The 57,671-nt window shown below is 41.8% G+C and carries 50 protein-coding genes, 1 tRNA gene and 2 pseudogenes (2 of these 53 cut by a window edge); 27 read left to right on the top strand and 26 right to left on the bottom strand.

Going from position 1 to position 57,671, the window contains the following annotated elements:
* Positions 1-644 carry the 3' portion of a LysR family transcriptional regulator gene (locus IUZ65_RS14445; protein WP_195704378.1) on the top strand. Its footprint begins 301 nt before the window's first position, so only the last 644 of its 945 coding nucleotides appear in the window; the start codon falls outside the window, past its left edge; the stop codon is at positions 642-644.
* Positions 645-803: 159 nt separating this feature from the next.
* The gene (locus tag IUZ65_RS14440; RefSeq protein ID WP_195704377.1) at positions 804-1,415 is read left to right on the top strand and encodes a response regulator transcription factor; all 612 of its coding nucleotides are present in this window, start codon (positions 804-806) and stop codon (positions 1,413-1,415) included.
* A gap of 75 nt (positions 1,416-1,490) precedes the next feature.
* Here IUZ65_RS14440 and IUZ65_RS14435 read toward each other — a convergent pair whose 3' ends face one another.
* From IUZ65_RS14435 to IUZ65_RS14405, 7 genes are all read right to left on the bottom strand, one after another.
* Positions 1,491-3,272, bottom strand: coding sequence for a lysophospholipid acyltransferase family protein (locus IUZ65_RS14435; protein WP_195704376.1), 1,782 nt, complete (start codon positions 3,270-3,272; stop codon positions 1,491-1,493).
* 200 nt (positions 3,273-3,472) lie between these two features.
* Positions 3,473-3,841, bottom strand: coding sequence for a PilZ domain-containing protein (locus IUZ65_RS14430; RefSeq protein WP_195704375.1), 369 nt, complete (start codon positions 3,839-3,841; stop codon positions 3,473-3,475).
* 146 nt (positions 3,842-3,987) lie between these two features.
* A complete protein-coding gene (locus tag IUZ65_RS14425) occupies positions 3,988-4,296 on the bottom strand; it encodes a c-type cytochrome (protein ID WP_195704374.1) in 309 nt (102 codons plus the stop codon).
* Positions 4,297-4,445: 149 nt separating this feature from the next.
* Complete coding sequence (locus IUZ65_RS14420; RefSeq protein ID WP_195704373.1) at positions 4,446-7,142, bottom strand: molybdopterin-dependent oxidoreductase; 2,697 nt, start codon at positions 7,140-7,142, stop codon at positions 4,446-4,448.
* Between the two features lie 2 nt (positions 7,143-7,144).
* On the bottom strand, positions 7,145-7,753 hold the full coding sequence (locus IUZ65_RS14415; RefSeq protein WP_443083715.1) for an arsenate reductase (azurin) small subunit: 609 nt from the start codon (positions 7,751-7,753) through the stop codon (positions 7,145-7,147).
* On the bottom strand, positions 7,750-9,000 hold the full coding sequence (locus IUZ65_RS14410) for a cytochrome-c peroxidase (RefSeq protein WP_195704372.1): 1,251 nt from the start codon (positions 8,998-9,000) through the stop codon (positions 7,750-7,752). The genes IUZ65_RS14415 and IUZ65_RS14410 overlap by 4 nt, the downstream gene beginning before the upstream one ends.
* A 9-nt stretch (positions 9,001-9,009) precedes the next feature.
* Positions 9,010-10,101 (bottom strand): cytochrome-c peroxidase, encoded by a 1,092-nt coding sequence (locus tag IUZ65_RS14405; protein ID WP_195704371.1) that lies wholly within the window; start codon positions 10,099-10,101, stop codon positions 9,010-9,012.
* A 349-nt stretch (positions 10,102-10,450) separates the two neighbouring features.
* Between IUZ65_RS14405 and IUZ65_RS14400 the strand changes: the two genes are divergently transcribed.
* From IUZ65_RS14400 to IUZ65_RS14385, 4 genes are all read left to right on the top strand, one after another.
* A complete protein-coding gene (locus IUZ65_RS14400) occupies positions 10,451-12,832 on the top strand; it encodes a HEAT repeat domain-containing protein (protein WP_195704370.1) in 2,382 nt (793 codons plus the stop codon).
* 113 nt (positions 12,833-12,945) lie between these two features.
* A complete protein-coding gene (locus IUZ65_RS14395; protein WP_195704369.1) occupies positions 12,946-15,438 on the top strand; it encodes a PAS domain S-box protein in 2,493 nt (830 codons plus the stop codon).
* Positions 15,435-16,772 carry a sigma-54-dependent transcriptional regulator gene (locus IUZ65_RS14390; RefSeq protein ID WP_195704368.1) on the top strand — a complete coding sequence of 446 codons (1,338 nt, stop codon included), beginning with the start codon at positions 15,435-15,437 and terminating at the stop codon, positions 16,770-16,772. The genes IUZ65_RS14395 and IUZ65_RS14390 overlap by 4 nt, the downstream gene beginning before the upstream one ends.
* A 264-nt stretch (positions 16,773-17,036) precedes the next feature.
* Complete coding sequence (locus IUZ65_RS14385) at positions 17,037-17,381, top strand: DUF3316 domain-containing protein (RefSeq protein WP_195704367.1); 345 nt, start codon at positions 17,037-17,039, stop codon at positions 17,379-17,381.
* Positions 17,382-17,448: 67 nt separating this feature from the next.
* Here the strand turns inward: IUZ65_RS14385 and IUZ65_RS23420 are convergent, their stop codons facing one another.
* Both IUZ65_RS23420 and IUZ65_RS14375 read right to left on the bottom strand, forming a co-directional pair.
* Complete coding sequence (locus IUZ65_RS23420) at positions 17,449-17,982, bottom strand: pilus assembly FimT family protein (protein WP_195704366.1); 534 nt, start codon at positions 17,980-17,982, stop codon at positions 17,449-17,451.
* Positions 17,983-18,061: 79 nt separating this feature from the next.
* The gene (locus tag IUZ65_RS14375) at positions 18,062-18,280 is read right to left on the bottom strand and encodes a DUF6500 family protein (protein WP_195704365.1); all 219 of its coding nucleotides are present in this window, start codon (positions 18,278-18,280) and stop codon (positions 18,062-18,064) included.
* A 249-nt stretch (positions 18,281-18,529) separates the two neighbouring features.
* Between IUZ65_RS14375 and yhfZ the strand changes: the two genes are divergently transcribed.
* The 8 genes from yhfZ to nagB all read left to right on the top strand — a co-directional run bounded on the left by yhfZ (position 18,530) and on the right by nagB (position 25,697).
* Positions 18,530-19,435, top strand: a complete 906-nt coding sequence (yhfZ, locus tag IUZ65_RS14370) for a GntR family transcriptional regulator YhfZ (RefSeq protein ID WP_195704364.1) — start codon at positions 18,530-18,532, stop codon at positions 19,433-19,435.
* A gap of 30 nt (positions 19,436-19,465) precedes the next feature.
* Positions 19,466-19,813, top strand: coding sequence for a hypothetical protein (locus tag IUZ65_RS14365; protein WP_195704363.1), 348 nt, complete (start codon positions 19,466-19,468; stop codon positions 19,811-19,813).
* Positions 19,814-19,815: 2 nt separating this feature from the next.
* Entirely contained in the window at positions 19,816-20,700 is an 885-nt protein-coding gene (locus IUZ65_RS14360; RefSeq protein WP_195704362.1) for a phosphotriesterase-related protein, read from the top strand.
* Between the two features lie 29 nt (positions 20,701-20,729).
* Complete coding sequence (locus IUZ65_RS14355) at positions 20,730-21,092, top strand: DUF2620 domain-containing protein (protein WP_195704361.1); 363 nt, start codon at positions 20,730-20,732, stop codon at positions 21,090-21,092.
* A gap of 1 nt (position 21,093) precedes the next feature.
* The gene (locus IUZ65_RS14350; protein WP_195704360.1) at positions 21,094-22,398 is read left to right on the top strand and encodes a YhfT family protein; all 1,305 of its coding nucleotides are present in this window, start codon (positions 21,094-21,096) and stop codon (positions 22,396-22,398) included.
* 161 nt (positions 22,399-22,559) lie between these two features.
* Entirely contained in the window at positions 22,560-23,699 is a 1,140-nt protein-coding gene (locus IUZ65_RS14345; protein ID WP_195704359.1) for a YhfX family PLP-dependent enzyme, read from the top strand.
* Positions 23,692-24,906, top strand: coding sequence for a phosphopentomutase (locus IUZ65_RS14340; RefSeq protein ID WP_195704358.1), 1,215 nt, complete (start codon positions 23,692-23,694; stop codon positions 24,904-24,906). The genes IUZ65_RS14345 and IUZ65_RS14340 overlap by 8 nt, the downstream gene beginning before the upstream one ends.
* 2 nt (positions 24,907-24,908) lie before the next feature.
* Positions 24,909-25,697, top strand: coding sequence for a glucosamine-6-phosphate deaminase (gene nagB, locus IUZ65_RS14335; RefSeq protein ID WP_195704357.1), 789 nt, complete (start codon positions 24,909-24,911; stop codon positions 25,695-25,697).
* Between the two features lie 263 nt (positions 25,698-25,960).
* Here nagB and IUZ65_RS14330 read toward each other — a convergent pair whose 3' ends face one another.
* The 4 genes from IUZ65_RS14330 to IUZ65_RS14315 form a co-directional block, all read right to left on the bottom strand.
* Positions 25,961-26,890, bottom strand: coding sequence for an NADP-dependent oxidoreductase (locus IUZ65_RS14330; RefSeq protein ID WP_195704356.1), 930 nt, complete (start codon positions 26,888-26,890; stop codon positions 25,961-25,963).
* A 158-nt stretch (positions 26,891-27,048) separates the two neighbouring features.
* Entirely contained in the window at positions 27,049-27,618 is a 570-nt protein-coding gene (locus IUZ65_RS14325; protein WP_195704355.1) for a hypothetical protein, read from the bottom strand.
* Positions 27,619-27,975: 357 nt separating this feature from the next.
* Positions 27,976-29,103 carry a zinc-binding dehydrogenase gene (locus IUZ65_RS14320; protein ID WP_195704354.1) on the bottom strand — a complete coding sequence of 376 codons (1,128 nt, stop codon included), beginning with the start codon at positions 29,101-29,103 and terminating at the stop codon, positions 27,976-27,978.
* Positions 29,104-29,223: 120 nt separating this feature from the next.
* Positions 29,224-29,901: a glutathione S-transferase family protein gene (locus IUZ65_RS14315; protein WP_195704353.1), complete on the bottom strand. Its 678-nt coding sequence runs from the start codon at positions 29,899-29,901 to the stop codon at positions 29,224-29,226.
* A 232-nt stretch (positions 29,902-30,133) separates the two neighbouring features.
* On the opposite strand from IUZ65_RS14315, the gene IUZ65_RS14310 reads away from it, so the two are divergent.
* Complete coding sequence (locus tag IUZ65_RS14310) at positions 30,134-31,045, top strand: LysR family transcriptional regulator (protein ID WP_195704352.1); 912 nt, start codon at positions 30,134-30,136, stop codon at positions 31,043-31,045.
* A gap of 428 nt (positions 31,046-31,473) precedes the next feature.
* On the opposite strand, the gene IUZ65_RS14305 is transcribed toward IUZ65_RS14310, so the two are convergent.
* From IUZ65_RS14305 to rpsU, 6 genes and pseudogenes are all read right to left on the bottom strand, one after another.
* A tRNA-Ile gene (locus IUZ65_RS14305) sits at positions 31,474-31,549 on the bottom strand.
* Between the two features lie 142 nt (positions 31,550-31,691).
* Positions 31,692-33,545 carry an RNA polymerase sigma factor RpoD gene (gene rpoD, locus IUZ65_RS14300; RefSeq protein ID WP_195704351.1) on the bottom strand — a complete coding sequence of 618 codons (1,854 nt, stop codon included), beginning with the start codon at positions 33,543-33,545 and terminating at the stop codon, positions 31,692-31,694.
* Between the two features lie 95 nt (positions 33,546-33,640).
* Positions 33,641-34,048 (bottom strand): annotated as a pseudogene (dnaG, locus tag IUZ65_RS23510) (DNA primase); the annotation flags it as partial.
* A 107-nt stretch (positions 34,049-34,155) separates the two neighbouring features.
* A pseudogene (gene dnaG, locus IUZ65_RS14295) lies at positions 34,156-35,389 on the bottom strand (DNA primase); the annotation flags it as partial.
* Between the two features lie 98 nt (positions 35,390-35,487).
* Complete coding sequence (locus IUZ65_RS14290) at positions 35,488-35,931, bottom strand: GatB/YqeY domain-containing protein (RefSeq protein WP_195704349.1); 444 nt, start codon at positions 35,929-35,931, stop codon at positions 35,488-35,490.
* A gap of 28 nt (positions 35,932-35,959) precedes the next feature.
* Positions 35,960-36,175: a 30S ribosomal protein S21 gene (gene rpsU, locus IUZ65_RS14285; protein ID WP_004396009.1), complete on the bottom strand. Its 216-nt coding sequence runs from the start codon at positions 36,173-36,175 to the stop codon at positions 35,960-35,962.
* Positions 36,176-36,371: 196 nt separating this feature from the next.
* On the opposite strand from rpsU, the gene tsaD reads away from it, so the two are divergent.
* A complete protein-coding gene (gene tsaD, locus IUZ65_RS14280) occupies positions 36,372-37,394 on the top strand; it encodes a tRNA (adenosine(37)-N6)-threonylcarbamoyltransferase complex transferase subunit TsaD (protein ID WP_195704348.1) in 1,023 nt (340 codons plus the stop codon).
* Between the two features lie 54 nt (positions 37,395-37,448).
* Here the strand turns inward: tsaD and plsY are convergent, their stop codons facing one another.
* Positions 37,449-38,039: a glycerol-3-phosphate 1-O-acyltransferase PlsY gene (gene plsY, locus IUZ65_RS14275; protein ID WP_195704347.1), complete on the bottom strand. Its 591-nt coding sequence runs from the start codon at positions 38,037-38,039 to the stop codon at positions 37,449-37,451.
* Positions 38,040-38,400: 361 nt separating this feature from the next.
* Between plsY and folB the strand changes: the two genes are divergently transcribed.
* Genes folB through IUZ65_RS14260 form a run of 3 tightly spaced genes read left to right on the top strand, consistent with a single transcriptional unit; the run spans position 38,401 to position 40,065 of the window.
* Entirely contained in the window at positions 38,401-38,766 is a 366-nt protein-coding gene (folB, locus tag IUZ65_RS14270; protein ID WP_195704346.1) for a dihydroneopterin aldolase, read from the top strand.
* Positions 38,766-39,248 (top strand): 2-amino-4-hydroxy-6-hydroxymethyldihydropteridine diphosphokinase, encoded by a 483-nt coding sequence (folK, locus tag IUZ65_RS14265; RefSeq protein WP_195704345.1) that lies wholly within the window; start codon positions 38,766-38,768, stop codon positions 39,246-39,248. Before folB ends, folK begins: the two co-directional genes overlap by 1 nt.
* A 10-nt stretch (positions 39,249-39,258) precedes the next feature.
* Positions 39,259-40,065, top strand: a complete 807-nt coding sequence (locus tag IUZ65_RS14260) for an undecaprenyl-diphosphate phosphatase (RefSeq protein WP_195704344.1) — start codon at positions 39,259-39,261, stop codon at positions 40,063-40,065.
* 117 nt (positions 40,066-40,182) lie between these two features.
* On the opposite strand, the gene IUZ65_RS14255 is transcribed toward IUZ65_RS14260, so the two are convergent.
* Complete coding sequence (locus IUZ65_RS14255; RefSeq protein WP_195704343.1) at positions 40,183-41,406, bottom strand: multifunctional CCA addition/repair protein; 1,224 nt, start codon at positions 41,404-41,406, stop codon at positions 40,183-40,185.
* A 118-nt stretch (positions 41,407-41,524) separates the two neighbouring features.
* Between IUZ65_RS14255 and IUZ65_RS14250 the strand changes: the two genes are divergently transcribed.
* Together IUZ65_RS14250 and IUZ65_RS14245 are read left to right on the top strand one after the other, a co-directional pair.
* On the top strand, positions 41,525-43,123 hold the full coding sequence (locus tag IUZ65_RS14250) for an ExeA family protein (RefSeq protein ID WP_195704342.1): 1,599 nt from the start codon (positions 41,525-41,527) through the stop codon (positions 43,121-43,123).
* A gap of 2 nt (positions 43,124-43,125) precedes the next feature.
* A complete protein-coding gene (locus IUZ65_RS14245; protein ID WP_195704341.1) occupies positions 43,126-43,908 on the top strand; it encodes a general secretion pathway protein GspB in 783 nt (260 codons plus the stop codon).
* Between the two features lie 108 nt (positions 43,909-44,016).
* On the opposite strand, the gene IUZ65_RS14240 is transcribed toward IUZ65_RS14245, so the two are convergent.
* From IUZ65_RS14240 to IUZ65_RS14230, 3 genes are all read right to left on the bottom strand, one after another.
* The gene (locus tag IUZ65_RS14240; protein WP_195704340.1) at positions 44,017-44,628 is read right to left on the bottom strand and encodes a TIGR04211 family SH3 domain-containing protein; all 612 of its coding nucleotides are present in this window, start codon (positions 44,626-44,628) and stop codon (positions 44,017-44,019) included.
* A gap of 178 nt (positions 44,629-44,806) precedes the next feature.
* Positions 44,807-46,066, bottom strand: coding sequence for an inorganic phosphate transporter (locus IUZ65_RS14235; protein ID WP_195704339.1), 1,260 nt, complete (start codon positions 46,064-46,066; stop codon positions 44,807-44,809).
* Positions 46,067-46,172: 106 nt separating this feature from the next.
* Positions 46,173-46,853, bottom strand: a complete 681-nt coding sequence (locus tag IUZ65_RS14230) for a TIGR00153 family protein (RefSeq protein ID WP_195704338.1) — start codon at positions 46,851-46,853, stop codon at positions 46,173-46,175.
* A gap of 210 nt (positions 46,854-47,063) precedes the next feature.
* On the opposite strand from IUZ65_RS14230, the gene IUZ65_RS14225 reads away from it, so the two are divergent.
* A complete protein-coding gene (locus IUZ65_RS14225; RefSeq protein WP_195704337.1) occupies positions 47,064-48,587 on the top strand; it encodes a CYTH and CHAD domain-containing protein in 1,524 nt (507 codons plus the stop codon).
* Between the two features lie 217 nt (positions 48,588-48,804).
* Here the strand turns inward: IUZ65_RS14225 and IUZ65_RS14220 are convergent, their stop codons facing one another.
* Positions 48,805-49,596: a potassium channel family protein gene (locus IUZ65_RS14220; protein WP_195704336.1), complete on the bottom strand. Its 792-nt coding sequence runs from the start codon at positions 49,594-49,596 to the stop codon at positions 48,805-48,807.
* A 116-nt stretch (positions 49,597-49,712) separates the two neighbouring features.
* Between IUZ65_RS14220 and IUZ65_RS14215 the strand changes: the two genes are divergently transcribed.
* Both IUZ65_RS14215 and glnE read left to right on the top strand, forming a co-directional pair.
* Positions 49,713-51,311, top strand: coding sequence for a methyl-accepting chemotaxis protein (locus IUZ65_RS14215; RefSeq protein WP_195704335.1), 1,599 nt, complete (start codon positions 49,713-49,715; stop codon positions 51,309-51,311).
* 138 nt (positions 51,312-51,449) lie between these two features.
* The gene (gene glnE / locus IUZ65_RS14210) at positions 51,450-54,296 is read left to right on the top strand and encodes a bifunctional [glutamate--ammonia ligase]-adenylyl-L-tyrosine phosphorylase/[glutamate--ammonia-ligase] adenylyltransferase (protein WP_195704334.1); all 2,847 of its coding nucleotides are present in this window, start codon (positions 51,450-51,452) and stop codon (positions 54,294-54,296) included.
* A 71-nt stretch (positions 54,297-54,367) separates the two neighbouring features.
* On the opposite strand, the gene tolC is transcribed toward glnE, so the two are convergent.
* Positions 54,368-55,681, bottom strand: coding sequence for an outer membrane channel protein TolC (tolC, locus tag IUZ65_RS14205; protein WP_195704333.1), 1,314 nt, complete (start codon positions 55,679-55,681; stop codon positions 54,368-54,370).
* 236 nt (positions 55,682-55,917) lie between these two features.
* Here tolC and nudF point away from each other — a divergent pair, with 236 nt between their 5' ends.
* The 3 genes from nudF to cpdA form a co-directional block, all read left to right on the top strand.
* Complete coding sequence (gene nudF / locus IUZ65_RS14200; protein ID WP_195704332.1) at positions 55,918-56,529, top strand: ADP-ribose diphosphatase; 612 nt, start codon at positions 55,918-55,920, stop codon at positions 56,527-56,529.
* Positions 56,517-56,954: a DUF1249 family protein gene (locus tag IUZ65_RS14195; protein ID WP_195704331.1), complete on the top strand. Its 438-nt coding sequence runs from the start codon at positions 56,517-56,519 to the stop codon at positions 56,952-56,954. The genes nudF and IUZ65_RS14195 overlap by 13 nt, the downstream gene beginning before the upstream one ends.
* Positions 56,955-57,075: 121 nt before the next feature.
* Positions 57,076-57,671, top strand: partial view of a 3',5'-cyclic-AMP phosphodiesterase gene (cpdA, locus tag IUZ65_RS14190; protein WP_195704330.1) — the 5' portion only. It continues 220 nt past the right edge of the window; 596 of the gene's 816 nt are visible here — the first part of the coding sequence; it begins with the start codon at positions 57,076-57,078; the stop codon falls past the right edge of the window.

The following is a 57,671-nucleotide window of genomic DNA, read 5'->3' as shown; positions in this document are numbered from 1 at the left end:
TCATCAGCTTATTGCCTGTTGATATTAGTCTGTTTGGTAATGTGCTTTATTCTCAGTTGAGCCGATTTTTTCCAGATGTTAGGTTTAATATTGTCAGTTGGAATAGTAATACGCCTGATAAAATTTCTTCAAAGGACGTTGACTTCGCTGTTGGTCCATCGCTCGAAAATGGCTCAAAATTGTGTTACCAAACCCAGATATTTGAAACCTATTATAATCTAGTCATACCAAACGAGCATAAGGTCGCGAGTTGGGAAGATTGTATTCAATTCCGTGTGTTGAAACAACATGTTCCGGGATGGAATTCAAATAGAATGCCTATCAAAGAACAGCTTGATTATTATCACATACCTTTTAACAACAAAGATTTAACCGAAATAGAGAATATCGATTATGCGAATAATATTATGTTGAATAGTTCCAAATCAACCCGTTGTGCTATCGGCTTATTTTCTTATCAAATTGATAAATTTAAGCAGAATATCAATAGCGAGGTTCATATCGTTAATCCAAACACCTTTGGGGAGTATAAAGAGTTGATCATACTTGAATTATCACTATATGAGTATGTGGGAAATCGAGGCAATCATTTTTATGATCAAGTGAAAACGATACTTCTAGATACATTAAACCCGAAAAGCTAATAACGACTCCTTCAATAACTTTCCCTCCTCCTTTTTCCTACTTTCCTTTGTGGAAAGAATGACCTTCCAGACATTCCAAAAATTATACCGTACATTGCTCCTATAGGAGGTGAGTGAGCATGGATTTCTCAAAACTATAAATAATAGAGAGAAGATGATATGAACTCGAAGAATGTTTTAATTATGGGAACCTCCCCGTTGGTTTGTGAAGCGTTAACGACTTTGGTTGAAAAAATATTTCAACAGATTAACGTGTTTGTCTCGGACAATGCACAACGTGGAATGCAGATCGTCAGAGAAAACGACATTGACGGTATTATTCTCGATACAGAATTGAAAACATCGAGCAGTTTTGATTTTGTACGACGAGCTAAAGCGGGAGACTTCTTTGGCAAAGTGCTTTTTATCTCCAATGATGATCATTCAATGGTGAGCCAAACGGCAAAATTGGTCGGCGCGAACGGTTTTATTTCAAAAACAGAAAGTACAGAGATGATTAAAGATGCGATTTTGGCAGTGTCTAAAGGTTATTCAGTTTTTAAAGAAGATCTAAACCAAGAGAAAGAAACAGTGACACTCTCAAAGCGAGAATCAGTTGTTTTTAGCTATTTGTTGAAAGGTTATTCGAATCAAAAAATTTCAGAATTGTTATCATTAAGTGCAAAGACGATCAGTACTTATAAAACGCGAATTTTAACTAAATACAATGCCGATTCAGTGATTCAGATTATGAACATACAAAATATGACGCTAAGTACAATCATGCACTAGTAGAGCAAGGTAATGAAAAGAAGAATAGTTGAATAGGTCTATCCCCACCTTTGTGGGGATAATCATGAGATTAGATTATTCTACGTTTACACCATGTGAAGATAGGTAGTGTTCACTTTCGTTAAAGCCCATATAACGGCCTAAGGTTTTCTTCGGCACTTTACGTAAGTCGACCACAATAAGCCCATCAAGTGCGTCGTTGAAGGCGGGATCAACATTAAAGCATACCAACTTACCATTTAAACCCAAGTACTGCCTCAGTAAGACAGGGACGCCTTTGCCTGCATCCATACGGGCAATAACCCTTGAAAGCAGTTGTAGATCGCCAAGCGCAGTAAGCAAACTGGTATTCCAAGTAGCCCCTTGACTCTTTAAAGGATTAGATGCCTTTACGCATTTCGCACTTTCTATATCGTAATGATGTAGCGTCATGGTTTCTGCCAATAATTGGCGTGTTTCATGGCTGTAGTCATTACTGATGCTAACGGGTCCGAACAAGTGCGTATACTGAGGGTTACGTTGAACGTACGTAGCAATACCTTTCCAAAGCAGAAGAAGAGCACTCATGCTTCGTTGATACTCTTGAGCAATAACAGAACGTCCCATTTCAATAGCTTTGCCTTGGTTCATTCTGTCTAAAAATCGCTGGTCATAGTGGAATAGGGTTGTGGAATAAAGACCATTGACACCCTTATGGAGAGTAACTTCATCAACCAAGCCTAAGCGATACGCCCCAACAAGCCGGCGCTGTTCTCTGTCCCAAACAAAAAGTTGGAGGTATTTTTCATCAAACTTATCCAGATCAAGATCTAAACCAGTCCCTTCACCGACTTGGCGAAAATTCAGTTCACGTAGTCGCCCAATCTCGTGCATTAAGCTAGGAATATTTTGTGCTCTGGTACAGTAAACGTCAAATTCTTTATTGGTGAGTAGGTGTGCTTCTTCTGGCAGGTTATTTAAATCCAATTGAATCGCTTCGTAGGGTAAAGCATCGGCGACGGGCATGCTGCCATCTAAGTCTGGTGCCGCTTCATTCTTAGACTGAATGTTTCTATTCAATAGGTAAGTATTGAGTCTAAGATAATTAACTAACTTTTTGTCATCAAGGTTATTCACTTCTTTGTACTTGATAACATCGCCTATTGCGATGGCGATGACCTCTTCTTTTTTATTCAGTAGTTCTCTACCTAACATCAATGTTCTTAGCAAAGGATGGATTTTACCAGCCATATAAAAACGCTTGGAGTTTTGGCCATTAATAAACATGGGTACAGTAACGGCTCTGTTTTTCCGTATAAGTGAACTTACAGAACGACTCCACTCTTTGTCTTCAAGCTTGCCTTTTTTACTATCAACCAATTGGGAAACTTCACCCGCCGGGAACATCAACAATAATCCGCCATTGGCGAGATGTTTATTGGCTGAGCGAAGTGCTCGCATATTGGAACGTTTTGCGTCTTGTGTTTCAAAAACATCGACGCCTATAAATAGTTCGTCTAGTTCGGGAACGGTTTTAAGGTATTGATTAGCTAGGACTTGAACATCATTACGTATTGAGAGTAGCAACTCGGCTAATATAACCCCTTCTACGCAACCTAAAGGATGGTTTGCAACGACTACGGTCGCACCAGATGACGGTACATTACTGAGTGAACCTCGCATCACTTTGTAATCAATACCGAGCTCGTCGAGTGCGAAACGTAAAAATTCTTGAGTATTACAACCGACAGGACGTTGAGCATAAATTTTGTTTAATGTACTTAGTCCTGTGGCCCACTCAGCAAGAGACTCACCCAGACCAAAAGGGGTTTTACGTGGGAGACGAAACGGGCTTGTTAGTTGCTGGACTGCTTGCATAATTACCTCAGAATACGGGTTAACTTTCTGAGATTTTATGAATACTAGGTTTCATTTATGCGACTTAAAGGTTAGATATAGATGAACAGTGCATGACATTAATTTTTCAGCCATGTAATTCATCTATATAAGATCAAATTCGCGGTCTCAGGAAGTAATCTAAATAGTTTAATTATTACAGCAGACCGAGGAAACTAAGATTATCTTACAAAAGAAAAATCTTTTGTTTTAGAAAATAGTCCGGGATACTTTTTACGAAGGTAAATTTGTTCTGCTGTCATACGTTTTAGATCGGGACCTTTTGTAAGATTAGCAATTAATTCGTTATCATCAAGTCTTAAAACACGTCCTTCAATAGGGATCTCTACGCCATCATGAAAACGAATGGTTCCCTTAATGATGACACCACGTGAGACAGGGTGTGAATTAGTAAACAGAATACGTGTTCCTTGCTCAGATATTTCACAGATGTAAAAGTCTCGATCAAGAATTTTTGCTCTTGGTCGTTCGCTCTTTGGGTATCTAAGACGAAAGTATTTTCTTCTTTGTGCTTCTGATTGCTGATCCATAATTCTTTTAATATATGACTTATCTTATAGAATGCTATCATATTTGATTGGGTTATATCTAAATGAAATCTTTCCAAGTGTGAAATTAGAATGCTCTTGATGAAAAACAGGAAGCGCTCATACTGAACACTTTCTGTCATTTGATGTTATTTCATACTGGAATAGTATTCCGCTAGATTCTCGATATCTGCATCGTTGAGTGCGGCGACCATCGCTGTCATTGTCGGGTCTTTACGATCCCCACTCTTAAATGCTTTGATCTGCTTCACCAAGTAGGCTTTCTTTTGTCCAGCAAGGTTTGGATAAAGATCAACGACCGAAATACCGTTCGCACCATGACATGCTAAACAGGTTGCCGATTTTGCTTTCCCGGCTTCAATATCACCAGCAACAACAGCCGTAGAGGCAAAACCAAATAGTAAGCCTGCACACAATAGCGCACTGCTTTTAAACATAAATACGTCCTTTTATTGAATTCCTTGAACGAATAGAGGGCAAGGAGATTGAAATTAATTATTGGCGACCCATCATATCCAATTGTTCACTGTCACCCCCAGGTTCTTAGGGGGTGACGGTGACATGGTACTCGTTGGTGGCGGTCGCCTTACACAATATTACGTGGTGCAAATGAGAATGCGCGGAACTCACTCTTGTACTTAGATTCTCCTAGTTTCTTAATATTAGCGACGCCCATTTTATAGTTGTAGTTACCACTAATTTGGTCGACAACACGCGTCGTCAAAGCATTTGACGGTTGACGCATGTCAATCATATTGGCGTATAACACACCTTTCTTCACGGCGGGGGTCACTATCGCAACGGCGGTTACGGCGGCTTTATCAAGCTGAATATGACCATTTTCCATCAGTTTACTAAACTGGAAGTCATTGCCATGAACACCAAGAATCGTGTCTTTAAAGTTTGCGACTCGGTTTGAATACATCATCACCTGATCGCCAGACTCAATACCACGTTTTGCGGCATCATCAGGATGAATTTCAACCCAATTTTCAGGCCAACGTTGCATCACATATGCACGCCTTTCCACATCATCGAAGCCGGACTGCCAGATCTCATTGATCCGCCCGTTAGAGAACCAGAGTTCTTCTTCTTTTGGTTGTAACCAAGCGTAGAAATCGCTAAACAGCTCCCAAGGGTGTTTCTGTAGGTTCACTTTACCGGTTTGACTGTTGAAAGCCGTTAATTGCTTTTTCAGTACATTCGCACCTTGTGGACCATTGGTTAAGCCCTTTTCTGCTAAAGATTCCATCGACATTTCGGTATCATGCAGTCGCTTTGTACCAACAAGTTCTTTCGTATCATAGTTGTAGAAAACCGGCCCCTGTATTCCGTCCGTTCCGTATTCACGTAGCTTCTCATGTAAGGTTTTCCCTTCGGCATGAGCGGCAACTTTGATCATATGGAAATCTTTACGGCTACCACGACTAAAGCGAGAGGCTTCTTCGGCTACATCGTTTGAGTTGTTCCAATCAAAGCCGTCGTATCCCATTCGCGTGGCAAGTTGAGATATGATCCACCAATCTGGCTTTGCATGTCCCGGCGCATCTGCAAACCTTTGATAAAGGCGAAGACGGCGCTCACCATTGGCGCGCATAAAGTCAACTTCACCCCACGTCGCGGCTGGAAATACAATATCGGCAAATTTGGCACCGATGGGGTCACGTAGGTAGATATCTTGGTTGATCACTACCATGCCACCAGAATCGGCTCGCTTTTTCAGAGTATCGATGATCTCCTGTTTGTCATGTGAGTAAACCTGATGCGGGTTAGCGACCGTTAGCTCCCAAAACTTCTTCTGAAGTCCTTGGCTACCACACATCGCCTGAATCCATGTTGTACCAATAACATGTGCAAAACGTGTATGACCAGAGTAGGTGTAGCGGTCAGTATCGATAGCACGACGACGTCTGCCTGGCACTTTTTCAGGCGACTTATTTCGCGGTAATTTACCACCAGATTGCCCGCCTCGCTGGTGACCACCAAATCGACCGATGACTCTGCCTTCGCGTCCACCAGTACCAATCACGGTAGCGAGAGAAGAAATGGCGTTGGTATTGCCGGTATTGTTTGACCAGTAGAAGCCTTTTTCTATACCGATAGAGGCTTTTGGTCTTACTCCATTGACTGGCTTGGCGAGCATTTCTGCGGCTTTGTAGATCTTATCTACATCCACACCTGCCATGCCAGCCGCGTATATTGGATCATATTCTTTTTGTTCTAGGTTCCATTTTTTGTAACCTTCGAAGCCGTCAGTTTGGAATTTGCCCCACGTTGTTCTCCATTGCCAAGGCGTGTTACGCGTACCTTGACCAAAGCCAGAGCTAGATTCCCACTTGTTGTTTACCCAGTTCTGAATCCACTCGCTGTCTTCCCAACCATTCTCCAAAATCACTCGGAGAATGGCTCCGACAACAAGATTGTCCGAACCAGGGTTGACGTCGATGTGTAAGCCACCCTGTTTTTTCAGCCAAGCAATGCCTGCAGTTTCACGAGGATTTAGTATCACGGTTTTCATGCCGCGTTGTACGGCTGGCATAATGTACTGTGTGAAAATAATGGTTTTTGTTTCGTAAGGGTCGGTGCCACAGATCATTAAAGTATCGGCTGCCCCCCAGTCATCGTAACTTGGTCCAAAATTATCGAAACCCGCATCACGAAAACCTGGTGTAGAGGTGACATCCGATGGTGTGTCATGGAAGGTGAAATTAGCGGTATTGACATGCCTTAGCGCATACTTAGTGATGGCATAGGTATTCTCAATGTACTGATAAGAATAAGTTTTGACACCGTAGGCATTTGAGCCATGAGTATCAATGACATGCTTTCCTACTTCCGCGGCAATATCGAGTGCGAAGTCCCACGGTACAGGCTGTAAGGTCCCCCCAATACGAACGAGAGGTTGAGTTAAGCGGTCACGTGTTCCTGTCGATGGGTTATATAGCTTTTGAGCCAATAGACCACCGCGCATAGAAGAGTCACCATTTTTGTTTACCGCTTTGGTGTCTTTATCGGGAACAACAATAATGTTATGAGGTTTGCCTTCATGCATCACGACATTATGTTGAGCCGGGGCGACCCAAGCTTGTAGAGGGGCACTTGGAAAATTAATGCCAAAAGCATTTTCGTCCGCTTTCATGCCGCCATTCATTTGCTCCAATGGCCAGCGATAGACTTTGTACCCACATGCCACAATACAATAGTCGCAAGCCGTAGTGATGACTTCAGCGTCTTTCGGTGGTAATGGTGCGTGATCTTCCGGGATATAAAAATTAGTCGTCATGATTACGCCTCCTGCATCGCGATAAGATTTTCTGTTCGTCCAAATAACAGACCCATAATGCCTACTGCGTAGATCTCATCACCATCCAACTCTAGTAAAACTTGTGGGAGGCTTTCGTATGCTTGACCTGAGACAATAATGCCGTGTCGACGCATATCGAAAGTTGATAGATGGAAAGGGCATTGCCCGAGCACCCTATGTTCGCCAACCACTTTATATTGGCCATTTAATGGACCACCTTGGTGAGTACACATGAGAGAAAAACCAACGACGTCCTGTTTCGGCCCAAGTCCACCACCCGCGGGAACGCCCATCTTCACTAAAATGCCTTGAGAATTTGGTCCATTGTCCGGGTAATTAAAATAGATTGGTTTGTTGTTTTTAAGGTCACTAAGCTTGCCCAATAATTGCCTTGGGTAACCGACAACCCGTGCTTGTGTTTTTTTAGCTTGGGCAGTACCAGGAAACAGCGTTAATGACATAACACTTGCCGTACCTGCTGTTGCACCGCTATAGATTAGGAAATCACGACGAGACATCATGCATTTGTTATGCTCGTTGGCGCTCTCGTTGTTCTTTCCCAGAGCGTCAGTTTTGTTAATTACACTCATTTTTTCACCTCCATCAACTCTTTCTCTGTGAATAGAGGTTGATATTCAGGGATCTTTGGATAATCCATTGTGATTCGGTCACCAGAGAATGCATCGAGAAATGCAAGGAGCTCGGCTTTTTCTTCCTTGGTTAAACCTAATGGTTTAATGAGTGGGCTCTTGGTCTGAAGGAAGTCAGTCGTTCGACCATCTTTTGCTACCCCCCCACGGTCATAAAAGTCCACTACATCGGCCAAAGTAGCAATCGTACCGTTGTGCATATAAGGTGCGCTATATTTGGTATAACGAATGCTTGGTGTACGAAATTTACCTTTCATCTCTTTGCGTTTACCTCGGAAGTAAACACCAGGATCGGCTTTCGTCTCACGGTACATTTTCTCGTTAGAACCTTTTGCATAGAGTTCATAACGGAATGTAATCTGAGCCAACGGGTCACTTTCCCAACGAAGGTTAGTGGGTACCCCAACGTTATAGTTTTTCTGATCAGATGCGAGAGCGCCGTTATGGCAAGCTATACATTGCGCTTTACCTTCAAATAGTGCTTTACCATTTAGCTGCATTTTAGAGAGTGAATTTTTGTCGCCTAAAAGATAATTGTCTAACGGTGTATCCGTTTGTACTAAGGTACGCTCGAATGCTGCCACGGCTTTCCATGCGTTACTTACCTTTGGATAGTTATCACCGAATACGGTATTAAATTGTTTCACATACTCAGGTACTAACGCTAATCTAGCCTCCATTAAATCGTCTTCACCGTTGCCTGCTACTCCTCCTTTCGCGGCACTTTTTGCTTGCCCTTCAAGTGACTTAGAGGATCCTGCCCAGAAGAGCTTTTGGTAATAGGCTGAGTTGATGATGGTTTGGCTGTTTCTCCAGTGAACAGTACCCGGGTAACCTAATGACAAGTCAGTAGGAAAATCCCAGCCGAGAGCGGGGTTGTGGCATGCAGAACAAGGTGTTGAGGTATCTCCCCCTAAACGGCCATCAAAAAAAAGCTGGTATCCTAAAGCCACTTTCTCTGGGGTTGTTGGGTTGTCCTTTGGTGTCGGTACCGTTCCTAACGGAGCCAATGCCGGGTATTGCTTCCCATCTAATGTAACAGGAGGAAGAGAGGCGGCTATTTCATCCGCTTTTGTGGCTTCTTGCTTATCAGCTTTCGCTGCTGCTTGATTTGCGCTAGCGGGAAGTGCGGTCATAGTGAGCACGACTAAAGCTAGAGCAGACAAGGTGATTGATTGTGTTTTCATCTCGTCCTCCTAATTTTTCACGTTGCGCCAGTCAGAAATCAACTTGTAGTCGTAGTCATTGGTTTTCCATACATGCGCACCGGTTGTTAAAGGTTCGCTTGAAAGGGATTCCAAAAACGCGACTAGGTCTTTCTGTTCCTGAACAGTCAGATTAAGAGGCTTGATGCGGGAGTCTTTATTTGAATCCTCGCCACCACCCTGGTTGTAGAATGCGACGACCTCTTGGAGGGTCGCTATCATACCGTTGTGCATATATGGTGCGGTTTGTTTCAGCTCGCGTAGTGTAGGGGTCATAAATTTCCCCATATCGCTGCCATCCACTTTGTGCGTTTGCACATAAGCGCCGACATCACGCTTCAGGTTCATGTAATTCTCGGTACCCATAAACATATTGAAGGCAATAAAAGTTTGGTGACGCATTGGGTCTTGGAATATATCGAGGTTTTCAGGTACACCAGTGTTGTAAGGCTTGCCATCACTAAACAATGGACCATTGTGACAAGATGAGCAGCCTGCTTTTCCTACAAACAGGTCAAAACCTGATTCTGCTGACGTGCTAAGTTTCGATTGATCAAAAGGGGTACGGTTTGATGTCAGAGTCTTTAAATACTCTGGAATGGCTTTACGGACAGAACCATTTGACGGTTCACCATAACCAGCATCTTTAAACATTGCCACATAGATGGGATCCTGCTTAAGACGCTCCTGCATCAATCGCATGTCCATATTCATCAACCAATCTTCGGTGATGTTTTCACGGGTGACATCATTTAAGTTGGTGCCAATTCGACCATCATGAAACCAAGATTTTTTGTAGACAGTGTTGATAAGTGTAGGGATGTTTCTAAATCCTTTGCTGCCTGTGTAAGCAGGTCCGAGAGCATCTGGATGTGCATAGCCATTTTCAGGCACATGACAAGACGCGCAAGAGAGGGCGGTATTACCAGACAATCGATTATCAAAGAATAGGCGTTTTCCAAGTTCTGCTTTTGCAGTATCTATTTTGAGTTCAGGTAGAGGGCCAAACTGTGTCTTATCGGTTTGGCTCCATACAGAACAGGAGATACTGACAGTTGCAGCAAGGATTAGCATTTTTCTCATTGTTATGCTCCTTAGCTTCCAGCTAGTTCCGTATATGATTAAATTATCACTACGAATATTTTTAATTATCTTCGCAGCTGTATGAGCATAATTTGAGCCAACTTTTTTATGATAATAAAACGTAATGTTTACAATGGGATACTTGTGTTTGAGAGGTAGATCTCATTGGCGAAAATTTAACGTTTCGTTGAATTTTTATCGATGGCTCTTAACGAAACGTTAAATATTTTCGGCTTGCGAATAAATGAGCGGGATTACCTTGCATTAACTTGCTGTAATCAAAGAATAAAATCTTCCGGCATGCTTAATGCTTACTGTGTTGGTTACTCTGTACAGCAAGGATTCACTGATGCAAGTAACTGAAACACATTGTCCTACCGTCGACATGCCAAAAAATAAAAATAGTACGCCAATTAGCACGCTTGTTGAGTTGCTAAATAGTGGTGATGAAGCGCAGCGATGTTATAGCGCTAGAGCCTTAAGCCCTAACGCATTGACGCCAGACACGTTGCCGCTTGTGGAAGCGGTATTAAACGATAACCTTTATCACGAAGACCCAGATGTGGTGGTTGACAGTGCAACAGCCCTTGCAAGATTATCGGTTGGCGACGTAATACGATTAATCGAAGTCGCCACATTACACCCAGAAGCAGATGCAAGACTCGCTGCGTTGGATGCGTTAGAAAATTTGATTGAGAGCCCGAAAGTAGAAGCATTATTTATCGATCTGGCTAATGGTCGGGCGGCTGAAGATAGCTGGGGAAGTAATAGTGATTGGGACGATTGGTGGGATATTCAGCTAAAGGCCGTAGCCAGTTTAGCCAAATATAGTAAACCAGAGTTTGTAGCAATATTTAAGAAAATACTCGAGTTAGATCCAGAACCTGAGCTTGAGTCAAAATTGTATCAGGGTATCGCACGCCATGATGTTCGTTGGGTTATTGATCAACTTTCAACGTCCTCTTCCGCTTCTAAACGAAAATTAGTCAAGTCACTGACATTTAGTGAAGAGTCCATTGCCACCGTTTTTTTGTTTAAGCAACTATGTTCGGAAGACGCGGTGATAAGAAAACTATCGATAGAAGGCATTGCTCAAAAAGCAGCAAGCGAGTATTTCTGGGACATTGTTACCTGTTTACAAGACAGTGATTTTAGCGTTCAGAAAGCCGCAACTCTTGCCTTGACTCAATTTAGCTTAGCGCCAGATATAGACCAAGACAGACTGATAAATTATATCGAACGTGCTGAAATAAATGCTAGACCGCTTTTGTTTGAGTTACTAAGTAACTCTGGTGCGTTAACAGAAGAAAATACCTATAGAGTGTTAGAATTATTAGTGGTTTCGACATCGCATTCACTGCTTAATATTACCAACCTTTTATTGGTATCAACGCTTACCGATGCACAAACAGAAACGCTACTCGAACTGTACAAAAATGCAATGAAATCAAGCGAATCAGATACGGCTTCTTTAACCGCAATGATTCGTCAAGCCTCGAAAATAAACGGTTACGAAAAGTCGTTATTGACCGCGTTGCAAAACTATATCACTCGGATAGATGAACAGACACTAGAATGCCAATACAACGTGAGTATTAGGCAAGCGGCTTATGATGCGCTTGCCGGTTCCGAATACCCTGCTTGTAAACAGTTAATCAAAAACGCGCTATTTGGCGTTGATGCTTACGCGAATCCAATTGACGTTGAGGTTGTCGAATCGTCCGATGAACGTGATGTTAGCGAAGAGGTAAGTGTTTCTGATAATCCTGTGAAGGAAGAAGCGCAATCTGAAGTAGAGTTGGGGTTATTGCTGAGTCAATACGAAGCAAAAATTGATACGCCACTCAATGTTGTGAACACACCAAACTCTACATTGGGGGCTATTCAGCAAGCCAATATAGAGTCAGAACTTACCCCAGATAAAGATGAACCAGAGCAGCAGCAACGCATTGTCGAAATGGTTGAAGGGCTGGATTCTGAATTAGAAGAGTATGCGCAGTTGGTCAAAGATAACTTTGATAGTGCAGAGAAGCTTGATCTGAATCGTCGAAAAATAGCCAAGTTACCTTCGTTATCAAATAAAATATTGGCACTTAAATCTTTAGGGTTATCACATTCGGAAGAAAGCGCTCAATGGCTTGTTGACTCGGTCCTTGGTGCACAGCCCAATGAGTTAAGAGAAATATTTCAGTCGCTTAAACGTATTAAAATGGCGCGTCCAGAGAGTAAAGAGGTCAACAATGGGTTAGGAGCCGCAGGGAACAGTGTCTATCATGGTGACGACTTAACCAAGCAATCGGCCATTAGCTTGCTGGCAAACATGCCTGCAAGCAAAGCGATTCCATTACTGCTTTACGCTTTGACAGACAAGAATGAACACGTTCGACTCTGTAGCCTCACCTCTTTGGAAGCTCATATGCCTAAGGTGAAACAAAATCAGAGAGATGCCGTTTCATTCCTGATCAATAAATGCCTAGTGGACCCCTCTTCTGGGGTGAAAAAGCAGGCCCTTAAACTCGCCGCACTCAATAGCAATAAAGTAGACATTTCGCTCACCAGATTGATAGAGGTGGCTATAGATGATGACGCGTGTCTTAAAGCGGCGGAATTTGTATTGTTAAAAGAGGAATGTAATGCAGAAGCGATTGATATTCTAGCGAATCGGTTACACTCACTCAGAGATCATCATCAACCAAATGCCATTAAACTTATGGGTGCTCTGATGGTGTAAATGACTAGGGTCTGTACGTGTCATTTTGTTTTGTACGATGAAACGCACAGACGATTTGTTGTAACTTGGTTTATATTATTATTCTTGTTAATAAAAAGTAATTAGCGATTCTTATGGAAAACGAGAACATTCTTCCAGGAAAACGAGTTTTTACGACGGAATTGCTGTTGTGGTTATTGCCTGCTTATCTGGCTTTGGCAATCGTGATGAGTACTCATTATATTCTTAGTATCGATAATGATGAACAGTATGCGCTCCATAATGAAAGAGTCATCGTCGATTTAATAGAAGAGGTGTTAGGTGAAACGCTGACACGCATGTCAGCGGATGCAAAAAATCTCTCTTATGTGTCTAGTCAGATCGTTTCTAGACACTCAGAGCCCCTGCAAGATCTAGAACAATATTTTATTCAAATGAGCACAAACAACCAAAACTATGACCAGATACGCTATGTGGACATTGACGGATGGGAGCGTCTTCGAGTAAATAATATCAATGGCGATATTTCCATTGTTGGCTCCAAGGAGCTGCAAAACAAAGCACATCGATATTACTGGCAATATTCTAATCAGTTAGCGAAAGGGCAGGTGTATATCTCGCCTATGGATCTGAACGTAGAGGGCGGGGTAATTCAAAAGCCCTTAAATCCTACGATCCGAGTTGGAACACCTGTGTTTACAGCCAAAGGTCGTCGGATCGGGGTGATTATTCTTAATTATAAAGGCACACAGTTAATCAACAAATTGTTTACCGTTGCGCCGAGTTTTATTAATCACGTTTATCTATTCAATCCACAAGGTGTTGCTGTTATTCACCCAACGGACAGTGGGGATGTGAGTTATGCCATCGATACAAAAAATGACATCCCATCTCGCGTACTTGATCAGCTAAGCACTTTAGATAAAGGGCAATTATTAGACCACGAAAACTTTTATACTTTTGCACAAGTATTGGCACCGAATAATGGTAAGTGGACGATTATTTCTGAGTTTCCAGAGAGTCGATTTAATCTCTCTAGGGTGGCATTTGGTGAAAAATATACGTTCATTTATGCAGTTTTCTTTGTGGTCGTGGGTATTGTGGCATTCATTTTTAGTCGATATCGAGTTCAGACTCGCTATTTAACCTATCAACAGCAGTATGAGCAGCAATTCCGACATACTTTAGAAAACATTCAATTAGCAGCTGTTAGCATCAATCGGTCGGGAGTCATTACTTTTTGTAATGATTATTTTTTATCTCTGGTCGGTTATCGAAGAACCGAGGTCATAGGACACTCATGGATAAAACGGTTTATCCCGGATGAATTACAATCTCAAGCTCAAGAGGCATTGGACGAAACTATTCGTCAGCAAACGCATCAACCTCAAAGTGAAAGCGTTGTATTGAGTAAATCTGGTGAGGTTCATCTGGTCTCTTGGACATCAACCTTTACGGAATCTAAAGAGAAAGCCGTCACCTTAACGCTTCTAGGTGAAGATGTAACTGAGCAGAAAATGGCGCAAGATCAGCTACAACAACTTAGTCACGCCGTTGAAAGTAGTCAAAGCTCAGTCATGATCACGGATTTGGAAGGTAAGATCGTTTACGTAAACCCAGTTTTTTGTGAGCTTTCTGGATACAGTAGAGAGGAAGTGGTGGGAAGAGCACCCAAATTTCTTCAATCGGGTGAAATGGAATCAGATGAGTACAATAACCTATGGTCAATACTAAAAGCGGGTAAAGAGTGGCGGGGTGAATTTCACAATCGGAAAAAAAATGGTGATCTGTTTTGGGAACGTGCGCGCATCTCTCCGGTAAAAGATATCGAAAATAGAACACTTTATTATGTTGCTGTTAAGCAAGATATCACCGAAGAAAAGCGGTTAGCTAAAGAGGTTGAAAGGCAGACGAATGAACGTATTCAACACGAGAAATTAGCGGAAATTGGCAAAGTGGTCAATATGATAGCGCATGACCTGAGAAATCCACTTAGCTCAATAAAAATGGTACTTCAGATACAAGAAAGAAAGAATAAAAATGAGATGTTTGAAATATCTCTTGAACAAGTCAGGTATATGGAAGCGATATTGGAAGAGTTACTCGCTTATTCTCGGCCAGATCAGATACAACCACTGTGGTTAGATATAAATAAAATAATCGATACGACCGTCGCGAGCCAACAGAAACTGGCAAAAGAGGCCTGTGTCTCAATTGACGTAGCATTGCTACCGAACTTACCTACGGCCTATATCGATCCAATAAAAATGCGCCAAGCAATTCAAAATATATTGATAAACTCTATCCAAGCCGCAACGGGTATTGAAGGGGGGAAAGTCAAAGTTCTGTCTAATATCCTGATTACAGAATCAAACACGGAGTTGATCATTAGTATTGAAAATAATGGAGAACCGATCGACCCTTGTATGTCTGATAAGGTGTTTGAACCGTTCTTTACGACGAAAGCAAAAGGAACTGGATTGGGGCTTTCAATAGTAAAAAGAATAATAGATAGCCATGAAGGTCAGATTCAGATTTCGCCAATGATCCCAATGGGAACAATGACCCGCATCCGGTTACCCACGGCACCAAAACAGATGCCGAACGAAGGAAATACGATTCAATGAATAAGATGTTAATTGTTGATGATGATAATGGAATAAGCCGTACGCTTCAGCTCCACTACCAATCTTTATCGTTTGATGTCCAAGTTGCAAACTGTGTAGATGTAGGTGTTGCAATGGCAAAACGGTTTCAACCAGATGTCATCATCCTTGATATAAGAATGGAGGGAAAATCTGGACTCGAGGGGTTACCAGAATTTAAACAATGTTGCAAAAACGCCAGAGTGATAATGATTACTGCTTTTCACGATATGGATAGTACCATTGAAGCGATGCAACAAGGCGCGGATGAATATATCCATAAACCAATAGATATAGATGAATTGGACAGTGCGGTAACGGTAGCGATTGAATACCAAGCATCAAGCCATCAAAACGCCGTACTGATACCAGATACCTACGGAAATTCTATGGTTGGTTCATCTAATGCGATGAAACAGATATATAAAACCATTGGCAGAGTTGCTCATACCAATGCATCCGTCATGATTACCGGAGAATCAGGGACAGGCAAAGAGATGGTTGCCAGAGCGATGCACAATGCAGGTACAGTGAAAGATGCGCCATTTGTTGCTCTTAATTGCGCTGCTTTAGTCGAAAGCTTGTTGGAATCGGAGATGTTTGGACACAAAAAGGGCGCATTTACTGGTGCGATATCGGATCAAATTGGTAAGTTTGAAATGGCTAATGGTGGGACACTTTTTCTTGATGAAGTAGGGGAGCTATCACCGACAATCCAAGCTAAGCTGCTTAGAGTGCTACAAGAAAAAGAATTTGTTCCAATAGGCAGCAAGCAGTCCGTTAAAAGCAGTGCGAGAATTATCTCGGCGACCAATATTGATTTCGAGACCAAAATAAGTCAAAAGCAGTTCAGAGAAGATCTTTTTTACCGATTGCAGGTCGTTCGAGTGCATTTGCCATCATTACGAGAAAGAAGAGAAGACCTAGATGATTTGATTCCGAGCTTACTTGCAAGGGCAAACAAAGAGCTTGGAACAAAGGTGTCTAAGGTCGCCATTGAGGCAATGGATATGCTGCGACAGTATGATTGGCCAGGTAATGTAAGAGAACTTGAGAATACGCTTACTAAAGCCGTGGCGCTGTGCCCAGGTGATATTTTAACGGTTGAATTGTTCGAGGATATTCGCACTGTTGAGGTAGAGAGAGTAACAGGAGACACACAAATTTCTAGGTCGTTAAGCTTGGAAGATATCGAACTAGACCATGTACAAAAAGTACTCGATGACGTCGATGGTCATAAAGGCAAAGCCTGCGAGGTACTAAAGATTAGTCGACCGAGATTACAGCGTATTCTAGAGCGTGCAGAGGCTAAATAGCGAGACTCCAGATGCTGACAAGGTCAGTGTTATTGATGGGAAAGCTTGGTACTCCATTACACCCATTTTTGGCGTATCCTATTGCCCAAATACGGAATTCGGAAAAACTTTCATTTTATTGATGCTAAATCACCCATGATGAATGGTGCTTTTGTGTGATGAATATCACATAAAAATAGTGTGTAATAGCTTCACCGAGTGGGAGGGGCTTTCACCCCAACAAGCAGTCACTCATTTTTAACAGACACTTTGAGGGTAAATAAGATGAAAAATTTAACTATTTTAGCAGCAACTGTATTAATGAGCGCATCAGCATTTGCCGGCAATCAAACGGTTTATAGCGAAACAAACCTATTAACAGCGGGTTTTGAGTCTAAAGCGGCTGCGTATGAAGCAGGTTTTGATACTGTCGATGCACTAGACACTGCATCTTATTCTGAATTGCATTTCAAACTAGCACCAATCGGAGAAAGCAAAATAACTAACCTTAAAATTGACGACACGGTTGTTAATATTGAAGAGTTTTCTGAAGCTCGCGGTGAAATCTCATATCGCGCTATCGTGAATGTTGATTACCATTTTGATTCTCGCGAAGGCAGAAACGACTAATCTCATATTGTTTTAAACGTTGAAAAGCCAATAGATTCCGGTCTGTTGGCTTTTTATGTATTAATGCCTAGCAACCATCAGTAGTGGATATAATAGTGGCGGAACTAGTATCTACCCACGTTCCAGAAGTGCTGTCATATTCAGAGGCGGTTGTATACGTCACGTAACACTGTTCATCGATACTAGAAAACCCACTCGGTAGAAAATAGAATATATTCTGACTCGCGTAGCCATACCAATCCGAATCGTCGTCGGTATTACAGCTAAGGCTAAAATCGAGAGAAACCCAATACCCCATGTCCTCTATGAAATTCGCGCAATCTGATTTTACTCGTGGGTACCCTGCTCGCAACGAAATATCTTCTGTACCGTCACCGTTCACATCAAGCTCGGCATTGCCTGTATTTAAACCATCGACTGCCGCTTTGGAATGAACCAATGAGGCCCCTGAATTTAATGCACCAGTTAACGCTTGTACGCTAGCTATTCGTGCTTCAGTTTGAAGGTTTAAAAATCTTGGTGCGGCGACAACGGCAAGAATACCGAGTATGACAATAACGACGACAAGCTCTATAAGTGTGAAACCTTGGTGGTGTTTCATTTTCTTCCTGATTCTGAACTTTTCTAATAATATCAAACGTATTGTATTGAATTATGCATACATTGAAAATTAAAAATCATTATTGACCTGATTCAACCATCGCAATGATTTTGTTGGCTTTTTCGAAATGGTTTAGTTTATGGGTTTTAATCCACCATGTAGCTGCTTCCATAAGTAACTCTGGGTCATCATTTTTATTGGCAAAGAAGGCATAAAATGAAACACCCACAACATCCCCTTTTTGCTCGATCTTTTTGTTGCATATAGTTATGACTTTATCTCTTAATGACTTACGCATGCTCTTCCTTGTATCAATTATGGGGATTGGATTCACACTACTTATAGTTGCCCCTATAAACAACAAAAATAAGTCGTGTTTATGCGCATTTATCATGAATTATTCAATCCACTTTCTATGAATAACCTTAATCTTATCTGGTTGGAATGTGTTGTTCGTTAAATATACATTTTGAAAATGTGATCAACCATACTTTTTTAACTCAACTTTTCAATTAGGATTAAATCCTCAAAAAAATGAATATTAAAAATGACAACTAATTATATTAAAAAAAATGGGACAGCGATAATTCAAATTGCTCGTTACCTGCTCACTACAAAAGTCAGTGATAGATTAAAAACTATCGATGAACTATCTGAAGAAATTGGTTGTTCTGTAGGTTATGTAGCAAAAGCAATAAAGCACATTGAGAATGAAAATGCCGTACACCTAAGCAGACAAGGACGTAATGGTACTATTATTTCTGCTCTAGATTATAAGTGTTTAGTTGAGCTTTCAGATATTGGAAATATCGTTTGTGCGATGCCATTGCCTTATACAAAACATTATGAAGGCCTTGCGTCGGGACTAAAGCAACAGATACTGACAGTACCACTCTATTTTGCTCATATGAGAGGCGCGGGTGTTAGAGCGGAATGTTTAAAAAATGGTGTTTATGACATTGCAATTATGTCTAAGTTGGCTTCTGAAAAGTATATAGCTGAAGGGGAGTTGGATATCGCCATTGAACTTGGTATTCATAGTTATGTTCCTGAGCATCGATTGATATATCGACTAGGAGAGAAAGGTACAATTAGACGTGTTGGAGTCGACCCTGAATCTCCTGATCAGAAGCTGTTAACAGAAATGTACTATCAGAACGATGATATAGAAGTGATTTCGACTCCGTATAATGAATGTCTTAAAAAGATTTCAGATGGTGAAATAGACGCAGCAATCTGGTACGCATCAAGACAAGATTCAATAGAATCTCTCGGATTATGTGAAGCACCTTTAGATAAAGAAGCTGATTTTTCTAAAGCATCTATAGGGGTGCTTATGGTGCGAAAGAATTCACGTTATTTAAAAACGATGTTAACCAATATTATTAATATTCCTGAGATATTAGATCACCAAAATCAAGTGATATCAGGAAAAATAGTGCCAACTTATTGAGGGAATACAATGAAGGAAAGGATGCTAATCTTGCTAAATTCAAATGTAATTTCGCAAGATGCATATGATGGGGTGCAGTCGGTTGTAGCACATTTGAATAAAGAATGGGGCTTGAATCCAGAGGATGACCAATATCAAATCGCGATGACTCACTTAGCAAGAGCGGCAGACAGAATAAGGTCAAATGAATCAGTGGCACAAGGTTTAGACGAAGAGTTCATGGTAGAAATCAAGGCATGTGAGAATTACGCAGGGATTATCGATATGAATAACAAAGTCTGTACACTCATGAAATTGGAAAATGCACCAATCGAGGAAAATAGTTTTTTCATTTTTAATTTAGCGTCACTTTGTGAAAATAGACGAAATAAGGTGTAACGATGCCGGATAATAGTAATGGTTTTACATACTGCCATGAGCACTTGCATATAGACCTATCAGTACAAAAACAAGATATCGATTGTAAGTTGGATCAATATGAACCGATTAAACAGGAATTATTAGAACTTAAAAAAATTGGGGTTTGTAACATTATCGAAGTAACCAATTTTTTTATGGGAAGAAATCCTCATTTTATTGAAGGTTTAATCAAAGACACTGGTATGAACATTTTGATGTCAACAGGCTATTACATGGAAGGCTTTTTTCCAGAGTATCTTGATTCGATGTCAGTCGAAGATATAGCTCAAACCATGATAGCTGAAATTGAAAGTGGCATTGAAGGTTCGTCTCTAAAAGCTTCTTTGATTGGTGAAATAGGCAGCAGTAAAGATGTGTTTACCAAAACAGAGCAAAAGGTGTTTAAGGCTGCTGCTATTGCTCATTTGCAAACAGGATGTCCAATTTCGACTCATACCTCCTTTAGTACCATGGGTCGACAACAGGCGACTTTACTACGAGAAAATGGGGTGAACTTAAGTAATGTAACCATTGGCCATTGTGATCTAAGGGACAATTTTGATGATCTGATATGGCTGCTTGAACAAGGATGTTATGTGCAAATAGATACGATAGGAAAAAATTCCTATTACCCTGATTCCAAACGAGTAGAGGTGATTGTAGGGCTTATTAATCGAGGTTACGTGAAGCAATTGATGTTATCGATGGATATCACTAGACGTTCACATCTCAAAGCTAATGACGGGTTAGGTTTTGCCTATCTGATCGAATCATTTGTACCGAAATTATTGGACCAAGGGATTAGCGAAGTTCAAATTGAGATGATGCTTAAAAATAATCCTGCTCGTTTTTTTAAGATCAAATGAATGAATGACAAAAATATAGAGAAATTATTATGAAAAAAATTGCGATAGCTGGATTACAGCGCGAACAAATAAAAGAACAAATTGAACGAACTGTGCCTGGTGTATTTGAGTGTCATATTTTAAATGATATGGACGCCGCTATGAAAGTGAAATCTGGGGAGTTGGATTATTACATCGGTGCTTGCAATACAGGTGCTGGTGCAGCTTTAAGTATGGCTATTGCCCTCATTGGTTTTAATGAGTCCTGCACAATAGCAAAGCCAGCATTTAGAGCTAAAGAAGACCAAATCATACAGTTCCTTAGTGAAGGAAAAAAGGCATTTGGGGTATCCATTGAACACGTAGAACATGCGATTCCTATGCTTGTTACTCTGTTAGCGAAAGAGGCTTAAAATGGACATTATGAATGTTGCTTTGATTGCATCTTTGTGTGCAATGACAGCCTTACTAGCGAACATGTCAGCGGCCGTATTTCATGATGGTATACGCCCAATCTTGCCACAAGTAATTGAAGGAAACATGAACCGCCGTGATGCAGGCTCTGTTGCTTTTGGCTTATCTATCGGTTTTGTGGCCTCAGTAGGTATATCTTTTACACTATCCACCGGGTTGTTGAACCCTTGGTTACTTTTTCTTCCTACGGACATTATCGGTGTGATGGTTGGAAGCCGGATTATTGCCGCCCTTGGTGGTGCCGTTTGGGGAGTCTTAGTGGTAACGAGTCTTGCAGCGGTAAATACCGTGTTGACTGGTTTGCCTATTGACGCTTTAGGGGCTTTAGGTGAACTTGGAACACCAGTAATGTCGGCATTTGCGCTCTTTCCACTACTTGCTATTTTTTATCAATTTGGATGGAAAGCAGGTGCAATATCAGCCCTCGTAATATTGGTCTCTCGCCTATTGATCATAAAATATACAGGGATCTATCCTGAGTCCATTCAAATCTTCGTGGGTATGGTTTTGCTTGTTGGAATCGCTGTTCGCAAAGATATGCAAGACAAAGCTAACGGCATTATGCCTCCAGATATGAGTGGTATACGAGGCCTGTTTGAAGAACGCAGTAAACGTATCTACAAAAACATGCCTTATTTGGCGGTGACGGGAGCATTGATCTCTGCAGCGGCAGCCTCTGGTATTTTCGCGGGTTCAGAAGTCTCTATCTATTCTTTAGCGGATGCGTATAAATTAGATGATGTTGTTGCTCAGAAAGAAGCAATAAACCAAGTTGCTTTGTCCGAGTTTATGCGTGGACTAGGGTTTATTCCTCTCATTGCAACCACTGCTTTAGCTACTGGTGTCTATGGTGTGGTTGGGTTTACCTTTGTTTTTGTTGTTGGTTACTTGGCCCCTAACGTTCCAATTGCTGCGGCATTGGGTGCGGTGACTATTTGTTTGGAGATTATGTTACTCCGTAGCATAGGTCGTTACCTAGAGCATTTCCCTTCTATCCGTAATGCTTCGGACAATATTCGTGACAGTATGAATACCTTAATGGAATTTGCCTTACTCATTGGTGGTGTCTTGGCGGTAATGAAAATGGGGGGAACCACTGGGTTCACTATATTCGCCATACTTTACTACTTAAATGAAGTTCTAGGTCGTCCAGTGTTAAAGATTGCGTCACCAGCGGTAGCCGCGATTCTTACTGGTATTTTATTGAATATTTTGTTTGTCGTGGGTTTGTATATTCCGGCATAAAACGTAAATAAGTCATGGAACGGTACCTAGTATCGTTCCATGAACATTAAGAATAGCTTCTTACTTAGCCACCCCTATTCTATTTTACTAAATTAAGTGCCTATTTTTTACATTGTAAATATTCAAAATATTCAAGATATTGAATTAATGGTAAGTGACTGATGTTTTTAGACGCCCTTGAAAAACAAAATTCTTCGTTAATTAATGCGGCTATTGCTTTGCATGCTAACGGCGAATTATTGCCCGATTCATACATCATTGATGTAGAACAATTTATAAATAATGCTTTAAAAATCAAACAAAAAGCCGATGCGTTGGACATCAAACTGTACAGCATGACAAAACAGTTTGGCAGGAACCCGTACTTGGCTAAGCTATTAGAGGATATGGGGTTTGAAGGCGTGGTTGCCGTTGATTTTAAAGAGGCACGAGTGCTTCATAAATCTGGAATCAAGATCAGCCATATTGGTCACCTTGTCCAACCACCAGAGAGTATGTTGCGGGAAATTATTCGTGATATACAACCCGAAGTCATCACCGTATATTCCTTGGAAAAAGCGCAATCCATCTCCAAAATTGCGAGTGAGCTAAATGTTAAGCAACGTATTCTCGTCAAATTTTATGACAAAGATGACTTGCTCTACATCAACCAAGAATCTGGCTTCTCATTGTCAACTATGTCAGATGTTCTTGCTAAATTAAGCAAATTGGACGGCCTCATAATAGAGGGGATCACTCATTTTCCTTGCTTTTTACATGATGGTAAAAGTGTTAAGCCGACCAATAATTTGAAAACATTACTTAATGTAAAGAAAAATTGGCCTAGCTCTATCCAATTGAATCAAATGAATATTCCATCGGCAACGTGTTGTGAAACGCTTCCTATGATTCATGGCTTTGGCGGGACTCACGGTGAACCAGGACACGCACTCACAGGCACGTTTCCTGCTAATGCAGACGGGTCTCAACCTGAAAAAATTGCGATGTTGTATTTGTCGGAGGTTTCACATCACTATGTCGACGATTCATACTGTTTTGCTGGTGGGTATTATCGCCGTGGGCACTTAAATAAAGCACTTGTAAATGGTGAGAAGGTGTTGGTCTCCAATGATGAACCAAGCTCAATCGACTACCACCTAAAGTTAGCAGGAAAACACGCTATTGGTTCACCTGTCATTATGGCATTCAGAACTCAAATCTTTGTTACGCGATCGGATGTGGTTCTTGTTGATGGTATCCAAACAGGTTCACCTAAAATTATTGGGCGCTACACGGCTTTAGGCGATCCCATTAATGCGTAGGTTTATTGTGGTGGTGCTTGACGGGTTTGGTATTGGTGAGATGCCTGATGTCAAAACGTCTAGACCTCAAGATATTGGGGCGAATACAGCGCATAAACTGTTGTCTGCCTTTTCGACAAAAAATTTGCCAACATTAGGTAAGCTAGGGCTCAACAATATTGTTCAATGTCGTTGTTCCTCTATTCCATTTTCACAAGGTGCCAATACAGGGAAAATTCAACTAAAACACGAAGGTTGTGACACCTTCGCTGGCCATCAGGAATTAATGGGGACGAAACCGAAATCCCCATTGGTAAAACCCTTTTTCCATGCCATTGACCAGGTCGAAAAAGCACTCGTCTGCGAAGGATACGTCGTTGAACGAATCGCTAGACAGGGTGCTGAACTGCTGCTTGTTGATGGTTGCGTTGCGGTCGGTGATAACTTGGAAGCAGAGTTAGGGCAGGTCTATAATGTGACGGCTAATTTCAATCACATAAGCTTTGAAGCGCTGCAAGTATTAGGCAAGGTAGTGAGAGATAACAGCTATGTTGCCAGAAATGTGGTATTTGGTGGCTATTTAGATTCCAACCAAAATTTAATTAAAGCTATCGAAGTTAAAGGGCAATGCATCGGCATCAATGCACCCAAATCTGGCGCTTACGACCATGGGTTTCAGGTCGTTCATCTTGGCTATGGTGTCGATCATCTGGTCCAAGCACCAGAGATGCTTCATCAACAAAATATTAAAACGACGCTTGTCGGAAAAGTGGCCGATATCGTACAAAATCCGCATGGCATAAGCCATGACAAGATCGTTGATACTGACGATGTTTTCTCGACAAGTCTCAAGGCAATACAAAGCAATTCGCAGGGGTTCTTTTGTATCAATGTTCAGGAAACTGATCTCTCTGGGCACAAACAAAATCCAGATTTATATTGGCATACATTAGAACGGGCAGACTTGGGATTAAGTAAAATCATCGATCTCATGGCAGACGACGATCTGTTGATCGTCACAGCTGATCACGGGAATGACCCATGCATAGGGCACTCCAAACACACTCGTGAGTATGTGCCACTGCTCGTTTACAAATCAGGATTACATCACCGAAACTTGGGCGAACGAACAACACTCGCGGATATTGGCGCAACCGCCTGTGATTTTTTTAATGCTCAACCGCCACAATATGGCTCTTCATTTCTACCAAATTTAATTGAGGCGTAACAATGAGATTTATTCCTTTAGACAGCGGTGAGCAGGTTGCTCAATGGTCCGCTCTTTATATTATTAACAAAATCAATGAATTCGGCCCAACCCCTGAACGCCCCTTTGTATTAGGGCTTCCAACCGGAGGAACACCTTTAGCTACCTATCGTTGCCTAATTGATTTATTTAAAGCGGGTGAAATCAGTTTTGAAAATGTCGTTACCTTTAACATGGATGAGTATGTTGGGTTGCCACAAGAACACCCTGAGTCATATCATTCATTTATGTACAATAACTTGTTTAACAACATTGATATCAAGGAAGAAAACATTCACCTTCTTAACGGCAATGCGGTTGATCTAGCAGCGGAATGCTCTGCGTATGAAGACAAAATTCAATCATTTGGCGGAATCGACCTTTTCCTTGGCGGCGTAGGCGTTGATGGTCATATTGCTTTCAACGAGGCTGGCTCATCGTTGTCTTCCCTTACTCGATCGATGAAACTGACGCATTCTACAAAAGAAGCGAACTCACGTTTCTTTGACAATGATGTAAATAACGTCCCTGATTATGCATTAACGATCGGTGTGGCTACGTTGTTGTCTGCAAAAGAAGTGATGATTCTTGCTTCTGGTCATAACAAAGCGCTTGCTGTCCAACATGCCGTAGAAGGTAACATTACTCATATATGGACAGTCACCGCTCTTCAATTACACAGACACGCTATTATTGTCGCCGACCAATATGCACAACAAGAATTGAAGCTCAAAACTATCAAATACTATCAAGATATTGAAAGTGTCGCTTAAGACATCCTTGCCCATAGATGTCTGCTCCACTGCATTCATATTGCTAATTAGTTACCTTTCGAGTTTTATTGCTCATTCCACTCGAGTGTGGGAATGCATAGCTAACTTGGTTTTTTAGGGTATATGTCCCTATTACATATGTTTTCAGAAATCGATTTGCGTATCCTGAATCTGAATCTATAAAGCTTGAAGATAAAAATACCCAAGTTACATAAGCAACTTGGGTAAAAAAACATAACCTTACGAAGCTTATCGACATCTTTTTAGCTGACGTCGATTACAATTTTACCGCGAGTACGACCTGATTGGCTTTGTTGGTGTGCTTCAGCAATTTTTTCTAATGGGAAATGATGCTCAATCAATGGGCGAAGTTGGTCGGACTCGACGAGCGTATTGAGTTCAGTCAGTATACGGCTACTTGGCTCTATGAAGACGAATGCAGCTTGTACGTTGTGCTCTTTTGCTGTTTCTTCACTTGGTGGCTCGGCGACTGAAACCATCATGCCTTCTGGCTTAAGCAGAGACCAGGACGATTGTTGTACGTCTCCACCCATGGTATCAAGCACTACATCTACTGGTGCAATTTGTTCACCTAATGGTGCTTTTGCGTAATCAATCGCTTCATCAGCACCAAACTGAGTCAGAAGTTCCAAATTAGCTGAAGATGCGGTTGCAATGACCGTCGCGCCTTTTGCTTTTGCTATTTGAATCGCTAGGTGGCCTACACCACCCGCACCTGCATGGATAAGTACGCGTTGACCCGTTTGAATATTGGCAACATCCACAAGACATTGCCACGCAGTAATGCCTGCAAGTGGTAGGGCCGCTGCTTGTGCAAAGTCGAGCTTGGTTGATTTCAGCACGGCTTCGTCTGCTTTGACGGCGATGAAATCAGCATAGCTGCCATCACGCGCAATATCTGGTCGGCTAAATACCTCGTTACCTATTGAGAATTGACTGACATTTTTGCCCACTTGGGTAACGATACCTGCGACATCCCAACCAAGTGTAATAGGCAGTGCGTATGGAATGAAATCTTGTAAATAGCCCTCACGGATTTTCCAATCAACGGGATTGATTGCGGCGGCCTTTATTTGAATGAGAATATCATCAGCATTTATCGTTGGTGTATCGACCTGCTCTAACGTTAATGTATCAGTGCCGCCATATTGGTGAATTCTTACTGCGCGCATAAATTGCCCTTATTTTTGTTAACGTGTCTATTGCGATGTCGCCTGTGGCAAATAGCTGTTCTGGATTGGTTGCATTGCCTGAGCATCTCTTTAGGATTGCTCAATGCCATAGAGAGTAGATCATAGTCATGCGTACAATTTAATCATTTACAAGGTCTCTACGAAGCAGGAGCGAGTGCTTGCTGAAGCGCTTTTAACGCCTGTTTTTCCTCTTCAGAGAGTGTTACTGGCGTGCAACGGGGATCGGTCTTCTGAATGGCCGTTATCATGGTATCGGTTAGACGAATCGGATCACACCCGTGATCTTTTTCACATATCATATCAAACTGAGGTTTAGCCTTAACGTGGCAGGCAAAGCAGTTACCACCAAACCGATTAACTACGTCAACAAATCCCCTTCCTCTGATTGTCGAACCTTGCTTTGATACATCCAACTCAATAAACTCCCAGTCTTTTGTTGCCGGACTATAGCCCTTTTCCCTTTTGATCATTACCTCGGTTGGTACCAACTGAACGACTGAACCTTCAGGGTATACACCGCCGGTATCTGAAAGCGCCACTTGTTTGGTTGCTTCAATATGACCATTAAGGTTATCTACAAAAAAATGTTTCACCGGCGTCATCTCTTGAATACACCTGAAGGTGTCACCGTTTATCTCTTTCGTGTCTGCTACTGCATTGGCTGTGATAATAATGCCCAATGTAGATAAAAGTCGACTCAATTTCATTATTCATTTCCTTAAAAAACAATTAGTTATATTTGTCATATAAACCATGATTTTAGCAATTTTGAGTTTTGCGCAATTTGATCGCGCACAATGTTTATGTCGTTAAATAAAGTTATCGTGAGTTTCAATTTTTAGACTTAAAAGGAAGTATTGGAATATTGATTTTAATCATAGGCTTATTTCTTTTTTGGTCTAAATCAGTAGTTTTGGACACTGCGTTAAGTGAGTTAAACCATGACAAACAATAAAGAAAAGTATTCTCGATTCTCCTGAATTCAAAGCCAACGCTCTGGTATACCAAATAAAAGTAGAGATCTATAATCGTTCTCTACTTTTATTCGCTCAGTTAATACGTCATTATTGTTGAGGTGTAATTAAGTACTTCTCACCTGTAGCTTGTTTAGAATAAGCGGCTATCGATGGTAATTGTAAGACCTCTGCCAATGAAACTTCATGAGTGTAGTGGCTAGCAAAAGTTGTGTTGATTTCTTCTGCAACGCGTTGACGCATATCAATCACCGTTTTAGTCCCTAGTTTACCTAGTGCATTGAATAACAGGAACCCGTTTACACCCCAAGCAAAACCGAAGTTACGATTTAGTGTAATAGGCCCGCGATCTAATGCGCCATAAATATAAACTTGTTTGAATGTGTCAGAGCCATATATGCTGTGTTCCTTCATATCACGAGCCGCAGCAACTTCCATACAGTTAAGAATATCACTTGTTAATTGGCCACCACCAATTGGGTCAAAGGCAATCGTTGCTCTCGTTTCAATAATAGCTGCAGTTAAATCTGCAAGGAAAGTATCACTACTCGAGTTAACAACATATTTTGCGCCTACATCACGTAACAGAGTTTCTTGTTCTGCTTTACGTACAATGTTAATTAAATCGATGCCATCGGCAATACAGATGCGGTTTAACATTTGACCAAGGTTAGACGCTGCCGCTGCATGAATGATGGCTTTATGACCTTCAGCTCGCATGGTTTCGACCATCGCTAATGCTGTCAGCGGGTTAACAAAAGAAGATGCGCCCTCTTTAGCTGTAGTACCTTCTTTTAATTCTAAACAGCTTTGTACATTGGCACATATATACTGACGATATGTACCACCACCAATCACTGCAACGGTTTTTCCCATTAGGGCTTGTGCTGCAGATGATGAGCCCGCGGCTACAACGGTTCCGGCACCTTCATTGCCAACAGGGGTTGCTTTACCCACACGAGATTTAAACGATGACATAAACTGAGCTGGAAAATTTGCAGTAATAATAGGGTTTTTCTGGGTGCCTGATTGAGTTGCTGTTGTCATATCTGCAGCGGTGAACATAACACCTAAATCAGACGGGTTTAGTGGTGCCGCTTCAATACGAATAACAACTTCATCGGCACTAGGTTGTGGCATGTCTATGTTTTGTAACGCAATGGTGAGTTTATTGTCTTCGGTGATTGTAGAGATAAGTTGAATGTTAGTATCTTTCATGCTGTTTTGCTCCTGCAAAAACTTAATTAGTTGAACCTATAACGTTATTGTATTGGTCATGCTATGTTTGTAGTGACTCTAAGTAAGTGTTTTAGTATTGGTTGTTTTTATCGCTAAGTGTTATTCAGTATTTGCTGCTTGAAACTGAGCTTTTACTTTTTGAAGAAACTCGGACATGTTTGCTAGACGATCTGCCTCTACGTTTTGGGCAATGGTGGACTGGCTCATTGAGTCGTTCCACTCTTTCATTCCAGGAACCTCAGCAAGTATGTCCCAATCAAGTTGGTTAGAGCCAAAGGTGCTCACTATTGTATTTACGTAATAAACGTAGATGTCAGCCATGGTGAATTGTTCACCTGCTATCCAAGGTGAAAACTGACACAAGCGATTTAAAGCCGTAATTCCACGGTTTAATATTTGGCGAACTTCAACCTTAACTGCGTCAGGCGCTGCGGTGCCTGACAATGCATAAGGTATTAGTCGTCTGCTTGGCAGTTCAAAATAAAGCTCTGCTATTTTCATTATTTGACGCACAACCGCACGTTCTGTGGCATTTACTGGGTAGAGCGGGGTGATAGGGTACGTCTCTTCAATGAAGTCACAAATCACACTGGACTCTGAAATATGAAGGCCTTCTGACGTAGTGACCACAGGTACTTTGCCAGCAGGGCTGATTGCCAGTAACTCATCACTACCACCGTAAATAAGGTTTTCTTCAAACGGCTGTTCTTTGTATAGGAGTACATGTTTCACTAGGTTGTAATAGTTGCTAGCGGCAAAACCGTGCAAAGTCATCATAAATCAGTTTCCATCATAAACGTGAAGGTGGCTTGTTTGCCAACAAAGCTTAATCAACGCCTTGCCTTTACACGTTGCAACAAGTTCAAGGTTGCAATGTTTCAGTTTAATATATTATTACTTGTTTAAATTTGGTTATATATGGGGAAAAATACCAATCACTATTGCTTTAAAGACAATAATTGGTCAGTAATATTTAAATACTCAGATATTCATTTAATGGAGAAGCCAGTTGGATCAGCTACGAGCAATACGGTATTTCAGCAAAGTTGTCGAAACGGGGAGTTTTACTAAAGCTGCCAGTGTTTTCAACGTGCCACCATCATCGTTGTCGAGACGCGTTGCTGATCTAGAAAAGAGTCTGGGGGCGACACTGTTAAAGCGTTCTACTCGAATCGTGAAACTGACAGAGGTAGGGCAAATATATTATAACGATGTCCAACAAATATTAAATCAACTAGAACAAAGTAATGAAACGGTTCGTAGTTATCAAACAACACCGATGGGGCGTTTACGTATCAGTTCAATGGTGGGCTTTGGTGACAAGATATTGCTTCCTTTGTTAGATGAGTTTGGTGAGCTATACCCTGAAATTGTATTAGATGTCAGTTTAAGTGACGAACTATCGATACTTGGGCGTGACGACGTAGATATTGCTATTCGTGGTGGTTACGCTCCAAATGAACGAGTGTTAGCGATAAGGCTCATGGATAATGGTTTTATTCCTGTCGCTTCACCAAGTTATTTAGAGATGCATGGAGTACCTAATAATGCGATGGAATTAAAGGGTCATAATGGCCTTTACTTTAAAGCTCCATCAGGGCCAACGCCTTGGCTATGTAATATGAATGGTCAATGGCATGATGTTTCGGGGCCGGCAGTCGCAATTTCAAATAACGGGCCGTGGTTGGCGAAAAAAGCTTGTAACGGTGAGGGCATTTTAATGTCTACACGATGGGCATTAGCTCCATATCTTAAATCGGGTAAATTGCAAGAGCTTAAATTTGAACATGAGTTAGCTATCAATCAAAATTCTGACATGGCTGTTTACCTGTTGTATCAAAAACAGCGTTATTTGGTACCCAAAGTAAAGGCGGCAGTAGACTTCTTAGTTGAAAGAATAAAAGTAACAATTGAGAGTTAAGGGAACAAAGATAACCATTCTTGTTTGTGGTGATATATCGAATATGTTTTACCTGTGGAGGTTTGAAAATATTTAATCATTTCTATGGGTATTCAAAGGTAAAAGTCGTAAATGATTTTACTATATTACTCGCGGGTAACAAGGGTTTGGTGAGGCACTAATGTCTTGAACTTTTTCACGCTGGACAGCGATATATTTCCTAGTCAGAAGCTTATGCCTGTGTGATTACCAAGCGATTCTGTCGTGCCTTAATTACTAAGTGAAGTCGCATTGTTTTTTAGAAAACTCAAAGAAAGTTACAAAAAATGGACTTTAGAAGTTGGATTGACCTGTACAGTTAATTTTCCGGATTGGTGTAACTACTTGACTGAAAAGCTACAGGCATAAAAAAAGGTTAGTGAGCACTATGCTTACTAACCTTCAAAATTTGGTGGCCCCTCGCAGACTTGAACTGCGGACCGATCGATTATGAGTCGAGCGCTCTAACCACTGAGCTAAGGGGCCGAATTAGGTTGACGATTATAGGGGATGTAACCAATGCTGTCTAGATGCTTTATAGGGCATTTGCGCTTAGTTTTTATCCACTTAGACCGAAATCGATAAAAAAGATGAGCAACTGCTCACCTTTTCATCAGTTTCTGTCATTTTACTCGTCTAAGAAACTACGCAGAGTTTCTGATCGGCTAGGGTGACGAAGTTTACGTAACGCTTTCGCTTCGATCTGACGAATACGCTCACGCGTAACATCGAACTGCTTTCCAACCTCTTCTAGAGTATGGTCAGTGTTCATGTCGATACCAAAACGCATACGTAGTACTTTTGCTTCACGAGGCGTTAGGCCAGCTAGAACATCTTTCGTTGCTACCTTCAAGCTACCAGAAGTAGCAGAATCTAGCGGAAGTTCTAATGTGGTATCCTCGATAAAGTCACCTAAGTGCGAATCTTCGTCGTCACCGATTGGTGTCTCCATAGAGATTGGCTCTTTAGCGATTTTCAGTACTTTGCGGATCTTGTCTTCTGGCATTTGCATGCGTTCTGCTAGCTCTTCCGGAAGCGGCTCACGGCCCATCTCTTGCAACATTTGGCGAGAGATGCGATTCAGTTTATTGATCGTTTCGATCATGTGAACCGGAATACGGATGGTACGAGCTTGGTCAGCAATAGAACGTGTAATTGCCTGACGAATCCACCATGTTGCGTAAGTAGAGAACTTATAACCACGGCGATATTCGAACTTATCTACCGCTTTCATTAGGCCAATGTTACCTTCTTGGATTAGATCCAAGAATTGTAGGCCACGGTTGGTGTATTTCTTCGCGATAGAAATAACCAAACGTAAGTTCGCTTCAACCATCTCTTTCTTCGCTCGGCGTGCTTTCGCTTCACCAATTGACATACGACGGCTGATATCTTTTATAACTTGAACGGGCAGTGAAGTTTGTTTTTCGATAATTCGTAGTTTATAAATGCTACGACGAATGTCTTCTTCATTGCGCTTTATCTTTTCCGCATAAGGTTTTTCTGAAGCAAGTACTTTATCTAGCCATGCGTCAGAAGACTCGTTACCCGTAAATGCTTGAACAAATGTCTTCTTAGGCATTTTGCCGTATTCAACACATTGGCGAATAATTAAACGCTCTTGTGTACGAACACGATCCATTGAAGTACGCAGCTCATTGACTAGGTAATCAAACTGTTTTGGGATCAGACGGAACTCTCTAAATACTTCAAGTAGCGCTTCTTTTGCTTTAGCTGTTATTTTGCTATCGCGGCCATGCTCATTGATGGCGAGTTGCATATCTTGATAAGTATTTCGAAGACCAGTGAATTTTTCTAAAGCAAGTTCAGGGTCAATACCCGTGTCTTCTTCTTCCTCGTCCTCATCATCGTCGCTTTTATCGTCTTTTTCTTTGTCTGAATCTGCTAAGTTAGATCCAGTAAGTTCAGAGCCGATGTGAGTCGCAGTAGGAGCAGCAGAACCATCATCATTCGGGTCTACAAAACCAGAAATGATGTCAGTTAGGCGTAACTCTTCAGCCTGAACTTTATCAAATTGCTCAAGGACATAAGAGATAGTACCTGGAAACTCTGCTACAGAGCATTGAACTTGGTTAATACCATCTTCAATACGCTTAGCAATGTCAATTTCGCCTTCACGAGTTAACAGCTCTACTGTGCCCATTTCGCGCATGTACATACGAACTGGGTCGGTAGTGCGGCCAATTTCGCTTTCTACACTCGAGAGTGCAGCAGCGGCAGCTTCAGCAGCGTCTTCATCAGTGACGTTATTATCTTCATTGATGGACATTTCATCTGCGTCAGGTGCAGTTTCAACGACTTTAATACCCATGTCGTTGATCATTTGAATGATATCTTCTACCTGTTCAGAATCTACGATTTCGGCAGGTAGGTGATCATTTACTTCGGCGTACGTCAGATAGCCTTGTTCCTTACCCTTAATGACAAGTAACTTTAGCTGTGACTGCGGATTTTGATCCATAGACGATATCCAACTTGAGGTCTGTGTGATGGTGAAAGTATGCGAAATGCAAACCGCCAATTATAGCAAATATAATCTTTACTGGCTACTCTGGGTTACGCTCCTAAGATCAAATCTTGAAGCTCCCTTTTTTCTTCGGCTGATAAGCCGACACTTCTTGCTCTAGCCTGTAAAACTTCGATCTGTTTGTCGATGCACTGGACTAAAATTTTATCCAGTGAATCCATGAATACATCATGTTCATTATCTTCATCTTTTCCCAGTGGGATATCCCAACTGGCTAGACGTGATAACATTATTTCATTTTTATGGTTACGCCAATGCTCTATTAGCTGACCAGTGGTTATATGGGGATTTGTTCGGCATTTATCAAGCACTTCTATTAATAAACCTAATCCTGGAACGGCTATTTCTCGAACACTTGTTAAATCCGGCGCATATTCAATATAGCTTGGATTTTGAACTAAGAGCGCAATAACTACGCGCATTGGTGTTTTTGCTATCTTTTGTGGTGCTTTTGTCTCATTTTTTACAGTTTTCTTTGTGTTGAACTGGTGCTCTAAGAAAATCCCAGTCTTTTGTCCTAGGATTTTTAATAGTTGAGCTTGTAGGTGTTCGTCAGGTATTTTTTCGATAAGTGGTACCGCAAGCGCAGAAAGTGCAGCTTTACCTTCATCACTACCGACCTGAACTTGATCGGTCAGATTTTTAAATAAATATTCAGATAATGGTGTCGCATTCGTCACTTTTTCTTCGAATGCTTCTTTTCCATGTGTTCGTATAAAGCTGTCTGGGTCATCCCCATCAGGCAAGAATAAGAACTTAAGAATGTTGCCACTCTTTAGATATCCGAGTGCATTTTCAAGTGCGCGCCATGCGGCCTCTTTACCTGCTCGGTCTCCGTCATAACAGCAGACGACCGTGTTGGTTTGTCTGAACAGTAATTGTAGATGATCGCCTGTTGTTGATGTTCCCAGTGATGCCACCGAGTAGTCAACACCATATTGTGCTAACGCGACAACGTCCATATAGCCTTCTACAACCAGAATTTGTGTTGGCTCTCTGTAGGCTTGCAGTACTTCATAAAGGCCGTAAAGTTCTTTGCCTTTATGAAAAATAGGCGTTTCAGGCGAGTTTAGGTATTTCGGTGTTCCGTCGCCGATGACTCGACCACCAAAGCCAATAACGCGTCCTCGTCTATCGTGGATAGGAAACATAACGCGGCCACGAAAGCGATCATAACGGTTACCTTTATCGTTTTCGATAAGCATGCCACCAGTGACTAGCATGTCTTGTGTTAACTTTTGCTGACCAAAGTTTTTGCGTACAGCGTCCCACTCATCGGCTACAAAACCAATACCGAATTTTTGTACGATTTCCCCAGAAAGACCTCGGTCTTTAAGGTAATCGATAGCGTGCTTGTTTGACGAAACCTTGAGTTGTGAGCGATAAAACTGAGCAATGCTCCCCATTAAATCGTAGAGGTCACGCTTTTCTTGCGAATTGGCACGAGGAGTATTGCTAAATTGTTCGCCACTTCTCTGTTCTCTTGGCACTTCTAAGCCTAAGCCGGAGGCAATTTCATCTATTGCTTCAACAAAGTCTAACCGGTCAAACTCCATGACAAAGTCGATGGAATTTCCATGTACACCACAACCGAAGCAGTGATAGAACTGTTTTTCTTGGCTTACAGAGAAAGAGGGGGTTTTTTCATTGTGAAAAGGGCAGCAAGCACCGTAGTTTTTGCCTTTTTTCTTAAGTTTTACGCGGGAATCGACAATATCAACGATATCCACTCTAGCAAGTAGATCATCTATAAAGTGTCGTGGGATATGTCCTGCCATAAAACCTTACTGTTTATAAATTTATTACAATGACGTGCAGATACAAACAAGCCGTGCATTCTAAAAGAATAACACGGCTTGTTAAATTGATTTGGGATTTAAGCCAATTTAGAACGAACTAAACCGCTTACTTTACCCATGTCTGCTCGGCCTTGAATTTGCGGCTTAAGTACACCCATTACTTTACCCATGTCTTGCATGCCCGCAGCACCAGATTCGGCAATAGCACTTTCAACAAGTGCTGATACTTCTTCTTCTGACAACGGTTGAGGCATGAAATCCCCAAGTACAATAATTTCTGCTTTCTCAGCATCAGCTAAGTCTTGACGACCTGCTGCTTCAAATTGCGATACAGAATCACGACGTTGTTTAACCATCTTAGTCATTATTACTACGATATCGTCGTCGGTCAGAGTGATCCGCTCGTCAACTTCACGTTGTTTAATTGCTGATAAGGCTAAACGAATAGTGCCAAGGCGTAATTTATCCTTGGCTTTCATCGCAATTTTCTGCTCTTCTTTGAGTTGTTCAATAAGAGCCATAACTAAATTCCTTTTTGGGACTCAGTTATTAGTACAGACGTACGCGACGAGCGTTTTCGCGAGCTAGCTTCTTAGCGTGACGCTTTTGAGCTGCTGCTTTAGCGCGTTTGCGAACGGTAGTAGGTTTTTCATAATGCTCACGACGACGCACTTCTGAAAGAATACCTGCTTTTTCGCAAGAGCGTTTGAAACGACGTAATGCAACGTCGAACGGTTCGTTTTCACGTACTTTAACTATTGGCATATGCCTTTCACCTCAGGGGTTATTCGTTAATACTGATTCTTTGGACTCAAATCTTAGTCGATTGGTCACTAATCAGTTAGATCAAAAATGGTGCGGAATTTTAATCCGATCACTGCCCCTTTGTAAAGTATTATCGTGGTCAAATTTTCTTAGATTAGGTAATATTGCATCAATTTCCGATTTCTATGAGAAAAACATGCGTATTTTAGGTATTGAAACCTCTTGTGATGAAACAGGTGTCGCTATTTATGATGACGAGAAAGGATTACTTTCACATCAATTATATAGCCAAGTAAAGCTGCATGCCGATTATGGCGGTGTAGTACCAGAGTTAGCCTCAAGAGACCATGTTAAGAAAACAATTCCTCTAATCAAAGAGGCGATGAAAGAAGCCAATTTATCTGAAAAAGATATCGATGGTATTGCCTATACCGCCGGACCGGGTCTGGTTGGTGCTATTTTAGTTGGTGCGACCATTGGTCGCAGTCTCGCTTATGCCTGGGATGTGCCAGCGATTCCTGTACATCATATGGAAGGCCACCTTCTTGCCCCTATGTTAGAAGACACACCACCACCATTCCCATTCGTTGCGCTGCTGGTCTCTGGTGGTCACACCATGATTGTGGAAGTGAAAGCCGTTGGTGATTATCAAATATTGGGAGAATCGATAGATGATGCTGCGGGAGAAGCTTTTGATAAGACGGCTAAATTGATGGGATTGGATTATCCAGGTGGACCGCTTCTTTCTCGTCTGGCGGAAAAAGGCACTCAGGGTCGCTTTAAATTCCCTAGACCGATGACGAATCGCCCCGGTTTGGATATGAGTTTTTCTGGCTTGAAAACTTTTGCTGCTAACACCATTGCGGCGAATGACAATGATGACCAAACCCGAGCAGATATCGCTTACGCGTTTCAAGATGCGGTCTGTGCAACGTTAGTGATTAAATGTAAACGAGCATTAGAGCAAACGGGAATGAAGCGCATTGTGATTGCAGGAGGAGTTAGTGCTAACAAGCAATTAAGAGCGGATTTAGGAGACTTAGCCAAAAAAATAGGTGGGGAAGTTTACTACCCAAGAACCGAATTTTGTACCGATAATGGGGCGATGATTGCCTATGCTGGTATGCAGAGGTTAAAAAATAATGAATCCTCAGATTTATCGGTTAAAGCTCAACCCCGCTGGCCAATTGATCAGCTATCACCTATCAAGTCGAATTAGTTTCGCTTCGCTAGCGCATATTAGCCAGTTTGAATCAGAACCTGCTTGAAAACATTAAGACGTAGAGCCAATTTTTGGCTCTGTACCATCCATAAGGCGGCGAATGTTATCGTAGTGTCGGAGCAAAATCAGACAGCATAGCATCGCAACAGGAAGCGTATAGAGTGGTTTAAACATCCAAGCATAGAAGGGGGCTAGCAACGCGGTGATAATAGCAGCAAGGGACGAATACCTTGTTATAATCACAGCGACTAGCCATGTAATACCTAATAATCCTGTTAATCCCCAGCCAATCGGTGCTATTGCACCAATTGCAGTAGCAACACCTTTACCGCCTCTAAAATGGAAAAAGATAGGATAGATGTGGCCTAAACATGCTGCAATGCCGATTAGACCAAGATACAGAGGTTCAATAGTGAGGTAGTAACTCACCCAGACTGGAATAGTGCCTTTTAACATATCAAGCAGCAATACCGCTATTGCGGCTGGTTTTCCGCCAATTCTCAATACATTGGTCGCGCCGGGGTTCTTTGAACCATTTTCTCTTGGATCGGGTAATTTGAGCAGTCGACAGATCAACACCGCACTAGATATGGATCCTAGCAGATAGGCAAAGATGATCATTCCAAGCGCTAATGGTGTCATAGGTGTCCTTAATAGCTATATGTGAGAATCGAACCGGTATTTTCTTCTTTCGAGCATCTAGTATAGCTCGTTTGAAAATAATACTTTGTTTTTGCTCTCTTTGGTATCCGACCTGTTGACAAGTTGTAATGTTTGTTCAATTTTGCGAACGAAATAGCGTGAGAAATGAGTGAACTAAAGTGCAGGAAAATGGTGCAAATAAACTTTCCATGCTTCGCTACATACTTTTAGTCATGTAAACTATTTGCATCTGAACTATTTCGTAGCGTAATGGCGCCTGCGGGAAAGACCAACCGGTGACCAGTATTATTGTAATGTGAGGCACGTCGGTGATTTGCCCTACCATTTTAAAGGATAGAAAATGTCAGTTGATAAAGTGTTTATTGAAAAACTAGAGGTCATTACCACGATTGGTGTGTATGACTGGGAACAAGAGATCAAACAGAAATTGGTCCTTGATATTGAAATGGCACATGACAATAGACCGGCAGGACAAAGTGATAATGTTGAAGAGGCACTGGATTATGCCAAAGTAAGTAAAGCGATAATCGAACATATAGAGAATGGTCAGTTTTTGTTGGTTGAGCGTGTTGCAGAAGAGATAGCCGAATTAGTTATGGCTCAGTTTAATGTACCTTGGATTCACATTCGTTTGACCAAACCCGGTGCCGTTCCTCAGGCCGCAGGTGTCGGTGTAGTGATTGAAAGAGGCAGTAGAAACGCCTAATGACAATAGTTTATGTTGGCGTTGGTACTAACGTAGATAAAATAAAGCACACTCATGCTGCGATTAATGAACTCTTTTTGTTGGATAATCAAAGAAAAGTCTCGCCCATTTATGAATGTGCGCCTGTTGGTTTTGATAGCAGTTCGTTCTATAACTTTGTTGTAGAGCTTTCCACTCATAAAAAATTGACGGATTTTTCACACGAACTTCGTAAAATAGAGTTAAAGTGGGGCCGCCCTGAAGACGCTAAAAAGTGTCAAGATAGAAACCTAGATCTCGATATATTACTTTTTGGTGAGGAAGTCTCACCACACTCACCGACGGTACCCCGAGAAGATATTTTTAAATATCCATTTGTCATTCAGCCTCTGTTCGATCTTGTACCTGAATTGGTTATCCCCAATGACGGGAGAAGAGTGAAAGAGATTTGGCAGATAATGGATCACCTAGAATCCCTTACGAAAGTGGATTTTGTTTATTAATGGAATTGTAATGACGTATTTTGAAGCATTTATACTTGCCTTGGTTCAAGGTTTTACCGAGTTTCTCCCTATATCTAGTTCTGCTCACCTAATTTTACCGTCTGCAATACTTGGCTGGGATGATCAAGGCTTAGCATTTGATGTTGCCGTGCATGTTGGCACTCTTGCCGCGGTTATGATCTATTTTAGAAGTGAAGTCATGACCCTTTTAACCGCTTTAATTGGATCGATATTCAAGGGTGAACGGTCGAAAGAGAGTAAGTTAGCTTGGATGTTGATACTTGCGACTATTCCAGCCTGTATTTTGGGTTTCTTTATCAAAGATATTATTGAGTTATATTTGAGAAGTCCTTGGATTATCGCGACAACAACAGTGGTATTTGCATTGTTGTTATGGTGGGTTGATAACAATGCGAGATTGAAAGATGACGAATATCAGGCTGATGGTAAAAAGTCATTGATGATTGGTATTGCGCAGGCCTTAGCTCTCATCCCAGGCACATCACGATCTGGTGCGACGATTACGGCGGCACTTTATTTAGGTTTTACTCGTGAAGCTGCCGCGCGTTTTTCTTTCTTGATGTCTATCCCCATCATTATGCTCGCGGGTGGATATTTAGGACTCAAGTTAGTAACAAGCGCGGAGCCTGTGCATTTAGGCTATTTAATGACAGGAATAATGACCTCGTTTATCAGCGCGTACATCTGTATTTTCTTTTTCTTGAAGCTTATTTCCAAGATGGGGATGCTGCCGTTTGTTATCTATAGATTGATACTTGGTTTTGGTCTGTTTGGGTTCTTGATATTTGGTTCTTAGTTCAATTATCATTGGTGCTAATTCCAATTACGTCCGGATGTCCCCACGAAAGTGGGGGGGGGTCGAAGATATCCGGCATTAGTACAGGAATAGGTGCTTGTGATGGGGTATTACCTATCACTCGCATTGTCGGGAAAACGCAATCGCCTCTATTCGTCTCTTATCGAGTTCCTCACGAATATGTTGCCCCTCAAATCCATCTTTAATGACATCTTGTACATCAACGGATAATGCGCTTTTATAAGCATCTTCAAAGATCGATCGTTGTGGGTACGGTAAGTCCTCGTGATCTTTCCTTCCTCTGTGATCGGCAACACATGCGAGCAATACTAGGTTCAGTTTGTCTGGTTTGCGCCAAACATCTAGTTTATTCAGTATCTTTAGGAAAGTGGCAGGCTTAAGTTCATTTGCTCTATGTACATTGGAATGCTGGGCGCAAACAGCAAGGGCTATCTCTTTGTATTCGTTAGGCACTTTTACCCGATGGCATAGCGCCTTAATGATGGCTAGCCCTGTATGAGCATGCATTTTGTGGCTGGGCCATTCAGATTCGGGTGTCACCCCCTTGCCAAGGTCGTGGACTTGAGCGGCAAAACGAACAACAGTAGAAGTCGTGAGCAGGGCGGCTTGTTTTACCACCATGAGTGTGTGGACTCCTGTGTCTATCTCCGGATGCCATTTTTCTGGTTGAGGGACACCAAATAGTTGGTCAATCTCAGGAATGATAACCTTAAGCGCTCCGCATTCTTTTAGCACAGAGAGAAAAATATCGGGTCGCTCAGTTTTTAGTGATTTATGCCATTCTTGCCATACTCTTTCGGGCGTAAGATGTTTTAGCTCATTAGAATCAACCATACTTTTCATGAGCTGTATGGTTTCAGGTGCAATGGTAAAACCTAAAGGCGCGAGTTTGGCGGCAAATCGGGCGACACGTAGTACTCGCAATGGGTCTTCGATGAATGCGTCGGATACATGACGAAGAACACGAGAATTGAGATCATCCTGACCACCGTATGGGTCAATGATGACACCGAACTCATCTTGTGCCATAGCATTGATGGTAAGATCCCGTCGCGTAAGATCTTCTTCTAATGATACATCAGGAGAAAAGTGACATTGAAACCCTGTATATCCGTGACCTGATTTGCGCTCTGTCCGCGCTAATGCGTACTCTTCTTTCGTTTTAGGGTGCAGGTAAACAGGAAAGTCCTTACCTACGGCCTGAAAGCCAAGTGAGAGCATCTGCTCCACGGTAGAACCGACGACAACCCAGTCGTTATCGTAATTGGGAATGTCGAGTAGTTTGTCACGCACTGCTCCGCCAACAAGATAGGTTTGCAAACAAGGCTCCTTGGTAAAAACGTTTAGTCAGGCTTTACATTCTATCAGCCAGTGGTACTTTGCTTAAAACATTTTGTCTATTTAACGCGAACGAATGATTACGAAAAGAGATTAGTGAATGTATAAGGATTATTTTGGATTTATTGAAGCACCATTTTCGATAGTTCCAAGTTCAAGATACTTGTTTCTGAGCTCTCGTCATCGAGAGGCAATGGTGCACCTTCAAGCAGGCCTTGGTGATGGTGGTGGATTTGCGATGCTGACAGGAGAGGTAGGGACGGGTAAAACAACCGTATCTAAAGCGATGTTAGCGTCTCTAAATGATGACGTAAAAGCGGGGTTAATTCTTAATCCAACCTTCTCAGAGACCGATCTTTTAGAAGCGATATGCGATGAGTTCAATGTTCAGTACCCCGAGAAAGCCACGCTTAAGCAGTTAACCAAAGGTATCCACCAGTATTTACTGGAAAATTATGCGAATGGGGTTCAATCGTTATTGTTGATCGATGAGGCACAACATCTTTCATCCCAAGTTTTAGAGCAGCTACGTCTATTGACGAATCTAGAAACCGACAGCCAGAAGCTTCTTAAGGTGCTATTAATTGGCCAACCTGAATTGCAATTTAAGCTGCAAACTGTTGAGCTTCGACAGCTATCTCAGCGTATAACGGGTCGTTATCATTTGTTGCCGTTATCCGATAAAGAGGTGTTCCAATACATCGAATTTCGTCTACGCATCGCAGGAAGTCAACATTCATTATTTAGTGCTAAGGCAGCAAAGGTCATTGCCAAGCACACGCAGGGTGTTCCTCGCTTGATTAATTTAGTGTGCGATAAAGCATTACTGTATGCATTCTATAGTGGTGAAAAAGAAGTAACCGCAGAACAAGCTGAAAAAGCTTGTCAGGACGTAATGTCATTTCAAGCACCATTGACACCTGCTATTAAGACCAGCACAACCAATGCTTTCCCTACAATGTTTAGCGCGACCATGTTGGCGGTTATTCTGGTCGGCTTGGTGTTTAAATTCAATCAACCGATAGAATCCTTCATTCAATCCTATTTTCCACCTATTCCCATTGTGGAAAATAGGATCGAGAAACAACAGAGTATTGATGACGAATTACGTGTATTTATCCAAAAAAGTCAAAATCAAATCGATGTAATGCAAGCGCTGTATCGTTTATGGGGTGTGAAAGCGTCGGTATTGGATGCCAATTGTTCATCAGAAAGCACACCATTTCATTGCGAAAGTCGCTACGGAAATTTGCCGACCATCATGCAAGAAAATAGACCTGTTGTGCTTACTTTACAGAGTGAAGTAGGGACTTTTTATGCGGTGTTGTATAAGGTTTACCAAGACAAAGTTGAGCTATTGAATGGCAAGCAACGTGTCGTGTTAGCCGCAGATTGGTTGGCTTCTAACTGGAATGGTGAATATCAAACACTGTGGTACAGTAAAATTGTTCAAGTACTGAAGCGGAATAGTGAAGGTGAAGATGTTCGGACACTGGACGCGATGTTATCCAAAGTATTAGGTGAAGAAAGCATGGGTAGCCAGATCTTTGATGTGAAATTGGAAAATAGAGTTAAAGCATTCCAAACTTGGCAAGGACTCACGGCAGATGGAGTAGTAGGAAAAAATACGTTGAAGCTACTTGACCGAATGACAACCGAGTTTTCACCTAAAATCATCTTGACAGAAGAGGGTTCATAATTGTGTCTGAATTAATGAAATCTCTGGCACAGTCAGAGCAAGGCTATAAAGCGATTCATACACCGCCACCTGTCACAGCACATCAATTTAGCCAACCAAAAAGAAAAAATAACGTGTTGTTGATTATCACTTTAATACTGCTGCCGCCTATCGCCTCTATCGCCTATATTGGCTATGACGCCAAACAATCGTGGCAGCGACAAACGGATCAGGCGATGGTGGCGCTTGAAGAACAACAAGAGCGGAAAATCTTACCTAAAACACCACTAGTAACATTTCTTGCTTACCCAGAGTTTGCAGAGCTTAGGACTATCGAACCATCGCTAGAGCCCCAAGATAGTGAAACTAAGTTGGTGGGGTATACAAGCAATGAAGCGAAGCATTCAAACAATAATGCAAAGCCGGTAAGTGATGACTTTCAATTAGAGTCTCTTGACCTTAGTGGGCTCTCCTCGGAACTTGCAGAGCGAGTACAAGACGCGTTAAATGGCGATGTATCTTCTCTGTCACCATCGTCCAACTACTCGTCTAACGATGTCGAGAAAATTGAATTGGTTGATTATGAGTATGTGTTTGAGGGGAAACTCCCCGCCATGAACTTACAGACGCATATGTATGCCGGCAATGTTCAACATCGCTGGGTGAAGATTAACGGTGTAGAGCTATATGAAGGGGACTGGATAAGTGCTGCAGTGCAATTGCTGACGATTACCCCAAGATATATCACCGTTGGTTTTGATGGCGATGTTATTGAGATTCCAGCGCTCTATGAATGGCAGGGTTGATCGACAGAGACATCAATACTACTCTGGAGAAATAGAAAAAGGTCGCGATTATTGCGACCTTTTTAGGTTCTTTAATAGTGATAAGCTAATCGCGAAACAGAGTAGGAATTAAGCCCAACCGTTTGGTGCTTTTTTACGTCTAGGAACGATATGCGGAAGAACAAGTCCGAACAATAAGCCAATACCCGCTACGCCACCGCCATACATGAAGTATTTAAGCAGTAGGTCTTCTTTTTGCGTATCTAGTTTAGCGCGAAGTTCTCGGATTTCTGTTTGAGAGCTCGTCAATTGCTGGCTAATGTCACTGTGATTCTGCTCTAGTTCCGCGATCTGTTTGTTACGTAAATCAAGAGATTGAACTAAGCCTGATTTTGCTTCATCTGAGTTTTTGCGAGCATTAGAAAGCTGTTCTTTAACCGAGGATAATTCTGCTTCGAGCTTAGGTAAACGTTCTGCCATACTTGCTTGACGGGTTACAAACCGGCTTTCTACCCAACCTTTTCGACCCTTAGAGTCAACAACCTGACTGTATTTAGCCTTGGTATTCACGTCGACAAGGTTCACTTTGTCACCTGCATCGACACTGCCGATGATGCGAAATTCATTACCAGGACCAGCGTGCATATAAGTGAATAGACTATCTGCGATGTACCTCGGTGCTGCAAATGCACTTGGTATTGAGAAGCAAACAAATAAAACAACATAAACCAATTTTTTCACAGTGTGTTCCTTACGAATTTATGGCGATAAAATCGTTACCATATTTCGTTCTAATCATTATTCGAATTTTCCAGTGGGAGAATAGTAAGAATTTTATGCTGTTCATGCAACTAAGAAGGCACGTATAAACGTGCCTTTTTTCACTTTTGAATCAAATATGACATTGCTCTAACATTGATTAGATAAATATCACTTCCAAAATATAGAAAAATATCACTGCTAAAATAGCGCCAGCAGGTAGGGTAATGACCCAAGATATAACGATATTCCTAACAACCCCAAGGTTTAGTGCCGCAATCCCACGGGCAAAACCAACGCCTAACACGGCACCAACCAATGTTTGCGTGGTTGAGATAGGTAAACCGGTACCTGATGCTAAAACCACCGTACAAGCGGTTGCAAGCTGAGCTGCAAATCCGCGACTCGGTGTTAATTCTGTTATGCCGGTTCCAACTGTCGCCATTACTTTATGACCCATGGTGGCTAGGCCGACCACAATACCAATACCACCAAGCGGTAATATCCACCATGCGATGGCACTTTTAGATGAGATTTCACCCATATTTTCAATCGTTGCCGCGATAGCAGAAAGAGGCCCAATGGCGTTCGCAACATCGTTTGAACCATGAGCAAATGCCATAGCACATGCAGTGATAACCATTAAGGTGCTAAAGATTTTTTCGACACCAGCAAAGCTGTGGTCATCTTTACTTGCTTCGAATTTCTTGCCAATGTAGATGTAACCACCGATCATTACACAAGCCGAAACGGCAATTGCCCAACCCCAAGCTTCAAAACCAGTTAGGTGTAAGCCTATATGTTTTAGCCCTTTCTTGATCGTAACCAAGGCGATGACTAGAGTGGTTATGAACATATAAACAGGAACGAAACGTTTGGCATTGATGAGCGGCGTGGCGGTATCAAAGATGAGTCGCTGTGCAGTGACAAAGATATAGTAAGCAATAATACCTGAAATTAGAGGGGTGACTATCCAGCTACCCACAATGCCTTGAACTGATTTCCAATCTACAGCTTCTGAACCTACAGAAACAAGAGCAAAACCGATAATGGCACCTATAATGGAGTGCGTCGTGGATACTGGCCATCCTCGAAAAGAGGCCAATAAAAGCCAAGTACCAGCCGCTAATAGCGCTGACATCATACCGAAGACAAGAATCTCCGGTTGGCTTTCAAACAAAGAGGTATCGATAACCCCTTTACGAATGGTGTCTGTAACTTCACCACCCGCTAGGTAAGCACCGGCAAATTCGAAAATCATTGCGATAAGAATCGCTTGTTTTACCGTTAGGGCTTTAGAACCAACAGACGTTCCCATAGCATTGGCGACATCATTTGCCCCAATACCAATAGCCATTAAAAAACCAAATAGTGCAGCGATAATAAGAAGGATAGTGCCATAATTAGCGAGGGTATCCATTGTCATACCTTAATTTAAGAAACCCAGGTTATGCGCAGCGCACATTACTTTGATGCCGATTAATCGGCACAATGATTGAACCTGAATTTACAAAGTGATTGAAAAATTATGAACGAGAGAGCATCAGTTCTAAACGAGTACCTACTCGTTCAGCCTGATCGGCGATTTCGCCAACCCATTCAAGAATTTTGTACAAAAACATAACGTCAATCGGGTTATAGTCATTTTCAATGGCCATTAATTGCTGACGTAATTTAATTTGCAATATATCGGTGTCGTCTTCTATCAAATCCAATTGATGAATCATCTCAGCCACTAAACTTACTTCACGGCCTTTAAATCCAGTTTCTATTAATTCATCAAATTCTTGTACGACCCTATACGCAAGATGTGCTGAATCAATACAGCGCTTAACGTAGGCAATAAAGTTATCGTTGATAGCGTCAGGTATGTTCAGTCTGCGTCCTATAACACGGCCTGAAATATCTTTGGCGAGGTTAGCGAGTTTGTCTTGCTGGGTTATGAGATCCAACATGTCTGTACGGTCGACAGGCATAAACAATCCGCTTGGTAGTTTTAAGCGAATTTCACGCTTTAAAACATCGGCTTCTTTCTCTAGTTCAGAAATGCGTGCTCGAATTTCTTCCGCTTTTTCCCAATCACCTTGATGGCAAGTTTCAAAAAACGGTATGAGCTGAGAACAGCATTCATCTACAACCGCTACGTGTTTTTGTAGAGGTTTTATTGGGGATTTGGCGAACAGCCCCATGATTGTATTTACTGGCATAGTGATCAAACCTAAAAAAATAGAACCTACATAAACCATATACCAAAAAAAAGTAATTGGTTGCCTAGGGCTATAAAGTCGCGCATGGTAACCTAATAAATTGACCAATTAAACTGATTTAGATCATCTATTCAGCTAAATTTCGATCTTGCGGTAGGCAAAAATAGGCAATATCCTGTGTAGGACTACTTTTAAAGGTATATATAGCAAATGGAAACCGAGATAGAACTGAAGTTTTTTGTACGACCGGATTTTTCAGAAAAATTACGAAGAAAAATTGCGGAGGTTAAAACGCTTCAGAACAGTTGTAGAGAACTAGGTAATATCTATTTTGATACTCAAGACAACTGGCTGCGTGAGCATGATATAGGCTTACGTATTCGACGGTTTGATGAGGTTTATGTTCAGACTGTAAAAACATCTGGACGAGTGGTAGCTGGATTGCATCAACGACCGGAATATAACGCTGAACATAGTAGTAACTCTCCTGACCTAACACTCCACCCGAAAGATATATGGCCGCCAGGTAAAGACTTTTCCGAATTACAACACGATATCCTTCCTATATTTTCAACCAATTTCACCCGAGAACAATGGCTGGTAAGCATGGCTGACGGCAGTCAAATTGAAGTGGCATTCGACCAAGGTGTTGTGGTTGCTGGGGACAAAGAATCACCGATTTGTGAGGTGGAACTCGAACTTAAGTCAGGACAAGCGGACTCACTTTTCACTTTGGCAAGAAGTTTAAGTGAAGAGGGGGGGATGCGCTTAGGCAATCTAAGCAAAGCGGCACGGGGTTATCGACTCGCTCAAGGTTATGAGGGGGACGAAGTAAAACCACTCGCTTTGGTGGAGACTAAATCCGAGGACAGCGTTGAAGTGTGTTTTGTGAACTCACTTGAACATGCTTTATCTCATTGGCATTTTCACGAACAGATATATTTTGAACACCCTTCGAATCAAGTGCTTGCACAAATCAGTAATTCGATCTCGTTTATCAGACAAATCTTAACGGTGTATGGTGGCATTGTTCCTCGAAGAGCAAGCGCATTATTGCGTCAAGAGTTGAAGTGGTTAGATGAAGAGCTTAGCTGGTTAAAAACGGCCGATTATATTGATGACCTTTGTGAAGATAAAGGCCATGCTCTTCGTAAACTTGATGCAAGAAAGGTACTGGTGAATAAGCTTATCAAGAGTAAAGAAGAGCTACCAACACAAGAAGACATGATTACCTTATTTACATCCGCTCGATATACAGGGCTGCTTCTTGACTTAAGTCGCTGGTTAATGGGAAGAGGTTGGCACCCATTCTTAGATGAAAAAGCAAAAGAGAAAATGGCAAATCCAATTAAGCGCTTTTCTCAATATCAACTTGATCGAACATGGGCTGAGTTGATCGAAGCCTTCCCTCCTCATACCGCGCTCACACGTGAAGAATACATAGAACAACGCTATGGGTTAATGAGAAACCTTTATACTGGTATCTGTTTTGCGTCGGTGTACGATATTGACCAACGCAATAATTTCCGTATGCCTTGGGACGATCTTCTTCACGGGATTGACGATCTTCTTACGTTAAGACCACTCGAAGAGCTCATTAACGACAAAGAGCTTGATGAAGAGGACAGAGGCCAACTAGAAAGATGGCTTGCGAGACAGGAGGCTTCCATTTTACATGCAATGGAACAGACCCGAGCAATGAGTATAGAGGTTCAACCTTATTGGAGTAGCTAAAAGATCATAAGATAATATTCCTCTATTAACGAAAAGGTGACCGACGAATGTTGTTCACCTTCTTAGTTATATCAGACTCAGATTACGATCAACATGAATGTCATTCTACCAACCGCTCAAGATAGCCTTGTAGGCTTAATAATGGGCCTCGCTATCCATTGATGTCGGTTTCATGACAATCACATTACTGATCAGCTAATTTTTCGAATTGATATTACTATTTCTCTGAATGTAACTTGTTGTCAATCGACTGCTCTAATCGATCAATTCTTTCCACTAAGATTTGTTGGTTGGAGATGAGCTTTTCTAATAATTGATTGTTTTCCGCTAATTGATGATTTTTAAGTGATTGGTCATTCTGGTTATTAAATTTAGGTGTGGCGAGTAGCGATGTGATTAAACCTGAAATCATACCAAATATACCTACACCACAAATTAAGATTACTGACGCAACAATTTTACCTATGTCTGTTGTCGGATAGTGATCGCCATAACCCACCGTCGAGACGGTCACTATAGCCCACCATAACGCATCCCCAGCATTATTTATGTTTGCATCTGGCTGTCCCCCTTCGGCTGCGAGAATCGCGGTTGACCCAATCGTAAGTAGAAAAACCAGCAGTAATAAGATAGAGGCAAGTGTCGCTTCTTTTCTATTTTTATTTATTTGCTGAAAGATGTGCTTTCCCGATTGAATAACCCTAATTACCCTTAATATCTGGAATATTCGGCCGTAGCGAAGGGGCTCTATCAACGGTATGCTTGCGAGATAATCTATCCAGTGTTCTTTCAAATAAATGAGTCGATTTTTAGAACGAAAGAGATCGATTGTGAGCTGTAACAAAAAGAGACTACAGATTACGCTGTCGATGCCGATAAGTAAGGAATAGGTATCTGGCGAAGGTTTAAAGAATATCAGTCCAGAGATCACAAATAAGGATAAAAAGGATAGTACCAGTGACATTAAGCTCATTGGTTTGATGTCATTTTTGATATGATGTTTTTTCATTCGAGGCTCAAATTAATTATAAAGATGCTCAGTGTCGCCATAATAAATGCAAGAGAAACGGCATTTATTATTTAACTAACGAGTTAAGTAGTACCAGAATACGTGGAGAATTAGGAATGGCAAGTATCACAATTAAACCATGGGAAAGAGTGATAACCGATATACGGTTAGTTCCCAAACTGTGCATGCTGATGGTTTTTAGCACAGTTTTAATTATTTCTAAGCAATTATGGGATGCCCGGACATTCTATGACTCCTCTACTTCTATTCAAGTAGAACAGATTGCAATTGAAGCGAATTCTGAAGCAAGTCTCATTGATATTATTTTATCCAATAATTCGGATACGCAAGCGGCTGAATCGGCGATTAAAGCGATGTCAAATCGTGGCAGTAAAAAACATTTTACCTATGTTTTAGATAGGGATAGCGGCAAGGTTATTGGTCATCCTGATTTCTCTTCTCTAAATTCGATGACGTCTACTACGAATGATGGCAATGCGGTAAAGCAACTGCTCTCTCAATTATCTAACAGCCAAGATATCGAGTTGGCTGGTGGAGAAAGGTTTGAACATGCCATTAAACTATCCAATGCCAATTGGGTCGTTGTGGTATCACAAAGTTCGGATGTGTCACAGAAGCATTATGATGCCTATATAAAACAGGTTATCTGGCAAACATTGATCATGATTATTGTTTTTGTCGGCATATTACTTGGCGCGGCGAATGTCATGTTGCGTCAAACGACTTATATTGCAGAAGCAATTAAAGGCATGGCAGGTAAAGATCTTTTAACGCCAATTGAATTAGATTGTAAAGATGAATATGGTGATTTAGCGAGAGAGCTTGAAAGAACCAGAGTGCAGCTTCAAGATGTCATAAAAGCTCAGGTTGAAACGTCTCAAGAGCTGTCTAGCATGACCGAAGTGATGACCATCAGTATGTCAGAAACAAAAGAGTCGTCACAAGAGGAATTTGGTGAGATAGATCAACTCGCGACGGCAATGAATGAGATGAGTGCAACGGTTCAAACGGTTGCAGAACATGCGCAGAGTGCCTCTTCAGTAACGGAAAAAGCGCTGGTTCAAGCTCAAACTGGTCAGCAATTTGTCCTCGATAGCGTCAGTAAAATGAGAGAGTTATCAAAGGATATAAGCCAGTCAGCAGAAGCGGTGAATCAAGTTGAAGTTAGAGTTGATTCAATAAGCAGTGTGGTAGGTACGATTCAAAATATCTCAGAACAGACCAATTTGTTGGCGCTAAATGCAGCGATAGAAGCGGCTAGAGCGGGTGACGCAGGTCGTGGTTTTGCGGTGGTAGCTGATGAGGTACGAAACCTTGCCCAAAGCACGCAAAAGGCGACAGTTGAAATACAAGAGATGATCACTCAGCTACAAAATAGTGCAAGTTCCGCCGTTAATATGATGGAAAAGAGTGTTGTTGAAGCGGCAGATGGCGCTGAATTAGTAAGAAGTGCCGGAGATGAGCTCAGTGGTATCGTTGATCAAGTCACCAGCATTAATGATATGAACGTACATATTGCGACAGCAGCAGGTCAACAGAGCAGTGTTGCAGACGAAATGAACCAGAACCTAACAAATGTTAGAGGATTGGTTGAAGCCTCGGTCGTGGTGGTTTCTGAACTATTGGAAATGTCGGAAGAGATGCAAGGTAATGCAGAAGAATTGGACGGAAAAATCAAATCCTTCCAAATATAGTTACCTCAGAGATCACGTAACTTACGTATATAAGGCCTGCTCAGTTTTAGCAGGTCTTTTTTATTGCTAGAGTATAGTGAATCTGAACCGTTCAGGTTAGGGTCTCAATAAAAACACGTAAATGAACAAGGATGTCAGATGCAACTGCCCGATAGCTTTCTTTTGGATTATCAATCCGCTTATTCTCAACTTAATGACGACGCTCAAAGACGTATTGAGGCATGGTCAAAGCCTCTTAAGGTAGAACTAAAGCGTGTATTATCGCTCAGTAAGTTTGTTTCTGAATCTCTTTCTCAAGACGATGGATTGGTGCGGACGTTACCTGAAATGTTGTCTGGAAATGAACGGTGTCATACCTATCGGGAACGGTTGGCTGCGCTGCTAGATAGCTGCAACGATGAAAATGGTGGGCTTAAGGTATTGCGCCAATTTAGACGAAGGGAGATGGTCTACATTGCGTGGCGAGATTTTGCCAATAGCTGGAGCCTTGACCAAAGCCTCGGTCATCTATCTATGTTGGCTGAAGCGATGATTTTTGAGACCTATCGCTGGCAATATCAGCTCTGTAGCGCGGAATGGGGAACGCCCTGCAACGCGGATGGCGAACCTCAACCTATGCTGATAATCGGTATGGGCAAGCTCGGTGGTGGTGAACTGAATTTCTCATCGGATATCGATCTTATTTTCACTTATCCTGAAAACGGAGAGACACAGGGCGTACGCAGAAGTATCGCCAACGCCCAGTTTTTTACTCGGCTCGGCCAGCGGATCATTAAAGCACTAGATCAACAAACCTTTGACGGCTTCTGTTATCGAGTCGATATGCGGTTACGACCATTTGGCGAAAGTGGTCCATTAGTGATGAGCTATGCCGCCATCGAAGATTATTACCAAGAGCAGGGGCGAGATTGGGAACGTTATGCCATGATAAAAGCCCGCGTCATGGGAAGTGAAATGTACCCGGAATATCAAGAGTTAAGACAGATGCTAAGGCCTTTTGTATTCAGACGCTATATCGATTTTAGTGCCATACAATCGCTTCGACGGATGAAGTCAATGATATCCAGCGAAGTCAGGCGCAGAGGTTTAGCGAATAATATTAAATTGGGCGCCGGTGGTATACGTGAAATTGAATTTATCGCACAAGTATTTCAATTGGTTCGTGGTGGGAGAGAGCCGAGTTTAAGAGGACGTGGGTTATTAGAGACCTTAGCGGCAATTAAGACACTTAATCTGCTAGACGTGGCGGAAGTTGATCAACTAGAAGCCTCATATCGTTTTCTACGAAAGCAAGAGAACCTGCTGCAAGCGATGGCAGACAAGCAAACTCAAACCCTACCTGAAAATGAATCTGATCAATTGAAATTAGCATGGGCCATGGGCAAAGAAACCTGGCAAGAGCTATTGCAAGAGACGCAGACTCATATGCAATCCGTTCATCGTATATTTGAGCTATTAATTGGTGATGAGGAAGAAGAAAGTACCGCGGTGAAGAAGCACTTCTCTGAGCTTTGGGATATGGCACATAACGAAGAAGTGATCGAGCACGTTCTAGCACAAGATCTTTCAAGAGAGAACCCACTGAAAGAAGCTCAAGTGATCATTCAATTTAAGAATGATTTAGCTAAAAAAACACTTGGACCAAGAGGTCGAGAAGTCCTAAATAAGTTGATGCCTAAGGTCTTTCAATCCATATTTGCGCATAAAGATGTCGAATTTGGCCTGTCTAGGGTTCTTCATATTTTGCATAAGATAGTAACTCGAACAACCTATCTAGAGCTTCTTGATGAGCACCCTGCCGCTCTTACCCAACTCGTACGCCTCTGTACGGCAAGCCCTATGATCTCGGAGCAACTCAGTCGATACCCTATATTGCTCGATGAACTATTAGACCCAAACCAACTGTATAATCCAGTACCGTTAGAATCTTATCGAACGGAGTTGCGAGATTACTTAGCTCGTATTCCAGAAGACGACATGGAGCAGCAGATGGAAGCGCTGCGACAGTTTAAGCAGATTTGCAGCCTAAGAATTGCCGCTGCCGACATTGCCGATGTACTGCCGGTGATGGAGGTAAGTGATCATTTGACCTCCCTTGCGGAAGCCATCGTAGAAGCCGTTATAAACCAAGCATGGTTACAACTGTCTGAAAAATATGGAGAGCCTACCCATCTAAAAGAGAGAGAGGGCAAAGGCTTTGCTGTTGTCGGTTATGGGAAAGTGGGTGGCTGGGAGCTAGGATATAACTCTGATCTCGATATCGTTTTTATGCATGATTGCCCTGTAAATGTGTACACAGACGGAAAAAAAGAGATTGACGGAAGGCAGTTTTACTTACGACTGGCTCAGAGAATCGTCCATATTTTTTCAACTCGAACGGCTTCCGGTATTTTGTATGAAGTGGATACTCGTTTGAGACCTTCTGGCGCATCTGGGCTTTTGGCCAGCCCCACTGAAGCATTCGAAGAGTATCAACAAACAGAGGCATGGACTTGGGAACACCAGGCGCTTGTTCGCACGAGGCTTATCTATGGAGATAAACCATTGGCACTGGCCTTCAATGAGATACGACATAACGTGCTCTCTAATGAAAGAAATAAGGCAAAACTGAAGCAAGATGTTGCAGAGATGCGAGTGAAGATGCGAGGGCACTTAGGTGGAAAGAAAGCGGGACGATTTATGCTTAAACAAGATAAAGGGGGTATCACGGATATCGAATTTCTCGCACAGTATTTGGTTCTCTCTTACAGCAGCGAACACCCTACATTAACTCGTTGGTCTGATAATGTGAGAATTTTCGAGTCGTTAGCAAGCCAAGGTATTATTGAAGAACAAGAAGCATTGGTCTTAAACAGAGCCTATACAACCCTAAGAGATGAAATTCACCACAGAAATTTACTTAACCAAGATGCGGATGTGGATGAGAGCCGCTTCATTGAAGAGCGTGATTGCGTAAGGCAACAATGGAACAAATGGTTTGTTTAGAATTTAGGAACTGATTAAAAAAGAGGTTGGCATGGCCAACCTCTTTTATGTTATCTAACCACCAGATAAGCTTACTTTTTAGCGACTTCTGATGCTTTAAGACCGGTATTAATGTCTAGGATCTCTTGCTCACTCAGTGTGCCTGTCGCATCACGTAAATTTAGAACGCTGATGATGTAGTTATACCGAGCATCAGAAAGATTACGGTTTGCATCATAAAGACGGCGAGTGGAATCTAATACATCAACAATGGTACGTGTACCTACATCGAATCCAGCCTCTGTCGCTTCTAGGGCGGATTTAGCCGACACTACCGATTGCTCATAAGCTCGGATAGTCCCAATTGTTGCATTTATATTGTTATTTGAACTGCGAACGGTCGTCACGATGCTGCGATACGTCGCTTCCAAATCTTCACTCGCGGCTACATAGTTAAACTCGGCCTGTTTAACCTGAGATGTAATGTCGCCACCGGTGTATAGAGGCACAGAAAGGTTCAGACCAACATTGAAAGTATTGGCATCATAATCAAAAGTGCTTTCGCTTTTGTCTGTATATCCGTAGCCACCATCTAATGTTAATGATGGGAGGTGACCAGAGCTTGCCAAAGAGATGGAATCACGAGCGATATCTTGCGATATTCTTGCCGTTAATAGCGTCAAGTTTTTAGTCTGTGCTAGTTCCATTAGTTGCTGAGCGGACTCTTGGGTTTCACTAGCCGAGAACGTTTTGGTGTCGAGAACCTTAAGATCGGTATGCTCGCGACCTGTTATTTCACGAAGTGCTTCATAGCTGTTCACAAGGTCATTTTCGCTGACGACTTCGTTTGCTAGCACTGTATCATATTCTGCTTGTGCGTCATGGACGTCAGTGATAGCGGATAGGCCAACTTCAAAACGCTGTTTTGTTTGTTCTAATTGTCTTGCGACCGCTGCTTTTTCGGCGCGAACAAACTCTAGGCTATCTTGAGCTCGAAGTACTTCAAAGTACGCTGTAGAGACACGTAGAATTAAGTTTTGTTGTTGAGCTGCATAGGCTGCATCCGCTTGTCTGGCTGATTTTTCTGCCGTATCAAGAGTGATCCAGCTTGAGCGTTGATAAAGCTCTTGCGAAAAATTAATACCCGCAGCCAATGTGTTATTTTCAGCACCGTCGTAGTCACTGCGTGCGATATCGTAGCTAGCGGTTAAATTGATTTGAGGCAAAAGAGTAGCACGACTAGAAGTGATGGCTTCAAACGCGGCATCACGTTGGGCCGCTGAGCGTCGCAGTGTCGGGTCGTTATCTTTTGCCAAATTATAGATTTCAGCAAGATCATCAGCAAGAGCGATGGTAGAAGTAGTACCTAGCGCAGCACTGATAAATAAAGGAAGCAGCTTTTTCATTTTGTTTGTTCCTGCCTTAATTAAGGATCGATTCTTCAAGAGTTTAACCTATGTTGAAGGTATTTTGTTCTAATCTTTATGCTTTTTTACAACTTATTACACGCTCGTGCAATAAAATTCTGACAAATTCAAAAACTATTTAAATTTTACTAAAAAAGTTGAGTCATATCATTGGCACTAAAGTTACTCTATGATTAAATTACTGTGCATAATGAATTTATGGGACCGACTACTCTATGAAGCCACAATTTACTTCTAAAGATGTAAAAATCATTTCTAAAGAAACCTTATTTCAAGGTTTTTTTCAAATGGTTAAGTATACATTTAAGCACAAGTTATTTGATGGTGGTTGGAGCCAGCCCGTTGAACGCGAATTATTTGAGCGCGGTCATGCTGCGGCTATGTTGCCTTATGATCCTGCTAGAGATGAAGTTGTACTCATTGAACAGATTCGAGTCGGTGCATTGGAGCATGAAAGCCCATGGCAACTAGAGATTGTTGCTGGGATAATGGATGCCGATGAAGAGACAGAAGAGCTTGTTCGCCGCGAAGCGATGGAGGAGGCGGGGTTAGAGGTGACAAATATTGCCTCGGTTGCGAGCTATTACCCTTCCGCTGGTGGATGCTCGGAAAAGCTGGATGTATTTGTTGGTCAGGTGAGTTCTTTAGGGGCTGGAGGTGTATATGGTCTTGAATACGAAAATGAAGATATCCGGGCGTTGGTCATGAACAGAAGTGATGCCTATGCACTAATAGCCGAAGGCAAAATTGAAAATGGTGCCTCGATTGTTGCCTTACAATGGCTAGAGCTTAATCACGAGAAACTTAGAATCGAATGGCTACCGTAATCTCAGGGAAACCTTATCATGTAGACTTGGCTGGGTTGATGAGAGTATACGAAACAAATTATGCTAAGTTGAACGCTCTGTTGCCAAACCAACCGAGTGTCGGTGATGTACGATCCTATCAAGTGGCTCAGATGATCTACCAATTAGAAGTCATTGAATTAACCAAGTACACTACCTTGATAGATGTTAGTCAGTGTGATCAACAGCCCATTTTTCCATTGCCAAAGATGACAGTAAGGCTATATCACGATGCTAGAGTTGCGGAAGTGTGTGCAAGTGAACAGATTTCTAGAGTGCAAGCTCGTTATGATTACCCAAATTTAAAAATGATGCAAAAAGATGAGAAGTTTCAGCTAAATCAGTTTTTAAGTGACTGGCTATCTTTTTGTTTAAAACATGGCATAAGCCGCGTTCCTCTTTTTTAGTGTCAGGTTTGTCGCGGTTTTGCACACAAAATAGAGGCAATAAAAAGCGTTTTAATTCATAATCATAAAAAATTAACAAGAATAAAGTTTAATTCAAAGGAAAGAAGTTAGGTTTACTATTTTGAAGATATCAGCAACCTTAAATAACAGCATGAAACTTTTGCAGGTTACTGATACCCATCTGTTTTCTGAAGCAGACGGGTGTTTGTTAGGTGTGAATACTCTCGACAGTTTTCATGCGGTTATTGAGGAAATAAAGACGCAAGATATTGAGTTTGACGCGGTACTGGTGACAGGCGACATTTCTCAGGATCATTCAATTCGTTCATATCAACGGTTCGAACAAGGTATTACTTATCTAGGTAAGCCTTGCTTTTGGTTGCCTGGTAATCACGATTACAAGTTGAGCATGGACAGTATTATTCCTTCCGCTCAAGTTCATGCCGATACTCATGTGCTTGCAGGCGAGCATTGGCAAGTTGTTTTGCTTGATAGCCAAGTTGAAGGTGTTCCTCATGGTCGACTCTCAGATTCACAGCTAAAATATCTAGACGAGAAACTGGCCAATAATGCACATTTGCATACATTAGTACTGATCCACCATCACCCTGTTTTTGTCGGTAGTGAGTGGATAGATCAACATTCGCTACATGATGCAGATATGTTGTGGGCCGTTGTGTCTAAACATAATAATGTTAAAGCGATATTGGGTGGACA

The sequence above is a fragment of the Vibrio sp. VB16 genome, from assembly GCF_015594925.2.
Taxonomy (GTDB): Bacteria; Pseudomonadota; Gammaproteobacteria; order Enterobacterales; family Vibrionaceae; genus Vibrio.
This window is presented reverse-complemented; position numbering and strand designations above follow the sequence as displayed.

Bases quoted from the DNA above. Each gene is read 5' to 3' on its own strand.
- IUZ65_RS14260 (WP_195704344.1), top strand. From the start codon at position 39,259: ATGACGTATTTTGAAGCATTTATACTTGCCTTGGTTCAAGGTTTTACC.
- IUZ65_RS14345 (WP_195704359.1), top strand. From the start codon at position 22,560: ATGTTTTTAGACGCCCTTGAAAAACAAAATTCTTCGTTAATTAATGCG.
- IUZ65_RS14340 (WP_195704358.1), top strand. From the start codon at position 23,692: ATGCGTAGGTTTATTGTGGTGGTGCTTGACGGGTTTGGTATTGGTGAG.
- IUZ65_RS14395 (WP_195704369.1), top strand. From the start codon at position 12,946: ATGGAAAACGAGAACATTCTTCCAGGAAAACGAGTTTTTACGACGGAA.
- IUZ65_RS23420 (WP_195704366.1), bottom strand. From the start codon at position 17,982: ATGAAACACCACCAAGGTTTCACACTTATAGAGCTTGTCGTCGTTATT.
- IUZ65_RS14325 (WP_195704355.1), bottom strand. From the start codon at position 27,618: ATGAAATTGAGTCGACTTTTATCTACATTGGGCATTATTATCACAGCC.
- plsY (WP_195704347.1), bottom strand. From the start codon at position 38,039: ATGACACCATTAGCGCTTGGAATGATCATCTTTGCCTATCTGCTAGGA.
- IUZ65_RS14415 (WP_443083715.1), bottom strand. From the start codon at position 7,753: ATGAGTGTAATTAACAAAACTGACGCTCTGGGAAAGAACAACGAGAGC.
- IUZ65_RS14230 (WP_195704338.1), bottom strand. From the start codon at position 46,853: ATGCCAGTAAATACAATCATGGGGCTGTTCGCCAAATCCCCAATAAAA.
- IUZ65_RS14430 (WP_195704375.1), bottom strand. From the start codon at position 3,841: ATGGATCAGCAATCAGAAGCACAAAGAAGAAAATACTTTCGTCTTAGA.
- nudF (WP_195704332.1), top strand. From the start codon at position 55,918: ATGAAGCCACAATTTACTTCTAAAGATGTAAAAATCATTTCTAAAGAA.
- IUZ65_RS14350 (WP_195704360.1), top strand. From the start codon at position 21,094: ATGGACATTATGAATGTTGCTTTGATTGCATCTTTGTGTGCAATGACA.
- IUZ65_RS14195 (WP_195704331.1), top strand. From the start codon at position 56,517: ATGGCTACCGTAATCTCAGGGAAACCTTATCATGTAGACTTGGCTGGG.
- IUZ65_RS14220 (WP_195704336.1), bottom strand. From the start codon at position 49,596: ATGAAAAAACATCATATCAAAAATGACATCAAACCAATGAGCTTAATG.
- folB (WP_195704346.1), top strand. From the start codon at position 38,401: ATGTCAGTTGATAAAGTGTTTATTGAAAAACTAGAGGTCATTACCACG.
- nagB (WP_195704357.1), top strand. From the start codon at position 24,909: ATGAGATTTATTCCTTTAGACAGCGGTGAGCAGGTTGCTCAATGGTCC.
- IUZ65_RS14215 (WP_195704335.1), top strand. From the start codon at position 49,713: ATGGCAAGTATCACAATTAAACCATGGGAAAGAGTGATAACCGATATA.
- IUZ65_RS14405 (WP_195704371.1), bottom strand. From the start codon at position 10,101: ATGAGAAAAATGCTAATCCTTGCTGCAACTGTCAGTATCTCCTGTTCT.
- IUZ65_RS14250 (WP_195704342.1), top strand. From the start codon at position 41,525: ATGTATAAGGATTATTTTGGATTTATTGAAGCACCATTTTCGATAGTT.
- glnE (WP_195704334.1), top strand. From the start codon at position 51,450: ATGCAACTGCCCGATAGCTTTCTTTTGGATTATCAATCCGCTTATTCT.
- folK (WP_195704345.1), top strand. From the start codon at position 38,766: ATGACAATAGTTTATGTTGGCGTTGGTACTAACGTAGATAAAATAAAG.
- rpsU (WP_004396009.1), bottom strand. From the start codon at position 36,175: ATGCCAATAGTTAAAGTACGTGAAAACGAACCGTTCGACGTTGCATTA.
- tolC (WP_195704333.1), bottom strand. From the start codon at position 55,681: ATGAAAAAGCTGCTTCCTTTATTTATCAGTGCTGCGCTAGGTACTACT.
- IUZ65_RS14390 (WP_195704368.1), top strand. From the start codon at position 15,435: ATGAATAAGATGTTAATTGTTGATGATGATAATGGAATAAGCCGTACG.
- tsaD (WP_195704348.1), top strand. From the start codon at position 36,372: ATGCGTATTTTAGGTATTGAAACCTCTTGTGATGAAACAGGTGTCGCT.
- IUZ65_RS14235 (WP_195704339.1), bottom strand. From the start codon at position 46,066: ATGGATACCCTCGCTAATTATGGCACTATCCTTCTTATTATCGCTGCA.
- rpoD (WP_195704351.1), bottom strand. From the start codon at position 33,545: ATGGATCAAAATCCGCAGTCACAGCTAAAGTTACTTGTCATTAAGGGT.
- IUZ65_RS14315 (WP_195704353.1), bottom strand. From the start codon at position 29,901: ATGATGACTTTGCACGGTTTTGCCGCTAGCAACTATTACAACCTAGTG.
- IUZ65_RS14375 (WP_195704365.1), bottom strand. From the start codon at position 18,280: ATGCGTAAGTCATTAAGAGATAAAGTCATAACTATATGCAACAAAAAG.
- IUZ65_RS14425 (WP_195704374.1), bottom strand. From the start codon at position 4,296: ATGTTTAAAAGCAGTGCGCTATTGTGTGCAGGCTTACTATTTGGTTTT.
- IUZ65_RS14400 (WP_195704370.1), top strand. From the start codon at position 10,451: ATGCAAGTAACTGAAACACATTGTCCTACCGTCGACATGCCAAAAAAT.
- IUZ65_RS14290 (WP_195704349.1), bottom strand. From the start codon at position 35,931: ATGGCTCTTATTGAACAACTCAAAGAAGAGCAGAAAATTGCGATGAAA.
- IUZ65_RS14360 (WP_195704362.1), top strand. From the start codon at position 19,816: ATGCCGGATAATAGTAATGGTTTTACATACTGCCATGAGCACTTGCAT.
- IUZ65_RS14410 (WP_195704372.1), bottom strand. From the start codon at position 9,000: ATGAAAACACAATCAATCACCTTGTCTGCTCTAGCTTTAGTCGTGCTC.
- yhfZ (WP_195704364.1), top strand. From the start codon at position 18,530: ATGACAACTAATTATATTAAAAAAAATGGGACAGCGATAATTCAAATT.
- IUZ65_RS14355 (WP_195704361.1), top strand. From the start codon at position 20,730: ATGAAAAAAATTGCGATAGCTGGATTACAGCGCGAACAAATAAAAGAA.
- IUZ65_RS14440 (WP_195704377.1), top strand. From the start codon at position 804: ATGAACTCGAAGAATGTTTTAATTATGGGAACCTCCCCGTTGGTTTGT.
- IUZ65_RS14385 (WP_195704367.1), top strand. From the start codon at position 17,037: ATGAAAAATTTAACTATTTTAGCAGCAACTGTATTAATGAGCGCATCA.
- IUZ65_RS14435 (WP_195704376.1), bottom strand. From the start codon at position 3,272: ATGCAAGCAGTCCAGCAACTAACAAGCCCGTTTCGTCTCCCACGTAAA.
- IUZ65_RS14225 (WP_195704337.1), top strand. From the start codon at position 47,064: ATGGAAACCGAGATAGAACTGAAGTTTTTTGTACGACCGGATTTTTCA.
- IUZ65_RS14420 (WP_195704373.1), bottom strand. From the start codon at position 7,142: ATGACGACTAATTTTTATATCCCGGAAGATCACGCACCATTACCACCG.
- IUZ65_RS14320 (WP_195704354.1), bottom strand. From the start codon at position 29,103: ATGAAAGATACTAACATTCAACTTATCTCTACAATCACCGAAGACAAT.
- IUZ65_RS14330 (WP_195704356.1), bottom strand. From the start codon at position 26,890: ATGCGCGCAGTAAGAATTCACCAATATGGCGGCACTGATACATTAACG.